This window comes from Archangium violaceum Cb vi76 (genome assembly GCF_000733295.1).
GTDB classification, from domain to species: Bacteria; Myxococcota; Myxococcia; order Myxococcales; family Myxococcaceae; genus Archangium; species Archangium violaceum.
The window spans coordinates 1-56,274 of the sequence record NZ_JPMI01000109.1 but is presented as its reverse complement, the minus strand read 5'-3'; the positions used below and the strand labels follow the sequence as shown (position 1 = coordinate 56,274).

The window sequence follows — 56,274 nt, the reverse complement described above, 5'->3', positions numbered from 1 at the left end:
GCAGGTGAACCCGGCGGTGGTGGCGAGCTGGAAGGTGGCGGAGACGGTGACGGCGGTGGGGCTGGTGGAGGTGCCGTACGAGCTGGGACTGAGCCCGGGGGGGACGTGGCGGGTGAAGCCGATGGCGGGTGGAGGAGCGGAGATCTACCTGGGCGAGGACCTGTCGCTGTCGGCGGTGGGCGAGCTGGGGGTGGAAGTGTTCAAGGAGCTGCGAGGAGTGACGCAGACGAGGCTGGGCTACGGGGTGCGCCTGGGCCTGGGAGTGCGCCTCTTCTGAGGCCATGGCGAAACAATGTTCCCTCTCCCCTCGGGAGAGGGACGGGGTGAGGGTATCGAGCCCAACCAGGTTGGCTCCGTGTATGCCCCCTCTCCCTCTGGGAGAGGGCTGGGGTGAGGGTCTACCGGGGATGAACAGCGTGCATCACCGAGCCCCCGCGCTCACCACTCCGGAATAGGAGTGACGCGAGGAGTCCCCAGAATCTCCAGCGTGCGCAGAGCGACCCGGATCAAGGTCTGAGCACAAGGCTCACAACCTCCGGCACAGCACCGGGGCCAATGGCCCTCGGGGTTGCGCAGGAGGGGCCGGACACAGGCCTCATAGTACGAGGGGAAGGACAGCTCCTGGCTGGCGAGGTGGAGCGCGGAATCCATCTGCTCTTCGGTGAAGTCGGCCACGGCCCTATTTTAAAGCACGCCCGGGCCCCGGGGCTCACCCGGGACCCACCCAAGAAGGAGCGGACCTTCTCGCTCCGTTCGCGGAAGCTCAGCGCCCGGAGACGGAGAGACGAAGAGCCAGGGGCCGGCAGCTGTCGCCAGGCGTGGAGGGAGGAGCCCAGGCCCCGAGCGACTGATAGATCCGCCCCTCGCGCCGCTCCAGGTAGAGGATCATGTTGAGCGGCCAGCCGGAGCCGCAGAAGAGGTGCCGATCCATGGGAGTGGGATCCTGGCTGACGCGGAGGCCGCGCTCATGAGGCGGGCCGATGCGGTGCCAATCCGGGTGCAGGTGGATGGAGCCGAGCACCTCCAGCCCCTCGGCCTCGGCCTCCTGGGAAATGCGCAGGAGTTCCTTGGGTTCGCACCAGAAGCCGCGACGGCCATTGGAGTAACAGGCGCCGAAGCGCGGGATGATGGTGGACTGGAACTCCTCGAGCACCGCGCCGTCGGACTCACGAATGTTGCGCGCGAAGCGGACGCGCTCCACGGACATGGCGTCTTCGGAGAAACGCCCGAGCAGGATGGCCCAGCAGCGAGGCGGGAGCTCGGGGGTACACGACTCGTACTCGCGCACCGAGTCGCCGAAGAAATCGGCGAGCACGGACAGGTCCAGCAGCACGGTGTCGGGAGTCACGACTCCGTCTCCGGAGAAGGAGTGCGCAACCTGCCCGAGGCACGCTCCTCACGGAGCTGGGCGCTGAGGTGGCGAGCCACACGCTCCTCGAAGGCGGCGGTGGCATCGGGCGTCCACGAATAGAAGCCCTGCCCCGACTTGAGCCCGAACTCCCCCCGCTCGACCTTCTGGGCGATGACCGGGGGCACGGGGCGGTTGGAGCCGCGCATGATGGCCGCCATCTGATCCAACCCCACGAGATCCAACCGGTCGAAGACACCAGTGACGCCGAGGCGCCGCCCCATCCCATGGGTGATGGCCCGGTCCACCATCTCCGGGGTTGCCACGCCCTCCTGGACGAGGCGGAGGGCCTCGGCGATCAACGCCTGCTGAAGACGGGGACCGATGGAGCCTGGCACATCGCGTTGGAACACCACGGGGGCCTTGCCCACCTCTTCGAGCAGGAGCCGGGTGGCCTCGACGACCTCCAGAGACGTCTTCTCACCGGGGATGACATCCACGAGGGGGATGAGGTTCGCGGGCAGGTAGTAGTGCGCGGAGAGGACGCGCTCGGGCCGGGAACAGTCCCTGGCGATCGCAGTCACGCTGAGAGAGGTGGTGTTGGAGGCAAGGATGGTGGCCGGAGAGGCGATCCCATCCAGTTCCTTGAAGACCCGCTGCTTGAGAGCGAGATCCTCGGGGACGGACTCGATGACGAAGTCCTTGTCCGCGACGGCCTCGGCGAGGACGGTGGTGCGCCGGATGCGCGCGAGCGCGGCGGAGGCCTGGGCCGGGGAGAGAAGCCCTGTCTCCACCATCTGGGCCGCATCGTGCTCCATGCGCACCTGGGCCTGGGCACTGCTGTCCGAGCGGGTGTTGTAGAGCGTCACCTGCCGGCCCGCGGTAGCGAACTCGAGCGCGATGCCGCAGCCCATGACACCACCCCCCACCATACCGATTCTCTTGATTCGCCTGGATTCCATGGACGGGAGAATCTCCTCTCCAGGGTATGAAAGGCAACGCCCTCTTCAGTGACCAGGTGTGCCGTCGCGTCACTCCCTCTAGGCTCCCCATTCTCCAGACATCAAAGGGATGGCTGGAACACCACTCCGGGAATCCTGCATGTCCACCACAACGCTCGTGCGGAAGTTCATGGCGTCGAGCCTCGGTCTCCTCATGGCCTGTAGCGTCACCCAGCCCATTGTCGCGGCCCAGGGACCTACCGGTCCGCACGATCTGGCCAGGTATGCGCTCATCATCCAGGAGACGCCGGATGGACGAATCACTCACGATTGGAAGCCGCTCAAGGACTTCGATCTGACGAAATTCCAATCCGCCCTGAGCGCGATGAACCCGAACCAAGGAATCGTGCGCGTCTCCTCTACGGGGTTGAAGGAGTACTGCGAAGGCCGACGAGTCCAGTGCCAGCAGGACTGCCTTGCGAGCAGCAGACCGATCCAGGTTGGCCAGTCGAAGTACGATGATGTCAAAAGACAGCCATGGCGCATTGCCAGGACATGGTGGTGTCCGAGGCATTGCATGGAACAAGCAGTTTTATGCACGAAGGGAAGGGGCAGTTGGGCCGAAGAATACGCTGCGGAATTCCATGCGATAGAGCCCGCGCTTGATTGGATCAAGACCCACCGTGAGCAACTTCTCGCAGGAACCGTCATCGTCATCGCGGGAGTCGCCTTCGTTGCCGTAGGCACTGCTGCGGGAGCAGGTGCGCTCATCCTGATGCCGCTCGTGTTGTTCACGGAGAACACCTCGGGGTTCCCCTCTCCCATCGTCGCGGAGACCGCCCGGTGAAGATCCATGATTCCCTCAACAGCGCAGCTCGATTCGCCGCATCCCGTTGGCGCGCAGCGGGGCTCGAAGGCAGAAAAGAAGAACAGCAACTCTGGGCGCGGGTGAACGTGTACAGAGACTTCATCAGCGCAACAGGCCAGGTCTATCTGTTCGAGGATTACCTCAAGAGGCTCGCGCCCCCGCCAAGCGCCCATGCGAGCACCGCTCTTGAAACACGTAAGGATGCGGCGAACTCTCAAAAGGCCATGGAGTTCCTCCTGAAGGATTTCAACGAGACGCTCGAGCCTGAACAAAAGCGATCGGTGCTCCTCCTCATCCATCAGGTCAACTTCGTAGCCGACACAGGACAGCTCGACACTTGCGAGGACTACATCAATAATCGCCTTGACTATGCTCCGCTCGCTATCGCGCATTTCGCGACGCGCGATGAAGCAGAGGCATGGCTGAAGGGAACAGCGGAGCCCCCCAGTCCGTCATTCATACTCATTGGCGATGAGTACTATCAGGCTGTGTATACTCGTGAGGACAACGCTCGCTTCATATACCGCGACTACATCATCGAGCCGTACATCGGGGAGCTGACCGCAGGAGGCATACCTACCACGCCGCCGTCTTTTGGAACCCGTGCAGAAGCAGAGGCGTGGCTGAAGGATCACCCGGCCTCGCCTTTCGACTTCGTTTCAATCGCCGGGGAATACTACTTCGCGGTGCATCACAAGAGGCTACAGCGACACACGCTCCACCATGTGGCATCCGCCCTGACGAAGTGGGAAGAGATGAAGAAGGCCGCCGAGCAAGAGAAAGCTGAGGATGCAGCAGCGGAGAGCGAAGGCGAGGACGAGTAACCGCCCAACGCCCGAGTTCAGCACCTACTCCCTTCCGGCTTGTGCACTGCGCGCAGATACGCCTACGGTTGCCTCGTATCGCTACCGGATCGGAGGAACACGCATGGCAGCCGCGCCCGAAGAACTCGCCAAGCCCGTCATCATCGGCCGCTCGAGCTCACACTTCACGCGCGTTACGCGGATCTTCGCCGCGGAAATGCGCGTCGACTACTCCCTGCGGGTGGTGCGAGATCTCATGTCCCCCACTGCGGAGGATTACGGCGGCAACCCCGCGCTCAAAATCCCGAGCTTGCAGACGCCCCAAGGTGTCTGGTTCGGTTCCCTCAATGTCTGTCGCGAACTCTGGCGGCGCTCGAACCCCAGGCCTCGTGTGGTCTGGCCCGAGGACCACGACCAACCGCTGCTTGCCAATGCGCAGGAGATCGTTCTTCAGGCCATGTCAACGGAAGTGTCGCTGATCATGGGCAAGGCAGCCGGCACCAGCGACAGCAGTGTCCATCAAGCGAAAATGCGACAGTCATTGGTCAACATGATGTCGTGGCTGGAGGAAAACGCGAACTCCATCCTCTCCGGGATCCCTCAGCATCGAGACCTGAGCTATCTGGAGGTCACTCTCTTCTGCCTCATGACTCATCTGGAGTTCCGAGGCGTTCTGCCAACAGCATCCTACGCCACATTGAACGAGTTCTGCCAGCAGTTCTCAACTCGAACCTCCGTCGGCGATACCACCTATCGTTTCGACGCTTGAACAGCCAGCGGGCGTGAACCACAAATTTTGATACGCCCCTCTCACTTCGCCAAGAAACACGGTGAACCCCCGAGGGGGCTTCGACCTTTGGTAGCAATCCACGCGATAGAGAATACCAGGACCATAAGAATAAGGCCGACGACAACCCTACTGCTTGGAGGTTCTCCCATTTACAATGATGTCCGCAAGGTCTTCAGCGGTCCCTTGGATATCCGCCACGAACATTCGCTCCTCGAAGAGGAGCGATTCACCATCTTCATCCACAAAGTCGTCTATTGGCCTTTCCAGAACAATATGGAGGGCACCCAGAAGCCGTTCGAAGGCGTCTAGTTGTGCTTTTAGAGTGCTCAGCGGCTGGAAGCTTTGTTTATTAAAATTCTGCTCATAACGATGCGCACGGAATCTATTGCGATCACGTTCCAATGGTTCCGTCTCCTTTATGAATCGCTTAATGAGGGCCTCTACGCCCTCCTTTGTGCCCGATTCACCAGACGGCACCAAAAGCTCTAGCGCGCTATTGATCTTTTGAGCGATCTGCTTGCGTTGACGGTCCTCGGCCTCAGCCACAAAGCGCTCAAGATCCTCCACATCCACAAGGCTGCCAATGTGGACGCCGACCGTTTCAATCTCAGAGGCCTCACATCGCCGCAAGCGATCGGGATTCTTCTTCAAGAGGCAAAGGAGTCCGCCATCCTTAATCAATGCCTGTCGAACCGAGAGGAGGTCGATAACGAGCATATCAAAGGAATCACAGACAAGCTGATAAACCGCGTCGTTTTTAATGCCGACATTCTGGGACGACTTGCCTTCCTGATGCTGTGCCAACAATCCGCTCACTGACTTGCTCGTAACCAAGAGCAATGAGTAGCGTCTTTTGGTTGCAGAGTAGAAACCAATGACCTCGCCCAGTTTTTCCAGAATTTCATCTCGCTGCTCTGACACAGCCAAACGACTTGAACTAGCATTCATAGTGGAGCTTTCTCATTCTCGTTGATTCATTACCCGCGTTTCCCGACCTCCACCTCTCTCACCTGCGGAGACACTTCCTCGACCGAGACCTTCACGTCGAGGAAGTGAGCAAACGTCTCGATCTGCGTCTGCGCATGCCCATCGAGCGGCAGCGTCCGGAACGAGCCCCCTCGGGCCAGCGCCAGCAACAGCATGAGCTGGTCCGCCAGGTGTTCCCCCACCGGCACTCCGGCCTCCAGGTAGACCTGGGCCTCCTCCGCCACCGCCTCGGCGATGTCCTCCGCTCGCACGCCCCGCTCACCGAACCCGGTGAACACCTCCGTGACGTGCTCGCTCTCCACCTCCAGCCACACCACGTTCCCCGGCCCCGCCGAGCGCTTCAGCTCCTCCACCCGCCGCTCCTCCGCCAGCCACCCGAGCTTCTTCCCCACCGTCTCCAGCTCCCGCTTCGCCACGTCGTACGGCACCTGCGCGATCATCGCCGTCGCCTGCCGCCGCACCACGTTCCCCCGCTCCAGCAGGTGCAACGGCTTCAGCGGCGCGGGCTGCATCAGCACCTCGAACTTCCCTCCCCCCGCCGGGAAGAACCCATGCTTCTCCAGCGTGGCCTCCACCCCCGGCCCCATCCGCCGCACCAGCGGCAGGTACGCCTTCGTCAGGAAGTCGAACGGCGGCGCCGCCGGGTTGTGCGTCCCTCCCTCGAGCACCAGCGTCGACGGCCCGCTCGCCGTCATCAGCGCCGGCAGCACCGTCTGCAACACCAGCGTCGCGCTCCCCGCCGTCCCCACCGCGAAATGGTAGTCCCCTGACTGCAGGGCCTTCGGCCGGAACGTCAGCTCCTTCGAGTGCAGCTCCGCTCCCTCCAGCTCCGCCTCCCCCACCGCCGCCGCCGCCTTCACCGCCGTCAGGTGCTGCCTCAGCAGGCCCGGCTTCGAGCGCCCCGCTCGGATATTCACCATCTGGAAGGGTTTTCCCGTCACCAGCGACAGCGCCAGCGACGTGCGCAGCACCTGTCCCCCTCCCTCTCCCTTCGAACCATCGATGCGAATCATCACAGAACCCCTGATTTCACCAGGCCAACCCATGGCCCCGATACCCTCACCCCGACCCTCTCCCGACGGGAGAGGGAGTGGAGTGGAGTGGAGGGACAGATACACGGAGGAGAATAGCGCGCCTGACACTGCCCGCACGTAGCGATGCCCGCTCCCTCATCCTGGCGACCGAAGTCTCGGAGAGAGCGGGCATCTCGATGTCTTCATCCCCTCATGTGGCCCTCCTTCGTCGGGAACCTCCTTCGTCCACTCCCCTCAACCCTTCACGCACACCACCTGACGCAGCGTGTGGACCACGTCCACCAGGTCCGCCTGCGCCGTCATCACCGCGTCGATCGGCTTGTACGCACCGGGCGTCTCGTCGATGACCTCCGCGTCCTTGCGGCACTCGATACCCGCCGTCGCCTTCGCATGGTCCTCCAGCGAGAAGCGCCGCTTCGCCGCCTCACGCGACATCACCCGCCCCGCCCCGTGGCTGCACGAGTGGAAGGACTCCGCGTTCCCCTTCCCTCGCACGATGTACGACCGCGCCCCCATGCTGCCGGGGATGATCCCGAGGTCCCCCTCACGCGCCCGCACCGCACCCTTCCGCGTCACGAACACGTTCTTCCCGTAGTGGTGCTCACGCGCCACGTAGTTGTGGTGGCAGTTCACCGCCGCCTCGGTGAGCTCGAACTCCGGCAGCTCACCGCTCGCCTTCAGCGCCTCCACCACCGAGCGCAACATCAGCTCGCGGTTCATCGCCGCGTACTCCTGCGCCCAGCTCACCGCGTGCAGGTAGTCCTCGAAGTACTCCGTCCCCTCGGGCAGGTACGCCAGGTCCTTCTCCGGCAGGTGGATGAAGAAGCGCTGCATGTCCTCCTTCGCCAGCTCGATGAAGTGGCTACCAATCCGGTTCCCCACCCCGCGCGAGCCGCTGTGCAGCATCAGCCACACCTGGCCGGCCTCATCCAGGCACACCTCGATGAAGTGGTTCCCCGTCCCCAGCGTCCCGAGGTGACCCAGGTCCGGGCCACGGCCCAGGCGCGGGTGCTTCTCCAGGATGGCGTCATAGCCAGGCTTCAGGCGGCCCCACGCCTCGCGGTGCATCCCAGGCGCGTCCTGCCACGCACCCCGGTCATTGCGGCCACCGTTGTCCGTACGGCCGTGCGGCACCGCCTTCTCGATGGCCGAGCGCACCTTCCCCAGCGAGTCCGGGAGCTGCTCCGCGCGCAGCGTCGTGCGCACGGCGATCATCCCGCAGCCGATGTCCACGCCCACCGCCGCCGGAATCACCGCGCCCGCCGTCGCCACCACGCTCCCCACCGTCGCGCCGAACCCGCGGTGCACGTCCGGCATCACGGCGACCCACTTGTGGATGAACGGCAGGGACGCCATCGCGCGCAGCTGCTTCTTCGCCTCGTCCTCGAACGGCACGCCCACCGTCCACGCCTTGATGGGAACCCCACCCGCCTCGTTCGACAGAACCTCGTAGTTGCGCTGCGCCTGCATGACCGTCTCCTTCAGTCCGTTAGCCCGGGCCGTCCCGGGCACGTGAGGAGGTAGAGCAGGGCGCGTGCCAACCCCGCTCCGAGGGAGGCGCCCTCTTCCCCGCCCCTTTTCCTATCCATTGGGATAAAGTCCTATCCATATGGCGAAGACGCGGACGCGCGAGACGGTGGTCCTCGGGATGCTGGGCACGACGCTGGACGCGGGGCGGGGGCCCAGGCGGTGGGAGAAGTGGCGCCCCACCGTGGGGCTGTGCCAGCAGGAGGACCTGCTGGTGCACCGCATGGAACTGCTCGCGCTGCCGGGCCATGCCGAGCTCGTCCAGGCGGTGGTGGAGGACATCGCCCAGGTGTCACCGGAGACGCGGGTGCGCACCACCGAGCTGAACATCCGTAACCCGTGGGACCTGGAGGAGACGTACGGCGCGCTGCTCGACTACGCGAAGGCCTACCCCTTCCACCCCGAGCACGAGGACTACCTCGTCCACATCACCACCGGGACGCACATCGTGCAGATCTCCATGTTCCTCCTGGTGGAGAGCCGGCACATCCCCGGGCGGCTGGTGCAGACATCCCCGCCCCAGGGCGTCCGGGACCAGGGGCGACCGGGCATCCATGCCATCATCGACCTGGACCTCTCGAAGTACGACACGCTGGCCCGGCGCTTCGAGCAGGAGCAGCGCGAGGGCCTGTCCTTCCTCAAGGCGGGCATCGACACGCTCAACCCGGCCTTCAACCGGCTCATCGAGCGGATTGAACAGGTGGCCACGAGCTCACGCGCCCCGCTGCTGCTCACCGGTCCCACGGGGGCGGGCAAGTCGCAGCTCGCCAAACGCATCTACCAACTGAAGAAGACGCGGCGGCACGTGAGCGGCCCCTTCGTGGACATCAACTGCGCCACGCTGCGCGGGGATGGAGCCATGTCCGCGCTCTTCGGCCACGTGAAGGGCGCCTTCACCGGAGCGGTGGGAGACCGGCCGGGGCTGCTGCGCCAGGCCAACGGCGGCGTGCTGTTCCTGGATGAGATTGGCGAGCTGGGCGCGGACGAGCAGGCCATGCTGCTGCGGGCGCTCGAGGACAAGCGCTTCCTGCCGGTGGGCTCGGACAAGGAGGCGGAGAGTGACTTCCAGCTGATCGCCGGCACCAACAGGGATCTCCAGGCCGAGGTGGAGCGCGGGCGCTTCCGGGAGGACCTGCTGGCCCGCATCAACCTGTGGACCTTCCGGCTGCCCCCTCTGTGCGAGCGGACCGAGGACATCCCGCCCAACCTCCTCTACGAGCTGGACCAGGCCTCGCGAGCGTTGGAGACGCGGGTGACGATGAACAAGGAGGCGCAAGAGCACTTCCTGCGCTTCGCCACCTCTCCCGAGGCCCGCTGGAGCGGCAACTTCCGGGATCTCAACGCGGCGGTGCTGCGGATGGCGACACTCGCGCCCGGGGGCCGCATCACCCGCGAGGGTGTGGACGAGGAAATCGAACGGCTGCGCGCGGCCTGGGCGAAGAGCGGGCCGTCACGACAGACGCCAGCAGTGGACCTCGTGGTGGAAGTGCTCGGAGACGAGCGCGCCGAGGCGCTGGACCGGTTCGATCGGGCGCAGCTCGCGGAAGTGCTCGCCGTGTGCCGGCAGGCGCGTACCCTGTCCGACGCGGGGCGGGCCCTCTTCGCGCAATCACGAGCCCAGAAGAAGAGCATCAACGACGCGGACCGGCTGCGGAAGTACCTCACCCGCTTTGGGCTGAGCTGGGCCGACGTCGCGGTACGCGGGGCCACCGCGGTGGAGTGAGTAACCGGGCAGACAAGCGGCTACTGCGCGCTCGACGCCGGGGCACGGTCATGAGAAACGCCCGCGCGTGACGAACGAGACGGCCGTACACCCTGGCTCGACATCGGGACAACCTTCTCTGGGGCTGTTGCAGCTGACGTGGCCCATCTTCTTTGAGTTCCTACTATTCATGCTGATGGGCACGGCGGACACGCTGATGCTCAGCGGCGTCTCCGACGATGCCGTGGCCGCGGTCGGCGTCGTCAATCAGTACATCTTCATCTGCATCCTCATCATGGAGGTCATCAGCAACGGGGCCTCCATCGTCGTGGCCCAGTACATCGGCGCCCGGCGAGCCCAGGAGGCCGCCCGGATCTCCGCCCTCGCCATCACGCTGAACCTCCTGCTGGGCCTCGTGGTCAGCGCGGGTCTGCTGATGTTCGGCGACGCCATCCTGACCCACATGAACCTGCAGGGGCCGGTGCTCGCCTACGCGCGGACGTACATGGGCATCGCGGGCGGCTCCCTCTTCATCCAGGCGCTCATCAACGTCTTCTCCAGCCTGATCCGCACCTACGGCTTCACCCGGCAGTCCATGTACGTCGCGCTGGGCATGAACGTGGTCCACGTGCTCGGCAACTACCTGCTCATTTTCGGCCATGCCGGCTTCCCGGAGCTGGGCGTGGCCGGTGCGGCCATCTCCACCGTCATGAGCCGCTCCGTGGCGCTCGTCGTCTTCATCTGGATGCTGTACCGCGTGATGGACGTGCGGATGGTGGCTCGGGACTACGTGACGTTCTCCAGGGACTACGTCCGGAAGATCTTCAAGGTGGGCATCCCTTCCGCCGTCGAGCAGGTCACCTACCACGCGTGCCAGACGGTGTTCCTGAACTACGTCACCTGGCTCGGCTCCGCGGCCCTGTCCTCCCGGATGTACGCCCACGCCATCTCCCAGTACGTCTTCCTGTTCAGCCTCGCCATCGGCATCGGGACGTCCATCATCATCGGGCGGCTGGTGGGGGCCAACCGCCCGGATGACGCGTACCGTCAGGCCCTGCGCAGCCTGAAGTGGAGCGTGGCCATCACCGTCCTCGTGGACCTGGCCGCCATCCTCCTGCGCAAGCCCCTGGTCGAGCTGTTCACGGACAATGGCGAGATCATCCGGCTGACGTCCCAGGTCATCGTCCTCAGCCTCATCCTGGAGACGGGGCGCTCCTTCAACCTCGTCCTGGTCAACGCGCTGCGGGCCGCCGGGGATGCCACCTTCACCGTCTACATGGGCTTCCTGTCCATGGCCTGCCTGAGCCTGTCCCTGGGTTACCTCTTCGTCTTCAAGTGGAACCTGGGACTGGCCGGCGTCTGGCTCGCCGTGGCGGCGGACGAGTGGACGCGCGGCCTCGTCTTCTGGTTCCGCTGGAGGAGCCGGGCCTGGGAGAAGCAGTCGCTCGTCGGACCGGCGGTGGAGCAGCCCGCCGCGGTGGCCGCCGCCGGTTGAGGTCCCCTTCCGTTTTGTGGGGGAACTCCGTCCGGCCTGACTAGAATGGGACTCCGATGCGAACGCGCAGGCCCCTGGTCGTCATCGATGCTCTCGCCTCGCTGGCCACCGCCTTCAAGGACATCTTCCCCGGCAGCACCACGTCCTCGCTCTCGGCGGACGAGCTCGCCGCGCACGTGGCGGAGCTCGGCCCGCGCGCCGCGCTCAAGCCCAAGGTGCTCCCGCTCGACGAGCGCCGCCTCGCCGCCCTCCTCTACTTCGATCAACCCACGCCCCAGGCGGGGCTCCTCATCGATCTGCGCCGCCCCGTGCGCGTCGGCGACAGCCACTTCGCCCGCTCCTTCTGCCGCGTCTTCAATGATGACCTGACCCACGTCACCTCGGCGCGCTCCCTGGACGAGCACTGGGCCGCGCTCGAGCAGACGCGTCTGCGCCGCGCCGTGGCCCGCTACCTCAACTCCCGGCCCCACAAGATGTCCAACTGGGTCCGCGCCATGGAGGACTCCATGGCCCTCACCTACGAGGGCCGCAACGTCCGCCACTGCCTCATCATCGCGCGCAAGGCCAGCCAGCTCGTCCAGAAGCTCCAGAACAAGTTCATCCCCCTGCCCGGCGGCCTCTCCATCGAGAACGCCCTCCTGAAGGAGAAGTGGATCCGCACCGTCGTGGACGGCCGCCGCGTCGCGCTGCTCGCCAGCATGCAGTCCGGCTCCATCATCGGCTTCATCTCGCTCGCCGAGGTGGACCGCAACGAAGCCGCCCTGCGCTACGCCCCCCACGAGACGCTCGTCCCCGTCCAGGCCGTGCTCGCGCATGCCGCCCACGACGTGGCGCTGGTGACCTCGCCCCAGAGCGACCTCTTCATCCTCAGTGGCAAGGGCTCCGTCTTCCAGAAGTCCCACGGCCACTGGCGCGTGCTCGACTACGAGGCCCTCCACGAGCGCATCTCCTCCCGCTTCCGGGAGGACGTCGTCATCGGCGTGCTCCGCGCCGCCATCGACCTGGCCTACGAGCGCACCGGTGCCCTCTTCTGTCTGCTCGACTCGAACCAGGAGCTCACCGACCTCGTTCCAGATCACGGCCACCCCCTGGCCGCCAACAGCCACCTGCGCCGCAGCCTCCGCGGGCAGAACATCTCCGTCTGGGCCCAGCGCCAGGTCATCACCGCCGCCGCCGCCACCGATGGCGCCGTCGTGCTCGACCAGGACGGCAGTGTGCTCGACATCGCCTGCATGGTCTCCAGTCCCAAGGAGATCGCCCGGCTCGGGGTGCGCGAGCCCAGCATGCCCGGCGCCCGCGCCCTCGCGGCCTGGCGCGCCAGCTTCCGCGGCGTGGCCATCAACGTCTCCGAGGACGGCCCCATCACCGTCTACGAGCGCGGCGCGGAGATCGGCCGCATCGGCTGAGCCGCTCCGGCCGCTTCCCCTGCCTCCGGGCGGGGGCCGTGTTCCCTCCCTCCGCGCGTCCACCGGGCGGCTCGGCTACGCTCCGCGCCCGCCTCGGGGCCCGCGCGCCCCCACCCGTCTGGAGCCGTCGTGAGGTACTTCGTCATGGTCGCCCTGGGGACCCTCCTCTGGGGATGCTGGCCGCTCGTCTTGCGGCCCGCGGGGCTCTCCGGTCCCCAGAGCGCCCTGCTCGTCATGGCCGTCATGGCCCTGCCCGCCCCCTTCGTCTTCCGCCGCGAGGCCTTCCGAGACCGGCGCGCCACCCTCGCGCTCGGTGTCCTCGCGGTGTGCGACGCCGCCAACGCCGCCCTCTACTTCGCCGCCGTCCAGCGCGGGCCCGTCACCGTCGCCGTCCTCACCCACTACCTCGCCCCCCTCCTCATCGCCCTCGCCGCCCCCTGGGTCCTCCGCGAGCGCCGCTCCCCCCGCGCCCTCATCGGTGCGCCGCTGACGCTCGGGGGGCTCGCCCTCATCCTCGGCACGCCCCAGGGCGGCCTGTCCGACCCCTGGACCGCCCTGCTTGGCGCCGGCAGCGCCGTCTTCTTCATGGCCAACGTCCTCGCCTCCAAGGAGGCCGCCCGCTCCTTCTCGCCCCTGGCCATCAACTCCCTCCACGCCCTCCCCTCCGGCCTCCTCCTGTTGCTCTTCTTCGGACGCGGCGCCCTGCCTCCCGCCCTCGACTCCAGCCTCCTCCAGGTGGCCGCCGGCACCGTGCTGTGCGGCATCACCGCCAACAGCCTGTTCTATTCCGGACTCCGCTTCGTCCCCACCGCCACCGTCGGCGCCCTCACCTACCTGGAGCCCCTCACCGCCGCCCTCGTGGGCGTGCTCGTCTTCGGCGAGACCCTCGGACCCCTCGGGCTCCTCGGCGTGGGGGTTGTGCTCGTTTCGGGTGCTTGGGTCGCCAGTGAGTCCCGGACTCCGGCACGGCCGGTTCCAGCTCCCACGGGTACGGGGTGACCCATGGGGCCGCTCCTACTTCTTCAGTTGTTTCTCCAGGGCGGCCCGGACCTCCGCGGTGAAGCCTCCCAGCAGCTGGCTCCCCGTGTCGATCAGCGGCCGGCGCACATGGTTGGGGTTCGCCGCCAGGTGCTTCACCAGCTCCTCCTCGCCCAGCGCCCCCAGCTCCCCCTTCCTCTTGGGGGCGATCAGCTCCCGGACCCCTCCCATCCTCGCCGCCAGCGCCCGGACCTCGGCCTCGCTCAGCGGCTTCTTCACCAGCTCCCGGACTTCCGCCCGCACTTCCTTTTGCGCGAGAAACTCCCGCGCTGACTTACAACCCGTTCAACCGTTCTTGATATAGAGCGTGATGGACATGCCCGCCGTGTAGCAGTCCCCTCGCATTCCCTCAATTACCTGCTTGCGCTCCAGGCCAGGGGAGTGGTCCTCTCTGGTTGGCCCCGTCCGTGCCCGCGGGAGCAGTACCCTCATGGAACCCTCCGTCGATAGCCGCGAGTACCGCGTCGTCTTCTTCTGCCCGACCTCGAGCGCCCAGCTCGAGCACATCGAGGCGCCCGTGCGCCGCGTCCTCACGCGCATCTCCGCCCCGCCCGCCGAGCTGGCTCCCCTCGAGGCCGCCGGTACGCTCGGAGAGGCCGGATGGCGCGTCTACCTGGTGCGTTCCATGACCGAGCGCTCCGCCGCGCACGCCCTGGCCGCCCATGTCACCGAGGCCGCCTCCGCCATCGCCACCGAGCTGGACACCGAGGTGCTCGGTCTCTACGTGGACGTGGGCAGCGACTCGGCCCGCATCTGCCGCTGCCTCCCCGAGGAGAGCCCAGAAACTTTCGCCGGCCGCCGCCGCAACGTGCTCGACCGCACCGCCGAGTGGCTCGACGTCAACCCGGCCAGCCTCTCGGCCCTCTTCCAGCTCGGCCTGGACTCGGACGACGAGATGGACGCCGAGGACCGCTTCGTCGAGTCCAAGCTGCGCGAGGCGCGGGAGTTGATGCAGCGTTATCGTCAGGGCAAATGAGGTCCCGTACCCCGGCGGATCTCGCCGGCCGCTGTCCCGGTTGCTACCTGCCCACCGCCCTCTGCCTCTGCGCCGAGGTGCCCCGGTTGGAGACGCGCACCCGCTTCCTCGTCATCCGGCACAACAAGGAAGCCAACAAGTCCACCAACACGGCGCGGCTGGCGGGGCTCGCCCTCACCCGGTGCCGCATCCTCACCTATGGGGCCCCGGGGCAGCCCTTCGACATCTCCGTGCTCACCGAGCCGGGCACCTGGTTGCTCTTCCCGGATGCCCAGCCGCCCCCTCCCGGCACGCCTCCGCCCGAGCGGCTGGTGGTGCTGGATGGCAACTGGACGCAGGCCCGGCGCATGTACCAGCGCCTCCCCGAACTGCGCCGCCTGCCGGGGCTCGCCCTGCCCCCGCCCCCACCGGAGGCCCGGCGCCTGCGCCGCTCGCCCCACCCCTACGGCATGTCCACCGTGGAGGCCATCGCCGGGGCCATCTCCGTCCTCGAGGGCGAGGAGGTGGCCCGCCCCCTCTACGCCCTCCACGAGCTGATGATCGACCGGGTGCTCACCGCCCGGGGCCGGCTCGACGACGACGACGAATGAGCTTCGCCGCGGTGCGCCAGGGGCGGCGCGGCCAGTTGACGGAGTGTCGAGTAGGCGTCACGGGCACACTCCCAGTGGTAGGGTGGGCCGCGCGATGCAGAAGCTCATCTTCGATTACACGGTGCAGAGCAATCTCCGGGTGCTGGGGCAACCGGTCCCGCCCGAGCTGCTCTCCGGGCTGACGGCGCTGGGAGTCGATCCGAGCAAGCCGCTGCTGCCCGCGTACCCGGTGGAGACGTACACCGCGCTCATCGACTTCATCACCGGCCGGCTCTGGCCGGAGCTGTCCCAGGAGGAGGCGGGCTTCGAGCTGGGCCGGGCCTTCATGTGCTCCTACCAGGAGACGCTGATGGGCAAGGCGGTGTTCTCGGTGACGAAGCTGCTCGGGCCGCACCGCACGCTCGATCGCATGAGCCGCAACTTCCGCAGCGCCAACAACTACACCGAGACGCGCCTGCGCAAGCTGGGGCCGGGCACCTACGAGCTGTGGTTCAACTACGCCCTGCGCACCGCCTACTTCCGGGGCCTGCTCTCCGAGGGCCTGGAGCGGGCGGGTGCGAAGGATCTCTCGGTGACGCTCGCCGCCAGCGGTCCCAACGGCGAGGCCACGTTCCGGATCTCCTGGACGGAGTAGGTCCGGCAACCCCCGAGGGGGGGACCCTCCGGGCCCGAGCGTGAGCAACTGGTCCAACAGTCGGACCAGTTGGTGACGCGCGCGGCCGGAGGGCGGACCGGCTCAGAAGCGGAAGTTGCCGCCGTTGAGCGTGGTGGAGTTCCCACAGGCCGCCGTGGTGGCCTCGCGGTTGCCGCTGGTGGTGGGCGCGTTGCTCTCCCACACCACCGCGCCCGTGCCGCTGTTGTACTTGATGAACTTGTACTGGATGGCGGTGGAGGGGGTGAGATTCACCGTGCCGCTCCAGGTGGCGTTGGCGCCCGTGCCCTGGATGGTCAGCTTGAAGCTGCTGGCCGGCGTCCAGTTGCCGAGCTGCGTCTGGTTGCCCACCACATAGAGGTCCTGCCCGAAGGTGGTGTTCGCGTTGGAGATGCTGAAGGTCACCGGCACCGAGGTGCACGTGCCGCCGCCGCCCGTGGAGCCCTTGGTCCACACCGAGTAGCCCGACCCCGAGGCGGCCAGCGTCCAACCCGTGCCCGGGTCCCAGGCCGTGGCGCCGATCTTCATCGCCGTGTTGCCGTTGATGATGGCCGCGTACAGGCCGTTCTCGGCGCGCTGGATGGCCACCGTGGACGTCGAGGTGATGCCCTGCGCCTTGCGCACGTCCATCAGCGCCTTGATGGCCGCCTTGAGGTTCCAGTCGTAGATGTGCGCGTAGTACACCGAGGGGATGCCCGGGTGCGTCAGCACGTAGGCATAGCCCTGCATCACCTTGTCACAGGGCACGGGCCAGTGGTTCTGCCCGTTGCCACAGGACTCGCTCGGGCCGGTGTCGTGGTTGTCCACGAACGTCACCATCTTCTGCGCCCACCAGCCGATGCCGCCCGCCGGCTTGCCCGTGGAGTCCTTGAGCCGGCCGTACTCGTTGTAGGTCAGCGCCTGGTTGAGCAGGCCCTTGGTGGTGAAGTCGAACACGCCGCACGTGCCCTGCGTCCCGTCCACCCAGTTCACCAGCAGCTGCCGGTGCGCATCCACGTTGCCGTAGTTGAGGTCCGTCCAGATCTCCCCCACGCAGAAGTCCGGCTGCATGGCGTCGTGGTAGACCTTGGCGTAGCTGGCGCCGTAGCCCTTGGAATAGTCATAGCGGATGCCGCTGAAGCCCACGCCCTTCAGCCGGACGCTCAGCCAGTTCTTGATGTCCGCCTGGACGACGGCGTTGGTGTGGTCGATGTCGCGGGCGGCGCCGTAGCTGTCTCCCGTGTCCGCGGCGCCCGTGGAGCAGTTGCACTCGTCACCGGCGGCGACGGCGGAGGTGCCCCAGGCGGGGTTGGTGAAGTCGTACCAGCCGGCCGTGCCCACGCGGTGGTTGATGACCACGTCCGCGACCGACTTCACGCCCGCGTTGGTGAAGGCGGTAATCGCGTTCTTCAGGTCGGTCTCACTGCCATAACGCGAGTTGAGGACGTTGAGCTGGCGCGGCAGGTAGCCCTGGGTGGAGCTCGCGTCGGTGGGCGGCGGGAGCCACACGTGGGTGAAGCCCATGGCGCCCAGGTCGCTCGCCTTGCCCTGCAGGACGTTGTACCAGTTGGGGCTGGTGGCGTTGGCCGAGTTCCAGTGGAAGCCCTGGACCATGATGGCCGAGCTGGCCTGGGCCTGCTGGGTGGCAGCGGTGGCCTGACCTGCCGGAGCCAGCCAGGCCAGCGCCAGCGCTGCGCACGACGACAACGTGGAGCGGTTCATCTCGTGTCTCGTCTGTCGGGGGGGTTCGAGGGCGAGCGGTCCCCTTTCACCACTTTCGCCAGACGCCACTTGATTGGCGCACAGAGCGTGAAGTCAAGGCACTCCAGGGATTCCCGGTCCGTTTTCGGGAATCGAGACTACGGCTCGGAGCCCTTCACTGTCGCCAGCCACGCGCGCAGGGCCTGGGACTCCCAGGGCAGCTCATCCGGCCAGAGCCGCACGGCACCGTCCTGGCCAATGGAGACGAGTCTACGCCGTGCGTCTCACGGCTCCAGACCCCAGAAAAGACCGCGGCCCGCTCCCCGATGCCCCCCGGCATCAAGAAGCGGGCCACGTAGAATCCCGCGTGCCCCCCCGGACCTCGCGGGAATCCAGGAGGCGCCTCCCCCCTTTGTACTGAAAGGCGCCTCGTGGGGTATGTCCGGCTCCGCAGTGCAAGCCCCCTCGCTCGGCGAAACCGCCCCCCGTTTCTGAAAGCACCTTCTCACGGCCCCACTTCCGGCGCTGTGAGGTGGCTCACTCCAACGGTGTGAAATGCTTCACACCCCCCTCCCCGGCCCACACCCCTGGTGCGGGCAGGCAGGGGCTCCCGGCGGGGCACAACCCCCTGGAATCACACTCCCCTCTTCGGTCCGAGGAGGGAGGTGCGATACCGTTGGAGTCCCGGAAGGTCTTTTCCCCCAGGAAGGTACATGCTGCGCACCCTTCTCACGAGTCTCGCGCTGGCCCTCGGCCTCGTCGCATTCACCGCGTCGGCGGCGGAGCCCAAACCCCAAGCCCTGCCCTCCCGGGAAGAGCGTCTGGAGAGCCTGGCCCGTCTGTGGGGGCAGGTGCGCTACCGCCACCCCGCCCTGGCCTACAAGAACATCGACTGGGATGCCGCGCTCGTGGACGCCATCCCCCGGGTGGAGGCCGCCAAGGACCGTGCCGCCTACGCCGCGGCCGTGCAGGCCATGCTGGACGAGCTGAAGGATCCCGCCACCCGCATCCTTCGCCCCGACGAGCAGCAGGAGGGCGCACAGAAGGCCCCCTCGGCCCCGGTGCGTGAGCTGCGCAGTTGGGAGGCCAAGGACGTGCTCGTGTTGGATCTGCGCGCCGTCAAGGACGCGGCCGTCGTGGCCACCCTGCGCCCGGACATCGCCAAGGCCAAGGCGGTGATCGTCGATCTGCGCGCCCGCGGCCTGGAGCCCAACGCCGTCTGGTCCATGTCCACGGCGCTCGGCAGGCTCCTGCCGTTCCTGCTCAGCGAGGAGCTCCAGGTGCCCGGGCAGCGCACGGTGTTCCACTCGGGCTTCCGCCCCCATTCGCTCGGCGGGACGAGCGGCGGCTACGCCACCTCGTTCCTCACCACGGCGGGCGAGGAGCTCTCCCCCAAGGGCGATGGCAAGGCGCGCCCGGTCATCTTCCTGTTGGATGACAAGTCGTACCTGGATACCCGTGCCCTCACGATGAAGGCCCAGGGGCTGGCGCAGCTCGTCACCGAGGGCCGGCTGGACGACGGCGCGGTGGTGGAGCAGACGCAGGTGGAGCTGGGCGCGGGGCTGACGGCCTCGGTGCGCCTGAGCGAGCTGGGCATCCCCATGCGCGCGGACGCGGTGCTGCCCAAGCGCGCGCGCTCGGACAAGGACGAGACGCTCCAGAAGGCGCTCGACCTGGCGAAGAAGCCGGCGAAGAAGGGCAAGGCGGCACGCGAGGCGGAGCTGCCTCCCGCCCGGTGGCAGCCGGACCGCAAGTACGAGGACATGCTCTACCCGGGCCGCGAGCACCGCCTGCTCGCGCTCTTCCGGGCCTGGAACGTCATCCACTTCTTCTACCCGTACAAGCACCTGCTCTCCCGGGACTGGGATGGCGCGCTGACCACGTTCATCCCCAAGTTCGAGAAGGCGAAGGACGCGGCGGAGTACGCGCTGGCGGTGGCGGAGCTGAGCACGCTCGTGCAGGACGGGCACACCAACCTGCGTGGCCACCCCGAGCTGGAGAAGCGAGGCATCTCCGGCATGAACGCCCCCTTCGAGGCGATGGAGATCGACGGCGTGGCGGTGGTGATGAACGTGTGGGACGCCGAGGCCGCACCGGGGCTCGTGCGGGGCCACGTCATCGACACGATCGACGGCAAGCCGGTGGCGGAGCGGATGAAGGCGCTGGAGCCGTATGTGACGGCCTCGCACCCGGTGCACCTGAGGCACCGCCTGCTGGCCAAGGCGCTGGCGGGGCCCGAGGGCTCCCAGGCGACGCTGGGCGTGCATGACGCCAGCGGGCAGACGAAGCAGGTGCGCTTCACCCGGAGCATCCAGTCGCTGCAGAAGCCCCAGCAGGGCGAGCCGTACCGGATGCTGGCGGACAACACCGGCTACGTGGACCTGACGCGCCTGCAGCGGTCCGAGGTGGCGGCCATGTTCGAGAAGTTCAAGGGCACCCGGGCCATCATCTTCGACATGCGCGGCTACCCGAACGGGACGGCCTGGGCCATCGCGCCGTACCTCAACACGCGCAAGGCGCGTTACGCCGCGGTGTTCGAACGCAACGTCGTCTCGGCGGCCGAGACCAATGGCCGGTACAAGTTCATCCAGGAGCTGCCCAAGGCGGACGTGCCCCTGTACCGCGGCCGGACGGTGATGCTCATCGACGAGCGCGCCATCAGCCAGTCCGAGCACTCCGGCCTGTTCTTCGAGGCGGCCAACGGCACCACGTTCATCGGCAGCCCGAGCGCGGGCGCCAACGGCGACATCACGGACCTGGTGCTGCCCGGCGGCATCACGATGATCTTCACCGGCCACGACGTGCGGCACGTGGATGGCCGTCAGTTGCAGCGCGTGGGCCTGCGGCCCCAGGTCTACGTGCGGCCGACGCTCGTGGGCATCCAGTCCGGCAAGGACGAGGTGCTGGACAAGGCGCTCGAGTACCTGAGGGGCAACAGCGCCGCGGTGGCCGGCGACTCGTTCCGGTAGGAGGTACCTGGACTTCTCGCCCGGGGAGGACCAGGCGCTGGTAGCCTGCCGGCGCACCCTTCCCCTCCCCGGAGAGAGACATGCCGACCCTCATCCCCGCTCCCACACGCATCACCGCCGCGGGCAACAAGCCCAAGCTGATCGACGAGTACGTGGGGCGGGTGAACACGAAGCAGGCCGAGCTCAGCGTCGCCCACATGCGCAGCCCCGGCGGGTGGCTGGAGCCCGGTCAGACGCCCGAGTTCCGGGAGATCACCGTCGTCATCAAGGGCGCGCTGCGCGTGGAGCACAAGGGCGGCTACCTGGACGTACGCGCGGGGCAGGCCGTCATCACCGAGCCCGGCGAGTGGGTCCGCTACAGCACCCCCGAGGCCGACGGCGCCGAGTACATCGCCATCTGCCTGCCCGCCTTCTCGCCCGACACCGTCCACCGCGACAGCTGAGCTTCTTCAGGAGCGACACCTGCTCCTCTTCAGGAGCGACAACTGCTCCTCTTCAGGAAAATGCTCGAGGGGGCCCACAGCTCCCTCTCCCCTCGGGAGAGGGTTGGGGTGAGGGTTCCCGAACCCGTTCTCCAACCCGTGGCCCACAATGGGGACACAAGGTTCAACCAGAGTGCACCCGATACCCTCACCCCGTCCCTCTCCCCGAGGGGAGAGGGGAAATGGGCACCCTGGCCGTCAGATGACCTTCTTCGTGGTCAGTTGACCTTCTTCATGGTCAGTTGACTTTCTTCATCTCGACGACGAAGGAGCGCGGCTCGAGGAAGCCCGTCACCCTCGGGGCGCGCAGCATCTCGCCGTTGGACGAGATGAAGGCCACCGTGGGCAGGCCCTCCACCCCGAAACGCTCCATCAGCGCGTCCAGCGCGTCATCGCTGTTCGTCGCGTCCACCTTCACGTTGATGAAGCGCCCCGACTCGCTGATGACCTCGAGCGCCGGATAGGTCTCGCGATCCAGCTCCTTGCAGGCCGCGCACCACTCCGCGAAGAAGTCGATCATCACCGGCCGGCCCTCGCTCTTCGCCCGGGTCAGCACCTGCTCGAGGGATTCGGGCGCGAAGCCCGTGCCCTTGACCGGCAGCACCGCGTGCCACTCGAACGTGGGCGCCTTGGGCGGCTCCATCATCCCGAGCGACACCCACAGCGCCCCCGCCGACTTCGCGTCCATGGCGCCGCCACGCAGCACCAGCGCCACCACCACCAGCGCCACGCCGAAGCCCTTGAGCGTGAACTCCCGCGCGCCCTCCTTGAAGGACAGGTGGATGGCGCCCAGCAGCACGCCCAGCACCGCCAGCACCGCGGCGATGAGCGCGCCCGGCGTGTGGCCGAGCTGCTCGGCCACGCCCTTCACCGCCCCACCCACCGTGGGGAAGGCGTCCCGGATGTACGAGATGGCGAGCGCCACCAGCACGATGCCCAGCACGCTCTTCACCCACTCCATCCACACCCCGCCCCGGGGCAGGCGCACGGTGAAGACGCCGATGAGGAAGAAGGGCACGCCAATGCCGAGCGCGTAGATGAAGAGCAGCGCCGCGCCGAGCCCCGTGCTCTGCGACCTGGCCACGAAGGCCAGCAGGCCCGTCAGCACCGGCCCGGTGCACGGCGCCGCGAGGAAGCCGGACACGCTGCCCATGAGGAAGGCGCCCGTGACACCCGAGCCGCCCACCGAGTTGAGCCGCTGCTGCAGTCCACCAGGCAGCGCCAGCTCGAAGGCACCGAACATGGACGTGGCCAGCAGCAGGAGGAACAGCGCCAGGCCCGTCACCACCACCGGACTGCCCAGCATCGAGCCGAAGGCCTGTCCCGTCTTCGCCGCCAGCACGCCCAGCCCGCTGAACACCACCCCCATGCCGATGATGTAGGAGCTGGTCAACACGAGCGCCTTGCCCCGGCCCTCGGCCTTGCGCGCCCCGAAGACGGACACGGTGATGGGGATGAGCGGGTAGACGCAGGGAGTCATCGCGGTGAGCAGACCGCCGGCGAACACCGCGGCCGCGCCGAGCGCGAAGCTGCCGGCCTCGAGGAAGCGCGCCGCGTCCAACCCCGAGCTCGGGCCCGTGGGGAGGAGCAAGGGCACCACGGCCACGGCCAGCCCGAAGACCGCCGCAATGAGTCCCACCTTCTTCTTCGCGTCCATGTCGCTCCTGTCGCCTCGCGCGGCCCCCTATATACGCGCGAGCGGCCCGTGGTTACACCCGAGGTTGCTCCCCAAGCGCGCGCCACCCCTCCTCCGCCTCGTTCCCCAGCAGCCGGGCGGGCGTCCCGAGGGGCCACGGCTCCTACACCGTGGGCGAGGGGGTGGAGGTCGATGACGCCATGCGCCGCAACGGCAGGAGGAGCCCCACGAAGGCCACCGAGAGCACCGTGCCGAGCAGGAACACGTTCGCGTAGCTCCAACCCCACTGGGAGTACAGGAGGCCCGCGAGGGGACCACTGGGCCCCTTGCCGATCACCTCCACGCTCGCCAGCAGCGTGTAGTGCGTGGCGCCGATGCGCCGGTCCACCCGCGACATCATGAACGCGAACAGGGTGGTGGTGAGCACGCCGCCGAAGAAGTGCTCCGCCACGGTGGCGGCGATGACGCCCGTCTCCGTGGGCCCCTGGACCGCCAGCAACCACTCCCACCCGAGCGGGAACACGCGCAGGCACGAGGCGAGCGCGAGCGCCCCCAGCACCGGCATCCGCGTGGCGAGCACCCCTCCCGCCGCCGAGCCGAGCAACGACGCCACCGTTCCCCACGTCCCCACCCACTGGCCGATCTGCGAGGCCGTGAAACCCGCGTCGACGAGGAAGAGCTTGAAGAGCACATCCACCATCGTCTCGCCCAGCTTGTAGGTGCCGATGAAGAGCAACATCCACACCGTGCCGGGCAGCACCAACACGGCGCGAATCTTGTCCCGCAGCTCGGCCCAGGACAGCCGCTCCTCCATCGCCCCTTCCCGCTCCACGCGCCGGGGCTCCCGCGTCTGGAGCACCACCCCGAGCACCAGCAGCGACAGCGCCGCCATCCCCAGGAAGAGGCCCCGCCAGTGGATGAGATCGATCATCCAGACGAGCAGCCCGCCCGCGGTGAGCATCCCCAGCTTGTAGCCCATCACCTGCGCCGAGTTGCCTCCCCCCAGCTCGTGAGGCTCCAGCAGATCCACCGCGAAGCCGTCCACCGCGATGTCCTGAGTGGCCGCGAAGAGGTTCATCAGGAAGACGAGGCCGAGCAGCAACGGCAACTGGCCCTCGATGGGCACGAAGGCCGCCGCCACGCAGGTGAGCACCAGGCCCAGCTGCATGGGGAGGATCCACGACTTGCGCCGGCCGAAACGCTCCGAGCCGTAGCGGTCCACCAGCGGCGCCCACAGGGCCTTGAGCATCCACGGAAGCGCCAGCACCTCGAGGACGGTGATGGCCAGCACCGACACCCCATGGGTCCGCAGGTAGACGGGCAGCGCCTTGGACTGAAAGCCGTAGGGCAGGCCCTGCGCGAAGTACAGCGCGCCGAGCAGCCCCACCTTCCGGTAGGAGATCCGCTTCACCCCCTGAACCTAGCGGAGAACCGCCCCGCGCGCCTTCCCTCCCCCCGTCCTACCCCTCCTTGCGCAACACCAGCAGCTTCGACATGAACCAGCGCTCCGTCTTCACCACCCGCAGCCCGTGGCGCTCGAAGAGCTCCGGGAGATCCATCCGCGTGTAGTCCTGGAAGTAGGGCTCGTTGAAGTACGTCTCGAAGTGCTCGAACGAGCCCTGCTCCTCACGGGTGGCGTCCCCCTGCTGGATGGCATCCATGAAGACCAGCGTCCCTCCCGGCTCCAGCACCCGCGCCATCTCCGCGGTGACGCGCTCGATGGCCGGTGGCGGCAGCTCGTGGAACAGCCAGATGCAGGTGACCAGATCGAAGCGCTCCGTCCACTCCGGCAGCATCCGCTCGGCGTTCATCTGCAGGAACGTGGCCTTGCGGCGCAACAGCCGGGCCGCCTCCAGGTAGGACGGGGAGAGATCGATGCCCGTGTAGCGGTGCCGCCGGTCCTGCAGCCACGCCTGGCGCATCCACGTCGCCGGGCCACACGCCACGTCGAGGATGTCCAGGTGGCTCCCCTCGGGTATCTGGTCGATGACGCCCTGGCGCATGAGCCGGTTGGCGCCCATGAAGAGCAGGCGGATCTGCCACTCGTACGTCAGCGCCGCGCGCAGCGACAGGCCCCCGTTGGCCTGGTTGTGGAAGTCCGTGAGGTAGTAGTCCGGATAGGGGAACGCATCCTCCGGCTCCACCCGCAGCTCCCGCAGCCCGTGGCGCTGCTTGTGCCGCACACGCCCGATGTCCGAGAGGATCGCCCCGAGGAACAACGGCAGCGTGAGGAGATCCTCCCGCTCGGCCCGGGCCAGCGCCTCGCGCTTGTCGGGATCCGCCAGCACCCGCTCGTGCAGCTCCATGGCCCCGTTGAAGCTGCTCTTGAAGAAGGAGAGATCCACCTCGTCGATGGGCAGCGCGGTGGCCCAACCGGACATCAGCCCACTCGCGTGGAGTCCCACCCGTCCGGCCGTACGCAAGCGGGGCAGCATCTCCGCGAGCGGAGCTCCGAATTGCCCGATTTGCTCCAACGAGCGAGAAAACGTGGAAATCGCGGTAGTCATGTGCTCCCAGTAGCACTCCAGGCTGACACGTCCAACACAAACGACACGGTCGCACGGAGTGAGAAGAAGAGAGGAGCACGTGCGGCGGGAGGGACGCTCATGGGGTCGCTCGCCCCTCCGCGGATTGCCGGGGGGCCTAGGCGGGGCGGCGGCGGAAGAGCACGGCGGCGCTCTCCGTCATCACCACTTCGCCCTGCTGATTGCGGACCTCCATGCGGGTCCGCACGGAGCCTCTGTCCGGCTTGCTGCGCGAGGGAGACACCTCGAGCACCTCGATGCGGGCCGAGAGCGTGTCCCCGGGCCGCACCGGGCGCAGCCAGCGCAGCTCGTCCACGCCCGGCGAGCCCATGCTGGCGGAGTCCTCCAGCACGGAGCGCACCAGCAGCCGGTGACAGATGGCGGCGGTCTGCCAGCCGCTCGCGATGATGCTGCCGTAGATGGAACGGCGGCCCGCCTCCTCGTCCAGGTGGAAGGGCTGGGGATCATACTGTTGGGCGAACGCGAGGATCTCCTCGCGCGTCACCTCGTGAGTACCGAGCTCGTGCACCTGGCCCACCTGGAAGTCCTCGAAGTAGCGCATGCGTGTCTCCGGATGTGTCCGCGCCGGCAGCATGCACCAGTTGGTACGGAACCGGGGCTCAGCGCGCGCCGAACGTCTTCACCATCTTGTTGTAGACGCCCATGATGAGCAGGGGGCCCACCCACATGCCCACGAAGCGGCTCGCCCGGTCGCGCCGCGTCAGCTCCGCGCCCAGCGAGAACGCCATCGCGCACAGGCTGGCGAAGAGGAAGAAGTCCGAGGGAATCTTCGCCGTCTGCTGCTCCAGCAGCCGGGTGAACGAGCCCTCGGCGTGCTCGGCGCGCATGACCGTCGCGGCCTGGTAGTCCTGAATCGATCGCCTGCTCGCCGGGTTGATGTCCTGCCGCATGCCGCCCTCCTCTCGGGTGGGGCTCCATCCCCAGACCCCGTGCGCCCATCATTGCGCCCGGCACCATATTGAGGACGTTCGGTGGAGGAGGCGAGATGGGGGAAGCAGGCACGGAGGCAGGCGGTGGCTTGTTCGATGGGCTGCTCTGCGCGGCGGAGGGCCACGGCCCGCTGTTGCAACGAGATTACTGGGCCATCATCGAGCGCTGTGTGTGCCCGCCCACGGAGGTGATGGAGCTGGTGGCCTGCCGCTTCCCGGAGTTCGCGCCAAGGGAGCTGGTCGTCTTCGAGCCCGAGCACGAACGGGACGGGCCCCTGGAGCCGGGCGACGAGCTGCGGGTGCAGATAAGGGGGGCGGGGACCTTCCGCGTACGCATCATCCACCGGGATCGCCAGAGCCTCACCCTGGCCACCCTGCCCGGGCACCCGGAAGCGGGACGCATCACCTTTGGCGCCTACCGCAACGAGCGGGGCGACGTCATCTTCCACATCCGCAGCCGGGCCCGCTCCGGCTCGCGGGTGAAGTACCTGGGATTCCGCACCGGCGGCGAGGCCATGCAGACCAACACCTGGACCGACTTCGTGAACGCCGTGGCCCTCACCGTGGGCGAGGGCGTCATCGGCTTCCTCCACGCGGAGACCACCCTCATGGAAGAGGCACACGAGAGCGCGGATGACATCCAGGGCCCCACCTTCCTCGCTCGCGGAGACGAGACATGACGCACGTCGAGTGGCGCTTCCTGCGCGGCTGGTCGGCGGACGAGGTGGTGGTCCGGCTCGAGCGGGCCTCCACCCTCCCCCTCAACTTCGAGGCGGCCGAGGAGGAGATGACGCTCGACAACGGCTGGAACCAGGTGGAGTCCCAGGCCATCATCGCGAGGGATCGTCCGGGCGCGCCCACCGCGGAGGACGCGTTCGACAAGCTGAAGCACGCCCTCGTCTATTACGGCTTCTCCGACCCGCGCGTCGTGTACGGGCACTTCGACGCCGCCTTGCCCATGCAGGACCGGCCGGTGCTGCTCGAGCTCAAATCCATGGGCCTGCACTACCTCTGCCCGGTGCGCATCGGCGCCATCCGCTCCGAGCAGCAGGACGAGCGGACCGTGTACGGCTTCCGCATCGACACACTGCGGGGGCACATCGAGGCTGGACGGGAGTGGTTCCTCCTCAGCAAGGACCACGGCAGCGGGGAGTTGCGCTTCCACATCAAGGCCTCCTGGCGCGAGGGCCAGTTCCCCAACTGGTGGAGCCGGCTGGGCTTCGCGCTGATGGGCCGGCGCTACCAGCGCGCCTGGCACCACCTGGCCCACGCCCGGCTACGGGAGCTGCTGCGCACCGGCCGCCTGGATCGGCACCCCGATGCCGAGGCATTGGTCCACGCACACCTGAAGGTGGATGAGAAACCGGTGCAGTTCTACTCGCAGAAGAGCCTCGGCCGCCGGCTTGGCGGCGTCGAGCAGGAGAGTGAGCACATGAGACGGGATGCGTTATTGAACACCGTGGGCTTCGGAGTGCTGGCCGGGATGCGGAGCTTCAGCGCCCCCGCCTTCCTCAGTCACCAGTTGGCACAGCAGCCCGTGGATGCGCCCAAGGGGCGCGTGCATGCGCTCGCCTCCGAGCGGAACTCGCGCGTGCTGACCGTGCTGGCCGCTGGTGAGCTCGTCGCCGACAAGCTGCCGTGGGTCCCCGCGCGCGTCTCGCCGCCGTCCCTGGTGGCGAGGGCCCTCTCGGGCGCACTGGCGGGCGCCGCCGTGGCCGCTCCACACCGGAAGATGACCGTGGGCCGGGCCCTGCTCGGCGCCGCGGCGGCCGTGGCCTCGTCCTTCGCCTTCTACGAGCTGCGGCGGCTGATGACACGGGAGTGGGGCATCCCCAACGTGGTGGCAGGACTGATGGAGGACGCGGTGGCCGCCGCGCTCGGCAACAGGCTGCTCCACGCCATTCGCTGAGCGGCTCCGAAGTGAAACCACCATGCGAAGGAGGGACAGATGATGCGACTGGGATGGAAGAGCCTCACACTGGCGGGCATGCTCGGTGCACTCGGCCTGACGGTGGGCTGTGAGGATCGTAAGGAAGGAACAGTACGGGACGAGGCCCGCCAGGCCGGACAAGCGGTAGACGAGGCAGCCCAGGAGGCGCGCGAGGCCGCCCAGGAAATGCGCGAGACGGCCAGGGAGGCCGAGGAGGGCTTCCAGGAGGGCCTGGGGGGCTCGGGCCAGGAGCGGGAGCAGGAGGACGCAGTCATCGGCGATGAGCCCGGTGTCATCAACGACGGCGAGGGTCCGCTCGAGAACGGCCAGGGGCCACTCGAGGAGAACGAACGCCGCTGACCCTCGGCCCCTTCACCCCCCCGGGGAACTTCCCCGGGAGGCGGGGACACGCGACGTGAACGAACGTTCGAGTCTGAAGCCGGGACCGCCACCGCTGCGCCGGCTGCGTCAGCGGCTGTCCCTGAAGGACGAGCTGCTGCTCGTGCTGCTGCCGACGCTCATCATCCTCTTCGTCCTCGCCTTCGTGGACGCCCTCAGCCATCAGCGGGTGCTCTTCGCCTCCCTGGCCTCCAGCGCCTTCCTCATCTACCTGGATCCGCAGCACGGGATGAACAGCGTGCGCACGCTGGTGGTGGCCCACACCCTGGCGGCGCTCGCGGGCTTTGGCACCTACCTGCTGCTCTTCGGGCCGCAGTACCTGGCCGCCGGGGCCGCCATGCTCACCACCATCGTGTTCATGGTCGGGCTCGACGCCGTCCACCCCCCCGCGGTGTCCACCTCGCTCGCCTTCGCCTACCGCAGCGGGGACGAGCGCAACCTCGCCCTCTTCCTGCTGTCCCTCCTCGTGGTAGCCCTGCTCGTGCTGCTGGAGCGCGGCACCCTCTACCTGCTCGGGCGGCTCCAGGGGGGCCGCCGGAGACACCTGGCCAGGGAGTAGGCGGTTGCCCCCATCACCCCCGGGCACCGCGAGCCATGCGCAAATCGCATGAGCCCCGGCGTTTCCGGAGGTGTAGATAGGGTGCGCCAGCGGCACCTGACGGAGGAAGCACGGACATGACCACGACCAGTACGACACTCGCTGCCCCCACGAAGCTGCCCGGCCCCAACGAGCCCTGCTGGTGCGGCAGCGGGAACAAGTACAAGAAGTGTCACCGCGGCGAGGACTCGCAGGCCCGCGCGCCCGCCCCCGCCTCCCGGCGTGTGCGGCCCGGTGCGGTGAGCCCTCGCAGGTCCGTGCCCGCTCATATCCCCCGGCCTGATTACGCGGACACGGGCCGCCCCGGCCCTGGCGCCAAGGGAGACCCCGCCACCCGCGTGGAGCGCATGCGCAGGGCCTGCCGCGCCGCCGCCGAGGTCCTCCAGGTCTGCGGCGCCGCCGTGAAGCCCGGCGTCACTACCGACACGATCGATGTCATCTGCCACGAGGAGTACATCCGCCGCGGTGGCTACCCCAGCACCCTGAACTACCACGGCTTCCCCAAGTCCCTCTGCACCTCGGTCAACGAGGTCATCCTCCACGGCATCCCCGACAGCCGGCCCCTGGAAGATGGCGACATCGTCAACCTCGACGTCACCATCTACCTCGATGGGATGCATGGGGATTGTTCGGCCACCTTCCCCGTGGGGAAGATCGACGCGGCCTCCGAACAGCTGCTCCGCGTGACTCGCGAGTGCATGATGCTGGGTATCGAAGCGGTCAAGCCGGGACTGCCCATCAACGTCATCGGCCGCGCCATCGAGGCCCATGCCAGGCGCTACGGCTATGGTGTCGTGCAGTCGTACTGCGGCCACGGCATCGGGGAGATCTTCCACCTCGAGCCGCAGGTGGCCCATACCTTCGACTATCACGCGACCGACATCATCGAAGAGGGCATGTTCTTCACCATCGAGCCCATGCTCACCATGGGCTCCGTCCGCCACCTGGATTGGGATGATGGATGGACCGTGGTTACCGCCGATGGGAAGCGGTCCGCGCAGTTCGAACACACCATCTACGTCACTCGGGATGGTGCGGAGATTCTGACCCAGGTGTGACGCGGTTCTGGGGGGGGCCACCCTCACCCTGACCCTCTCCCAGAGGGAGAGGGGATTGACGCGGATTCAACCTGGGGCCCGGATACCCTCACCCCGACCCTCTCCCGAGGGGAGAGGGAGGGTTGCTCGAGTGAGGGGGCTGATGGGTTTGGGCAGGGCTTACACCGCCTGGTCCTTCTTCACAGCGGGCACTTGCAGCCCCGCCGAGCGCGCCAGGCCCATCACTCCCTCCACCGCCGCCGCGATGTAGCCGAATGGGTTCGCCCCATCCACCGCCGTCACGTGCACCTCCCCCATCTTCTGCTGGAACGCCGCCGCCACCTGCGGCAACTGCTGCGCCAGCACCAGCTGGATCGCCTCCGGCGAGAGCGTGTTCTCGATCTCCTTCATCGCCCTCACCCTCGCCAGCTCCGGGTCCTGCGTGATCCGCGCCTTGCGCGCATCCATCTCCGCCATCGCCAGCTCCGCCTCGGCAATCGCGCACCGCGCCTCCGCCACCTTCGCCTGCGCCCTCGCCCGCTCCGCCTCCTGCTGCAACACCGCCATCATCGCCCCGTGCCGCGCCGTCTGCGCCTGCTGCTCCTGGTGCATCTTCTCCAGCTCCGCCTCCGCCTTCACCGCCGCCATCTGCCGCTCGTGCACCAGCCGCGCCGCCTCCGCCTCCTGCTCCAGCTTCAGCCGCTCCAGCTCCGCCTGCGCCTTCGCCACCGCCAACGTCCGCTCGTTCGTCAGCTTCGCCGTCTGCGCCTGCTGCTCCAGCTTCAACCGCTCCAGCTCCGCCTGCGACTTCGACGCCGCCAGCGCACGCTCCTGCGCCAGCTTCGCCTCCGACATCCTCCGCTCCGCCTCCAGCGCCGCCAGCTTCTGCCCCTCCTCCGCCTTCGCCTTCTGCTCCCTCACCTCCAGCTCGGCGTTCAGCTTCGCCAGCGCCGTCTCGCGCTCCAGCGACACCTGCGCCTGCCGCGTGCTCCGCTCCTTCGCGACCCGCGCCTCCTCCACCCTCGACTCGACCGCCAGCGCCTCCAGCTTCGCCTGCTCCTCCGCCTCCTGCCTCTTGTGACGGACCTCCTCCTCCGTCGCCAGCCGCGTCAGCGCCGTCTGCCGCTCCGCCTCCGCCTCCTCCCGCTGGATGAAGCGCTCCTTCGCCAGCTCCGCCTCGCGCGCCACCCGCTCCTGCTCCTCGCGGAAGCGCGCCTGCATGTTCGCGAACACCGTCTCCGACAGCACCCGCACGTCCTGGATCTCAATCGTGTCCAGGACCACGCCCCACCCAGAATCCGTCCGGTCCTCCGGCCTCCCCTTCCCCGACACCACCGGAGCGATCTCCTTCATCAACTCCGTGGCGATGCCCTCCTTGCGCTTGGAGAGGCACTCCTCCACCGACAGGTTCGCCACCAGGCGCCGCACCGCGCCCACGAACATCTCCCGCAGCAGCTCCGCCAGCTTCTGCTGCGCCCGCTCCGGGAAGGAGAAGTTCAGCATCCGGAAGGCCACCAGCGGATCGACAATCCGGTACACCGCCAGGCCCGTCACCTGCACGCCGACCTTCTCGTTCGTCACCTGGTCCGCGGTGAACTGCAGCCGCTGCACGCTCGTCGGGACGATCGCCACCGCGTCGCCCGGCAGCTTGAAGCACGAGGCGCCCTGCCCGCTCACCTCCCGCACCCGGCCCCGCCGCATGTGGATGAGGAACTCGCTCGGCCTCGCCGTCACCAGACCCCACTTCTTCATCTTCTCCGGGTCCTCCTCCGGCTTGCCCGCCCTCCACCCGGCCTGCGCGTACCGGCGCGGCTCGTCCCTGTGCGGCGGCTCGCCCCCCCCGCTCCGCACCAGCTCGTTCTTCCCACCCACCGACAGCTCCATGGCCCCCACGGCGTTCAGCTTCACGGCCCGCTTCTCGTTCGTGCTCATCGGTGCACCCTCCGAAATCTCTCGGAGTCCCCGAATTGCAGTCTGTCGGCCAACCCCTCGCTGCCCTGAAATCGCGCACTTGGCCCCGCGGGGTGCTCCACCCTGGTGCACCTGCTCCAAGGTGGAGCGCTCCGGAGCGGTGCACCCGGTGAGGCGCGGAACCGGCGACCGTTTCGACAGCAGCTTCGTTCCCCTCTACGCCTTGCCTGAGTCTGCTCACTTCTTCCTGGCGTCGTACCAGAACAACTTGACCGGCCTGTTCGACACGAGTCCGTCCGGTGTACCCCATGAGTTCTGGTCGGCATCGCCCCACACACTGGAGCCGAGGATCATCACCTGAACCCAGTCATCCCCGGTGCCGGTCACCTTGAAGGAGACGACGGCGGCAAGACGCTTGCCTCCCAGCACCGTGAGCAACGTCCTGGTCAGCGTCGAGCCGGTCTCGAGCTCGTCCCTTTTCGACTCGAAGTAGAGCGTGCCCTCGTCCACCCGCGAGTAGTCGCCGAGGCGCACGAGGGAGGCCAATGCCGCCATCAGCAGTTCCCTGGACGCTCCCTCCGAGTCGGGCGGCGCGGCGACCGAGCCACTCGTGTCATCGGCCATGGCCCGCGGCAACTCCGCCCCCGTCCGTGGCATTCGCATGGCCGCCACCACCGTCGTCAGTCCTGCCAGGACGTCGGCAACGGAGCCGCCCACCCAGGGCTGAATCTGAGCGACCAGCGCCGCTACCTCCTCGTCGCACAGGTCGGGCGGGACAATGGAGAGGAACAGGTTCACCTCGTCATCGGTGGGCACGGGACGGCCCTTGCCGGTGCGGCTGAACAGGGCATCGAAGACCTTGCGCTTCGCCGCCGGAGCACCATCCACCTTCGCCGCCGCGCTCGAGCCGCCGCTCCTGCCGCTGCCAACGTTGGTCCCGCTACCGGACCTACCGGCCTTCTTCGCCTCGAGCACATTTCGGAGTGTCTGGACTGTCACGTCCGACGCGGGCAGGGCCGGCCCCGCCAACTGTGTCATGCCCAGCAGCAGGGTGAGGTCTTCCGCGCTGAAACGCTCATGGTTGTCCTTGATGATGTGAAGGACCTGGTCGTTCAGTTCCCGCTGCGTCCGCGTCAGGCCCTTCTTGCTGGTCATGGCGTCTTCGAGTGCCTTCTTCAACTTCGGCTCGTTCTCGAGCATCTGGCGGACTTCTGGCGGTACCGGTGTGCCCTTGTGCTCCAGCGACTTGAACAGCGCGACCAGTGGCTCGTCGCCGCCAAAGCCCACCTTCGCCTCCGCCCGCCCCGACTCGAGCAGGATGACCACCGCCAGCGCGGACGCCACCGCGTAGCCCGGTACCGCCTTGCCGCCGAGGCGCTGCCCGAGCGCCCCGCCAATCCGCTGCACGAGACCGCTCTTCAAGAGCGCCGCGAGCGTCGTGAGGGTGGTGGCGAGCGCCGTCTGCTTCGTCGCGTCCAGGATCGCGTGGTAGACAAGGATGCCGCTGACGTTTTGGACGCGCATGTACAGTTCGCCGCCCAATGCATAACAGGGCCCCTTGGGAGACCAGGTCCCAGGACGGAAGGTGACGCCGCCGCACTCCACCTTCGAGCAGATGTCGTTGGCGAGCTTGAGCTGCGCCGCGAGTTTGCCGCCGCGGAAGGCCATCCCCGAGGGCGTCGTGATTTCGTACATGGTCCTCTCGGTGAAATCCCACAGGTCCGGCTCACCGTTGGCCATACCCGATTTACCCGTGAACCCCTCCTTCAGGCAGCGGAGCGGGTTTATCTCTTCAAATGACCAGGGCCAACTCTTGCATTTGTAGGCGGGGGTTCATATCCATGCCCAGGCGGTGGGGCTCGGATGCCCATACCTCGCCAGCGCCCATCAAAGAGGCGAGTACCAGGGCCACGCTGGCGGCACCCCGCAGTGTGCTCGACGCCATGAATTGGAAATGCAGGCGAACCGCCAGTGCCAGCGCGTGAGGGGACGGCAACCGGGCTTGAGACATAAAACCTCCGACGACCTGGTAGGCTTCCGCAGCCTACAACCGGCTCCCGTTGTTGCCGATGAAGCAGTCGGATGTGTGGCCGCCGTGCCGCTATGCTGGAAGCATGTTCCCGGACCCTGACGACCTCTTCGAAAGCACATTCGTTCCCGTGGCCGGCGAGACCGTGCTCCTACTCACTCGTCGCAGTGGCACTGGTAGCGAGACCCGCCTCTACCGCAGCGACGACGCTGGCGCCACGTTCACGCCGCTCACCGCGCCGGAGCGCATTCACGTCGTCCTGGCGCGCCCGGACCGTTTGCTGGCGGTGGCCGGTGACATGCTGCACGAATCGCGTGACGGCGGTGCCCGGTGGACCTCGACCCCGCTGCCCGGCGGGGACATTGGGGATGCCGCCATCTTCGCGGGAGAGGAGATTTGGATTGCGGCTGAAGATGAGGTGATGGCCATCACTGCGGACACCCCGGTGCTCAAATGGCGTCTCCCCCACACCGGCTCCGAACTCATCGCCGACCTGTATCCCATCGGCACCCACGAGGTACTCGTCACCACCAACCGCATGCGCATCTACCGCGGCCATGCGGGCGAACCGCTGCTGGTGGATTGGAGCCAGGGATTTCCGCCACTGGCGGCTGGCGCCGGCGCGCCCATCATCAGCCGCGTTGGCGACGCATGGCTGGCCTTTCATGGCGGCCTGTACGCGCGTCGCGAGACCGATGCGGCCTGGAGCCCCCTGCCGCCCGAGGCGGCGCCAGACGGCTCCTGGCGTGACACCCTGCTCTGGCTGACACCGACCCAAAGCTCGGACTGGGAGCCGCTGCCCTGGGCGCCCGGCGCCTGGCTCGGCACCGATGGCACGACCCTGTTCATCGCCGGCCCTGGACGGCCCATCACTCCCGTCTGGCGCCGTCCCGTCGGCAACGTCTCCATCAAACACCTGCGTGCTGGCGCGACCGCCGTCTACATGTCGCAATACAACGCGACCCTCACGGCCACCGGCGTCGCCGTGCGCCCGGACGGCGCGCACCTGCTGCACCTCGCCTGACAGAGGAGCATGTAGCCAGGCCTGCGACATGAGGCCTCCCAGGTCCCGGATAGCCAAGGACCCCTTCAGGCAGGTGCCAGGGGGTGGCGGAGGTGTATAGTGGACTGAATCGGTCCGATTCGTGGTTGATGGAGGCTGGGAGGCCCGCCCCGCATGTCGTCTTGACCGGGGGAGCCCTCTTTTATATTTGACCGTTCCAGTCCACATTAGGTGTGTCCATGTAGGCGCACCTAGGAAGCACGCGGGGTTATCCGGCCCTCGCGGCGAGCGGACAGACAGCCGCCCGGAAGGTTTACCGAGATGCTGAAGCTGCCCATCTACATGGACAACCACGCCACCACCCCGATGGATCCTCGGGTGCTGGAGGCGATGATGCCGTACCTGCGCGAGGACTTCGGCAATGCCGCGTCGCGCAACCACCCCTTCGGCTGGAAGGCCGAGGCGGCGGTGGAGCAGGCGCGCAAGCAGGTGGCGGCGCTCATCGGCGCGTCCGACAAGGAGCTCGTCTTCACCTCGGGCGCCACCGAGTCCGACAACCTCGCCATCAAGGGCGTGGTCGAGTTCTACAAGGACAAGGGTGACCACATCATCACCCTGAAGACCGAGCACAAGGCGGTGCTCGACACCTGCAAGCGCCTGGAGCGCGTGCGCCAGGAGCGGCTGGACGAGCTGAAGCTGATGCGGCTGGCCCAGCTCACCGGCGCGCCCGTGTCGCGCGACAACCTCGCCGAGCTGTCCATCAAGCACGACCTCGACAGCGACCCGGTGTACCGGCAGTGGGCGGAGATGCCCACCGGCGGCGCGCGCGTCACCTACCTCGAGGTGGAGAAGGACGGCCGGATCGATCTGAAGAAGCTCGAGGCGGCCATGACGGACAAGACCATCCTGGTCTCCATCATGCTCGCCAACAACGAGATCGGCACCGTGCAGCCGGTGGCGGAGATCGGCAAGCTGTGCCGCCAGCGCGGCATCCTCTTCCACTGCGACGCGGTGCAGGGCATCGGCAAGGTGCCCTTCAACGTGGAGGAGATGAACGTGGACCTCGCGTCCATCACCTCGCACAAGATGTACGGCCCCAAGGGCGTGGGCGCGCTCTACGTGCGCCGCAAGCCGCGCGTGCGCATCGCCCCCATCATCGACGGCGGCGGGCATGAGCGTGGCATGCGCTCGGGCACGCTGAACGTGGCGGCCATCGTGGGCTTCGGTAAGGCGGCGGAGCTCGCCCGCCTGGAGATGGCCGACGAGTCCGTGCGCCTGCTCCGCCTGCGCGAGAAGCTGCGCAAGGGCATCATGGATCAGCTGGACATGGTGACGGTGAACGGCTCGATGGAGCACCGGCTGCCGGGCAACCTCAACATCTCGTTCGCCTACGTCGAGGGCGAGGCGCTGATGATGGCCATCAAGGACGTGGCGGTGTCCTCGGGTTCGGCGTGCACCTCGGCGTCACTGGAGCCCTCGTACGTGCTGCGCGCGTGCGGTGTGGAGGAGGAGCTGGCGCACAGCTCCATCCGCTTCGGCCTCGGCCGCTTCAACACCGAGGAGGAGGTCGACTTCGTCATCAAGCTCATGGTGGACAAGGTGAACCGCCTGCGCGAGATGAGCCCTCTGTACGAGATGGCCAAGGAAGGCATCGACCTGAAGAGCATCGAGTGGACGGCGCACTAGCCCTCTTTCGAGCCCTCCCCTGAGTGGAGGGCGAACGGGCTCCCAGCCCCGGCCTGGACGCCGGGTAACGGACCCGCTGACACGGCTTCATATAGGTAAGGAAAGACGCATGGCCTACAGCGACAAAGTCATCGACCACTACGAGAACCCCCGCAATGTCGGCACGCTCGACAAGGCCGACCCGAACGTGGGCACGGGCCTGGTGGGCGCTCCGGCGTGCGGCGACGTGATGCGCCTGCAGCTGAAGATCAGCGACGAGGGCATCATCGAGGACGCCAAGTTCAAGACGTTCGGGTGTGGCTCGGCCATCGCGTCCAGCTCGCTGGTGACCGAGTGGGTGAAGGGCAAGACGGTGGACCAGGCGATGACCATCTCCAACAAGGACGTGGCCCGTGAGCTGGCGCTGCCGCCGGTGAAGATCCACTGCTCGGTGCTGGCCGAGGACGCCATCAAGGCGGCGATCGAGGACTTCAAGAAGAAGCGCGAGTCCCGGCAGCAGAAGGCCTGAGCAGGACGGTTGAAGGAGGAGGCACGTGATGAACGAGCAGGCGACTACACAGACGAGCCCGACGCAGACGGCGCCTGCCGCCCCGGCCGCGAAGCCGGCGCGAGGCATCACGCTGCATGACAGTGCGGTGGAGCAGCTCAAGAGGCTGCTGGCGGAGCGGCAGACGCCCGAGGCGGGGCTGCGCATCGCGGTGCGGGGTGGCGGGTGCTCGGGCCTGGCGTACGTGATGGAGTGGGCGGAGAAGCCGCGCGAGAAGGACAAGATCTTCGAGCGGGACGGGGTGCGGGTGTTCGTGGATCCGAAGAGCTACCTGTATCTGCTCGGCACGGAGATCGTGTACGAGTCGACGCTGATGGCCTCGGGGTTCAAGCTGAACAACCCGAACGTGAAGGGCTCGTGCGGCTGCGGCGAGAGCTTCTCCGTCTGACCTGCTGTCCAAGCCGACCCACTGTTCAAGACCCCCACCGTGGAAACATCCCCTCGCCCTCCGGGAGAGGGACGGGGTGAGGGTATCGAGCATCCCGGGTTGAATCCTGGACCAAGAGAGTCACTGGGGGCTCGGCCGCGGAAAGCCGGGCCCTTTGATTTTGCCCCGGAAGGGGGACACCGAAGTGAAGTGCTGGAACTGTGAGAAGGACACGCAGGGACGCCCGTTCTGTCCGGACTGCGGGAAGATCGCGGCCCGGCCACCGGGAGCGAGCCACTTCGACGTCTTCGGACTGCCGCGGACGTACGACGTGGACGTGGCGGCGCTGGAGCGCCAGTACCGGGAGCTGTCGCTGAAGCTGCACCCGGACCGCTTCGCGCAGGCGGACGCGCGTGAGCGCCGGCTGTCCCTGGAGCAGACGACGGCGCTCAACGAGGCGTCGAAGACGCTCAAGGACCCGACGAAGCGGGCCTTCTACCTGTTGAAGCTGCACGGGGTGGACCTGGAGCGGGAGGACGCCGGAGCGCAGAAGGACATGCCTCTCGAGTTCCTCGAGGAGGTCATGGAGCTGCGCGAGGCGCTCGACGAGGCGATGGAAGCGAAGGACGTGGAGCGGGCGCGGAAGATGGCCACGGACGTGGAGACGCGGCGCAAGGCCGCCCTCCAGGAGGCCGTGGACACGCTGCGCACCCTGGAAAAGGGCCCTCCGGTCGAGTCATCGGTGAAAAAGGCGTCGCACGCGCTGGGACGGGTGAGGTACTTCACGCGCTTCCTCGAGCAGGTGGAGACGTTCGAGGAGGAGATGCTGTCGTGAGCAAGAACGGCTACCTGCAGATTCATGATCCCCTCAAGCCCAAGGGGTACGCGGTGGGGATCGACCTGGGAACGACGAACTCGCTGGTGGCGAGCGTCATCCAGGGCAAGCCCCGGTGCCTGGCGGCGGACGAGGGCGAGTCCAACCTCCTGCCCTCGGTGGTGCACTACGGGAAGGACGGTGGCGTGGTGGTGGGCGCGCGGGCGAAGACGCTCGCGGCCGAGCACCCCACGGACACCATCGTCTCCGTGAAGCGCTTCATGGGCCGCAGCCCGGAGGACGCGGAGACGCGCAAGCTGGGGGCCTACAAGTTCGCCAGCGGCGGCAAGGTGGTGCGCTTCGAGGTGTCCGGTGGCCAGCCGGTGACGCCCATCGAGGTGTCCGGCGAAATCCTGCGCGCCCTCAAGCGCCGCGCGGAGAGCCACTTCTCGGGCCGGGTGGAGCAGGCCGTCATCACCGTGCCCGCCTACTTCGACGACGCCCAGCGCCAGGCCACCAAGGACGCGGGCCGGCTCGCGGGCCTCGAGGTGCTGCGCCTGCTCAACGAGCCCACCGCGGCGGCACTCGCCTACGGGCTCGACAAGGGCAGCCAGGGCACCTACGCGGTGTACGACCTCGGCGGCGGCACCTTCGACGTCTCCATCCTCAAGCTGGTGGACGGCATCTTCGAGGTGAAGTCCACCGGGGGTGACTCCGCGCTCGGCGGCGACGACTTCGACCGGGCCATCGCCCAGCGTGTGCTGGAGGCCATGGGCCAGTCCTCCCCCACCCCCTCCCTGGTGGCCGAGGTGCTGGCCGCCTCGCGCAAGGCCAAGGAGGCCCTCACCGACGCGCCCGAGGTGGAGCTCACCGTGGGCTCGCACCGGCAGGCGCTGAAGCGCTCGGACTTCGAGGAGTGGATCCGCCCGTTCGTCCAGAAGACGGGCGTGGTGTGCCGCCGGGCCCTCAAGGATGCGGGCGTGACGGCCTCGGAGCTGGACGGAGTCATCCTCGTGGGCGGCGCCACCCGGGTGCCCGCCGTGCGCCGCTTCGTCGCCGAGCAGTTCGGCCGCGAGCCGCTCAGTGACATCGACCCGGACCAGGTGGTGGCCCTCGGGGCGGCGGTGCAGGCGGACCTGCTCACCAACGTGGACCGGCAGGACGAGGTGCTCCTGCTGGACGTCATTCCCCTGTCGCTCGGCCTGGAGACGATGGGTGGCCTGGTGGAGAAGCTGATTCAGCGCAACTCCACCATCCCCACCGCCGCGGCCCAGATCTTCACCACCTTCAAGGACGGGCAGACGGGCCTGGACGTCCACGTGCTCCAGGGCGAGCGCGAGCTGGTGGAGGACTGCCGCAGCCTCGCCCGTTTCACGCTGAGTGGCATTCCTCCCATGCCCGCCGGTATGGCCCGCGTGGAGGTGCGCTTCCAGGTGGACGCGGATGGCATCCTCGCCGTCACGGCGAAGGAGCAGAGCACCGGCACCACCCAGTCCATCACGGTGAAGCCCAGCCACGGGCTCACGGACGAGGAGATCGAGACCATGCTGCTCGACTCCATCGACCACGCCGAGGATGACGTGCAGGTGCGCCAGCTGCGCGAGCAGCGGGTGGAGGCCGAGCGCGTCCTCACCGAGGCCTCGCGGCAGCTCGGCGAGCACGGGGAGCTGCTGGCGGAGGGTGAGCGGGCTCCCATCGAGGCCGCCATGGCGAAGGTGCGCGAGGTGGCCCAGGGGAACGATCACCACGCCCTCAAGGAAGCCATCCATGCCCTGGACGAGCAGTGCAAGCCGTTCGTCGAGCGGGTGATGAACCAGGCCCTGACGAAGGTCGTCGCGGGCCATTCGGTCGAGGAGTTCTGACGTGCCCAAGGTCCACTTCAAGAGCCCCCTGCAAGACGTCACCGTGGAGGTGTCGACGGGGACCACCCTGCTGGACGCCGCCGAGAAGGCCGGCGCCCAGGTGGGTCACTCCTGCGGCGGGGTCTGCGCCTGCTCCACCTGCCACATCTGGGTGCGCAAGGGCCTCGAGTCACTCTCCGAGCAGACGGACCAGGAGATGGACCGGCTGGACATGGGCTTCGACGTGCGCCCGTACTCCCGCCTGTCCTGCCAGACCGAGCTGGGGAATGAGGACATCGCCGTGGAGATTACAGAGGAGTCCCTCACGGCCTACATGGATGAGAACCCCGCCGTCCGGCGCCGGCTCGAGTCCGAAGGGAAATGGCCGCTGAAGAAGTGACGTTGAAACATGTGCTTGACGGGGACGGTTCAGGCATCTATACACCGCTCCCGTCAACGCGACGCAACGCACCGCCGAGCGAGACGCACCGCCTGCCCAGGTGGTGGAATTGGTAGACACACTAGATTCAGGGTCTAGCGCCTGCAAGGGCATGGAGGTTCGAGTCCTCTCCTGGGCACTGAAGAAGGCCCCGACTGAAAAGTCGGGGCCTTCTTCTTTTTCCGCACTCCCCCGCCTCAGCCCGGGGTGTGGACGGGTTGCACGGCCTCGTGGGCCACGTGGCTGGTGGCCTCTCGCGCCAGGCTGCCGCCCTTGCGGAGATCCTTCAGCCGGATGCCCCGGAAGCGGACGGAGAGCGCGCCCACCACCACCTGGCTCATCACGGTGCCCAGCCAGGTGAGGAGGGCGAAGGCCGCCGCGTCCTCGGCCGTGGCCCCCAGCAGGTTTCTCGCCACCCCGCTCGTCACCCCGAAGTAGATGCCCGTGCCCGCCGGCACCCCGGGCGCCTGGCCGAGCGCGATGGCACCCAGGATGACGGCACCGGCGAAGAGGCCTCCGCGCACACCGATGGCTCGGAGGGCCAACCCATAGGCCAGGGCGGGTGCCAGCACCGGCCCCACGGAGAAGAGCAGCGCCTTGGCCATGCCCCGGAAGCTGCGCGCGGTGCCCAGCCCCTCGGACACATGCCCCAGCAGGTGCCGCGCCCGCGGCAGCCGGTGCTTGCGCTCCAACCAGCGGGCCAGCGGCAGCGCGTAGTGGGCCAGCAGCACCAGCAGCACCACCAGTCCCACGCACACCCCCACGGCGATCCGCAGCGCGCCGGCGAACCCGGACATCGTCTCGCCAAAGGGCCCGAGGAAGGACACGGCCAACAGCCCCATCAGCGCGGCGAACTCCAGCAGCTTGCACACCAGCACCGAGCCCAGGGACTGGAGGAACGGAATCCGCTGGGTGCGCGACATCAAGAACGAGCGCATGACGTCCCCGAGCTTCCCGGGCACCGCGTTGTGGGTGAAGGCGCCAATGGCCACCAGGTGGTAGCGCTCGAGCAGGGGCACGGGTTTGCTCAGCGTCCTCTGCCACTGCACCGCCCGCAGCGGGATGATGGCCGCGGAGAGCAGCATGAAGGGGATGAGCCACCGCAGGTGGCCCGGCAGGTCGCGGATGAGCTTCTCCAGAGGGAAACGAGGGACGAGCAGAGGCCCGGCCCCACGCGGGTTCAACTGGAAGAAGACGCTGGTGATGAGGACAACGGACAGCACCACCCCCACCACCACCGCCACCGCCTTGAGGAACGTCCGGCCCGCCGGCGGCTTCATGTCGCCTCCGCCCACCTCTCCTCCGTGCGCTCCGGACTCACCACGAGCCGGGCGCCGTCGCGGTACACCTCGGACAACCGCTCGTGCAGCTGCGTGACGTGGCTGAGTCCGGACAGGTCCACCGGGAGGTTCGTCGGCCAGCAGATGACGCTGTTCGTCTCCGTGCGCGTGAGACCGCCGTGCGAGCCGAACTCCCAGGCGAAGCCCACCGTGCCCCCCTTGGACACCGCCTGGCCGTAGAGGACCAGGTCTCCCGCGGTGGGCATGTGGGGCAGCTCGCGCAGGAAGTCCGCCACCGCGCGGCGCGAGAACTCCCCGTCCAGCGGCGCGCTGTCGATCTCATGCGGCCCGTACACCCCGCCGCCGATGATGGCCACCGCCGAGTCACCCCGGCGCATGGCCACGATGGCGATGTCCGGATGGCCCATGGCCCTCGCGAGCACCTCCGGGTGGCGTGCCACCAACCGCGCGGCCTCGAGCGGCTCGCGCTCGCGCGTCAGGTAGACGTGGGAGAAGTTGCCGGACTCGATGACCACCGGCTCCTGCGGCGCATGGGGCGCATCCACCGGGTGTGGGCGGCCGTCGAGCAGCGCCCGCGCGATGTCCTCGGACAGGGGCAGCGGCGCGCCACGCAGGAGGATGTCCTCCAGACGCTGGCGGCCCCCGCGCCGCTCGATGGGGTGGCTGTCCACGTGGCCGTGGTCCGTGAGGAAGATGAGGTCGTAGCCCGGCTCCACCGCCTGGGCCACGGCGTAGAGCTCGGCGAGGTAGGCGTCCACGCGCCGCAGCTCCTCCATGGCCTGCTCCGAGCGTGGACCGCGGCGGTGGGCCACCTCGTCGTAGTTGCCGTAGACGAGATAGACGGCGGGCACGCCGCGCACCATGTCCACCAGGGCCTTGGTGTGCGCGAAGCTCCACCCGAGCCGCTGCAGCAGGACGCGGCTCATGAGGAAGCCGCTCTCATGGCGCCAGTCGCGGAGCGCGCGGGCCCAGCGGTAGATCTCCGTGAAGGAGTTCCATGCATCGCGCCCGAGCGAGCGAATGTACGAGAACGGCGTCTGCGTACGGGCCGCGAGGATGCCCTCCATCTCGTACTTGAAGCCGCGGACCATGACCTTGTAGCTGGCCAGCGCGCTCATACAGAGACGATTGTTGGCGTCGGCCTGGAAGAGCGAGAAGTACGTGTGCCCGCCCCCGGCCAGCAGACTGGAGCCGGGGCGGCAACCCAACCGCGACTCCACGGCGACCGTGTCCGTGGGGGTGTTCATCTGCACCTTGCGGCCGAGTTCCCGGTCGAACCAGGTGTAGGCCGGCAGGTTGGGATGGCGCAGTCCGTAGAGGAAGCCCGCCTGGAAGAAGGGCGTGGAGGCAGGCGAGCCCCAGAACGCCCCGTCCAACGCGTAGGTGCCCGAGGTCACAAGCCTGGACAAGAAGGGCATCCGCCCGGTGCGGACGGCCTCGTCCAGGTGGGCCTTGGGCACGCCGTCCAGATGGACGACGAGCAACTTGCGACGACGTGCAGACGACAATGGGCCGACCTTCGACCCCACACGCCACACGTAGTCTCGAGCCCACGCCTGCAACTGCGGGTTGATGACTTCTTTCACGGTCTCTTCTCCCCTCCCCCCAGCACCAGGATGCGCCCCAGATATGCGCACGCGGGAGAACACGAGCCGGGTATTCCGGGGCGGTCCGCTGGAGGGCAGCCAGACGGGCATGGCTCCAGAACGTCGAGATGGTCCCTCCCCTTCTTCGCATGGCACCTTGAGCGGTGATGCTCACGACCGCGCTGCTGCTGACGACGCTGGCCACCGCCCCAGCTGCCCCGCCCAATGCCCTTCCCGCCACCCCCTCGGCCTCCGCCGCCGAGGTGCTCCCACCGAAGAAGGAGAAGGGCATCGACGCCATCGCGATCCCCTTGGTGAGCTACAACTCGGACCAGGGCTTCACGTATGGCGGCGTGGCCGGCGCCTACCTGTATTCACCCGGCTACATCCCCTACCGGCACGCCATCTCCCTCCAGGCGATGTTCACCAGCCGGGGCCAGCAGAGCCACTACCTGCGCTACGACGGGCCGCGGCTCATCGGCCCCATGCGCCTGGAGTTCCGCCTGGAGTACCGGCGCGAGCTGCGCAGCCCCTTCTACGGGGCGGGCAACGTGTCCGCGCAGGACTTCAACGGCGACGAGACGCAGGAGCGATACAACTACACGAAGAACTCACCGGGTGCGTGGTTCCGCCTGCGCGGCCGGCCCTGGGGAGAGAACCACCCCTTCCAGTCCTACGTGGGCTACTCGTGGCGGTACACGGCGGTGGATCCGTTCGAGGCCTCGGTGCTGGAGGAGAGCAAGCCCGAGGGCATCCAGGGCGGTGCCACGGGGCAGATCACCGCGGGCGTGATCTGGGACACACGCGACAACGAGTCGGACCCGGTGCGCGGTGGTGCGGAGGAAGTGAGCCTGCGCGTGTCGGGCAGTGCCACCGGCAGCCGCTACCAGTACGCGGGCGTGACGCTGAGCGAGCGGCGTTACTGGCAACTGGGCCCGCGCTTCATCCTGGCGCAGCGGGTGACGCTGGACATGCTGTTCGGCCAGGTGCCCTTCTTCGAGTGGGTGAACACGGGTGGCGTGAGCACCTCCGAGGGCATTGGAGGCATGAGCAGCGTGCGCGGAATCGAGCGCAACCGGTTCGCGGGCAACATCAAGGCGTTCACGAACACGGAGCTGCGGTACCGGGCCTTCGACTTCAACCTGTTCGGCGCGCCGGTGATCGCGGGGGCCGTGGGCTTCCTGGACCTGGGGCGGGTGTGGCACCCGGGGGTGGACAACGGACCGTGGTGGAAGTGGCACCCGGGCGTGGGCGCGGGTCTGCGGCTGGCGCGGCGAGCCGCGGTGGTGCGCTTCGACTGGGCCATGTCCCCGGAGACGGGCCGCCACCGCATCTACCTGAACTTCGGCCACATGTTCTGAAGCTCGAAGCCCCAGAGGACCCGAGTCCCAATTTCCCCTCGCCCGCCGGGAGAGGATCCCCCCGTCGTTCAAAGGGGGGCAAGCCCCCCGGGGTGAGGGTGCCACGCGCCCCGGGTTCACACCCGAGCTGTCACCTGGGCTCCTGGAATCGGCGCAATGCGGACCAGGGGAAGGGCTTCCAGAAGGGCGTCGCCACTTCTTCTCCTTCCAGCGAGAACCAGGGGCCATCCTCTCCCGGCGACAGCACATGAAAATCCTGCGCCGGGATGAAACCCTGGCCGAGCAGCGCCACCCGCTCGCCCTTCGCGTTGCGCGCCACGTCCAGCACCAGCACCGCATGCCCCGGGCTGCCCCCCAGCACGAAGAAGTCGCCCGGGCGCAGGTCCCCGCGCTTGGGGCGCTGTCTCTCGCTGGCCAGGGACAACGTGCCCGCGTAGGTGAAGACCAGGTCCAGGTACGCGCGGAACGAGGCCCGCGAGCCATCCACCGGCCCGCTCTTCACCCACGACACCTTGGAACCGGAGACCCGGGCGCGATCTCCCGCCGCGTAACGCGTCCAGGAGGCCAGGTCCCCGCTGGTGAAGCGGTAGGCGATGCGCTCCTTTTGGCCTCGGGACCACTGCCACTCGGCATGGAGGCGGATGATGGAGTCCGCGCACTGCTGGAGGTTGGCCGAGCCCACATCCAATTCGGCCACCGCCGTGAGGGCGGCATGGTCCCCGGCCAGGATGTCCTGCCCCCCGAAGTCCTGCACGGGCGAGCCCTCGGGACGCAGCGGAAGTCCCCGCAGCCACGCCCCGAAGGAGCCGTCCTCGACGGCCACCCGCGTGTAGCCGGACGGAGGCGGAATGGCCTCGGCGAGCGGACGGATGGAGCGATCCGCGGAGAGCCACGGGTAGCGGGCCCGCTCCTCCTTCGTGGGTGGACGAGGCTCGGGGGAACCCGCCACCGCTCCTCCCGGGAACCCCAGGAAGGCGGCGAACGACACGAGCAGCAACAGGTGATGGGACGTGTTCCTCATGGGATGCCTCCCATCATGCTCCGCAGGGGCACGGCCGGCGAGCCCTGGTCCCGCTCCCTTGTCCGTCCCAGGACCGGCCCGTGCCCTGTCTTGCTGGCGTCAGGGAGCACGCCCCACCTTGTCGGGCAGACCTCACACCGCAAGGAGGCCCCCATGAGGGCTCGCTGGCCGAACATCCTGTTGTCCCTCTGGCTCATGGTCGCGCCGCTCATCCTCGGCTTCGACTCACCGCAAGCGAGGGCCAACACCGTCACCGTGGGCCTCTGCCTCTTCCTCTTCGTGCTGGTGGCCGACTCCATCCCGGCCTTCCGCTTCGTCGACACCGCGCTCGGCCTGTGGCTCGCCGCCTCGGCGTTCGTGCTCGGCTACGGGGACCAACTGCTCCCCACCGCGCACAACGTCATCGTGGGGCTCGCCGTGGCCGGCCTGTCGCTCCTGCCAGCGCACCGGGCCGGGCAGCTCTCGTTGCGCCCGAGCCGCGAAGTGCACGCGTGAGGGACGGTCCACTCCGGTTGCGAAGACCCTCACCCCAACCCTCTCCCAGAGGGAGAGGGAGCAGCCTCACCGTGCGGCGTCGAGCCACGCGCGCAGCCGCGTGTCCGGCTGGGCCTCGCCGCGCACACCGGGCTCCACGTCGAGCTCCAGCGTGTGGAAGCCCCGCGCGCGGATGCCCTCCAGCAGCGCGGCCCGCTTCTCCGCGTCCGGGGCGAACAGGATGCACCCGTCTCCGCCTCCGGCCCCCGACTGCTTGCCCACGCACCCGTACGCCGAGGCCATCGCCAGCACCCGGTGCATCGGCTCGGTCTCCAGCGGGCCCAACTCCTGGAGCAGCACGTGCTGCTCGCGCACGGCCTCGGAGAAGGCGCGGAACTCCCCGCCCCCGAGGCCCACTTCAATCTCGTGCCCCAGCGCGTCCGAGCGCTCCACGAAGGCCCGGCGCCCCGCCTCGCCCATCTTCGCCTCCACCTGCGAGATGAGCACCCGCGTCGAGGCGCTCTCCCCCGTGAAGGCATACCCCAGGGACACCTTGGGCACCGGCAGCCGCCACACATCCACCGTGGGGGCCACGTCCAGCGCCGCGCGATAGCCTCCCGCGCTCGACGCCTCGATGAGCCCCGATACCTCGTAGCGCCGGTAGCGCACCACGCCGCCCGCATAGCTCGCGGCCACGTCACCGCCGCTGCCCTTCCCGCCCTGCGCCGCCGCGTGCGAGACGAGCGCCACCTTCAGCGCGTCGAACTTCTCCTCCAGCACGAAGCGCACCGCGTCCGCCGCCAGCACCGTGGCGCACGCGCTGCCGCCCATGCCCAGCTTGCGCCCGTTGGCATCCACCGCCGAGGGCGACACCGCCAGCTCGAACCCCACCGACTCGCGCCCGTGCAGCCGCAGCGCCTCGTCCAGCGTGCGCGCCACGAAGGAGAAGCCCGGCGGCACCTCCCGGTCCCACTTCACGCCCCGAGGCGTCGTCCGCCCCGACAGCGTCCCCTCCTCCACGCACACGTGCACCAGGCTGTCCGAGCGCCGGCGCACCAGGGCCGCCGTCCGCGGGCCCACCGCCGCCACGCGCGACACGCCGCCCCACAGCACGGCGTACTCGCCGGACACGAACAGCTTCCCCGGGGCCGAGAGCGCGCGCTCCATCAGAAGAGGTGCTCCGCCAGCAACGTCGCGTCACCGCCCGGCACGCACCGCACCACCTCGGTGGCTCCGCAAGCCATCGCCGCCGCCTCGGCCGCCAGCTCGTGCGCCGCGTCCGTCAGGATGCAGGGGTTGGGCCCCGCGTCCAGCGTGAACCACACCGGCACGCCCTTCTTCCGCTGCTCGCGCAACGAGTGGATCAGCTCCAGCGTCTTCGGCATCAGGTAGCAGAGCGGGGGATCCGCCGCGAGCGACGTGGCGTGCATCCTCCACGCGTTGCGCTCGCACATCTCGCCCAGGGCCTGCAGGTCCTTCTTCGCGAGGTACTCGCGGGCGCGCACCACCTCGACCTCGGCGTCCTTCACCCACGCCGGGTAGTACGGGCTCGTCTCCACCGCGTTCTTCATGCCGTCGCGCGACTTCACTTCCTTCTCGTCGCGGCTGACGATGGCCACCACCATGCGCAGCTCCGGCCAGTGCTTCTCGTCGAAGCGCTGCACCGCGTAGCTGTCCGTGCCGTCCGGGCGCTCGCCGCGCATCCACTCGCAGAAGCCGCCCTGCACGCTGCGGCACGCCGAGCCACTGCCCAACCGGGCCAGCATGCTCGCGGCCTGAGGGTCCGCCGGGAGCCCCGCCGCCGCGCGCGCCGCCACCGCCAGCGCCGCGAAGCCCGCCGCGCTGCTCGCCAGGCCCGCCGACGCCGGGAAGTCCCCGCGCGACACCATCTTCGCCGGGCCCAGCTTCGCGCCCTTCGCCTCGGCGCGCACCGCGTCCAGCACGCGCAGCACCCGGTCGCGCTCGCTGCCCTTGGCCACGTAGCCGTTGAGTTCCACCTCGTCCGCCGAGCCCGTTCCGAAGGCCACCGTCGTCCGCACCGACAGCGGCGACAGCGTCATCGAGAGGCTCGACTGGTGGGGAAGGATGAGCGCGTCATCCCGCTTCCCCCAGTACTTCACCAGCGCGAGGTTGGGGTGTGCCCGGACGGTGGCCTTCATGCCGCCCCCCGGGTGCCCTCGGCGCGCGGACCCGCGAGCTGGCTGTCGAAGCACCGGATGCCGAGCCGCGTCAGCTCGTGCACCACCGGCCCCGTGTCCTGGAAGAGGCCGATGACGGCGCCACCGTCGCCTCCAGCGCCCGTGAGCTTGGCGCCCAGCGCGCCCATGTTGCGCAGCCGGTGCACCATGTCGTCCAGGCCCGGCGAGGACAGGCCCAGCGCCGCGAGCAGGCCGTGGTTCACGTTCATCACGTCCCCCAGCGCCTCCAGGTCACCCTCCTCCACCGCCTCGGCGCCCTCGGACGCCAGCAGGCCGATCTCCCGGAAGATGCGCTGGTAGCGCTCGGTCCAGCGCTTCTGGCGCTCGCGCAGCGCGCCCACCGTCTGCTTCGTCGGGCTGCGCGCACCCGCCATCACCACCACCAGCTTCACCGGCTTGGGGCTCTCCACCACCTTGGCCCGGCCCTGCTCCGCGCCCGGCTTGCGGCGGTAGAGGATGAGCTGCTCCATGGCGCTCGTCGTGTGATCCACCCCCGACGGCGTCCCGTGGAACTCCTGCTCCATCTCCCACGCCACGGCCGCCACCTCGGAGGCAGACGCCTTGCGCCCCGCCGCCTGCAGCAGCACCCGCGAGCACGCCACCGACAGCGCCCCGGAGCTGCCCAGCCCCATGGACAGCGGCAGATCCGTGTCGAACGACACCTTCACCCCGGGCTCGCCGCACGCCGCCATGGCCCGGGCGAAGGCCGCCTTCAGCACCTTGCGCTGCTCGGGCATGAGGGCATCCGGAATGACGAGCTGGCACTTGTTCGAGGGCTCGCCCCTGGCCGTCACGCCGCGAGACAGCGGGCCCGCGAGCGCCGGGTAGCCGTACACCACGCTGTGCTCGCCCAGGAGGATGACCTTGCCCGCGCCAAAGCCGGTCAGGGAGGAAGTGTTGTTCGTATCCATGATGTCCTGTCATGGCCAGGGCGAGAGGAAGACCCCCACCCCGGCCCTCTCCCCGTGGGAGAGGATGGTTTACCCGTCGGTGCCAGTGGCCGCGCGGAAGTCCGACTCCGACAGCGATTCGATGATCTCCCGGGCCTTCTCCACCTTCACGTGACCCGCCGTCACCAGCAGCTCGGCGATCTTCTCCACCCAGTCACCGCGCGCGCCCGCCGTCACCGCCACGCACCGCGCGTGCATCGCCATGTGGCCCTTCTGGATGCCCACCGAGCCCAGCGCGCGCACCGCCGCGAAGTTCTGCGCCAGTCCCACCGCCGCGAAGACCATGGACAGCTCGCGCGCCGACTCCACGCGCAGGATCTTCATCGCCACCTGCACGCCCGGGTGGATCTTGATGGGACCGCCCACCATGCCCAGCGCCATGGGCAGCTCGATGCGGCCAATCAGGTGGCCGTCCTCCACGTGCCACGTCGACAGCGGCCGGTACTGCCCATCCCGGCAGGCGAAGGCATGCGCACCCGCCTCGATGGCGCGCCAGTCCTGGCCCGCGGCGATGGCCGCCGAGTCGATTCCATTCATGATGCCCTTGTTGTGCGTGGCCGCCCGGTAGGGATCCGCCAGCGCGAAACGGCTCGCCTGGTAGATGCCCTCGGCGATGCTCTCGCCCGGCATGTCGAAGTCCGCCAGCAGCTCCACCGGAATGCGGCACGTGGCGCGCGCCAGCCGGCGATCCGCCAGGTTGGAGAGGATGCGCAGGAACACCTTGCCGCCGGTGAGCTGCTCGAGCAGCGGGGCCACGCCCTCGGCCATGGTGTTGATGAGGTTGGCCCCCATGGCCTCCTGCGTGTCGATGATCAGGTGGACCACGAGCAGCGGCTCACCGCGCGGCCCTTCCGGGGCCGGGAGCACACGCACCTCGATGTCCTTGCAGCCACCGCCGCGCTTCACCATGGACGGGTGGAAGCTGTTGGCCAGCGCGAGGATCGCCTCCTTGGCGGCGACGATGCGCTTGGTCGCCTCGGTGGGGTCCCCATAACGGGTGAGCTGCACCTGGCCGATCATGATCGGCTCATCGGCCTCGGCGGTGAAGCCGCCCGCCTCGCGGACGATCTTCGACGCGAAGGACACCGCCGCCACCACGGACGGCTCCTCCACCGCCATGGGCACCAGGTAGTCGCGGCCGTTGATCTGCAGGTTCAACCCCAGACCCATCGGCAGCGAGAACGTGCCCACGGCGTTCTCGATCATCTTGTTCGCCAGGCCCGGCTGCAGCGCGCTGATGCCCTGGAGCTGCGCCAGATCCATCTCGTCCAGGCCCAGCATCTGGGAGAGCTTCTCGTGGCGCTCGACCATCGACAGCTTGTGGAAACCGGACAACCGGGACGTCAGCGATTCGGACATTCGTTTCTCCACTACGGAAGGCAATTCGGAGCCGCGGGAATAATCCCTACAGTGCCGCGAGCCAGTCCTTCAACTCCCCCACGATGATCCGGGGCTTCTGGCGGAGCTCCGCGCACGTCCTGCTACCGGTGAGCACGAGCGCCTGCCTCAAGCTGGTGAGGATGGTGGCGAGTGCCTGCTCGGCCCCCGCCAGTCCGCCCTGCTGCTGCGCGCGGAAGAGGGGCAGTGCCATGCCGGCGATGTCCGCGCCCAGGGTGAGCACCTTGGCCGCGTCCAGGCCCGTGCGCAGTCCACCCGAGGCCACCAGCCGGGCGTCCGGGCCCACGGCCCGCCGCACGGTGGCGATGGCCGCCGCCGTGGGAATGCCCCAGCTGGAGAACTCGGCGCCCACCTGGGCCTGCACACCCGTGGCGCGCAGTTGCTCCACCCGCACCCACGAGGTGCCACCCAGCCCGGAGACATCCAGGTTGTGCACGCCCAGCTCCACCAGCCGGCGCGCCACCTCGGGGCCGATGCCACACCCCGTCTCCTTCACCAGCAGGCGCGAGCCGAAGGCGCGCACCAGGCCCTCCACCACCTTGTAGCCACCGCGGAAGTCGCGATCGCCCTCGGGCTGGGTGAGCTCCTGGCCGGCGTTGAGGTGCAGCGCCATGCCGTCCGCGCCAATGGCCTCGGCCAGCCGCCGCACCCCGTCCACGCCCAGCTCCACCGCCTGGTACAGGCCGATGTTGCCCAGCAGCGGCAGCGTGGGCGCCACCTGCCGCACCGCATAGGTCGCGACCGCCTGCGGGTTCTCCGCCATGGCGCGCTGACTGCCCACGCCAAAGGCCAGCCCGTGCCGCTCGGCCAGCAGCGCCAGATCCCGGTTCACCACCCCGGCCCGCTCCGTGCCCCCGGTCATGCCGGTGATCAACAGCGGGTAGCGCAGCTTCTTGCCGAGGAACTCCGTGGAGAGATCCACCTCCTCCACGGCCATCTCCGGCATCGCGCAATGAACCAGCCGTACGCACTCCAGCAAGGTGCTGTTCTGCGCTGGCTCGACGTCTCCGGTCGCGCACAGGTCGAGGTGATCGTCCTTGCGCTTCGCCGTCGCCTCCTCACCCATGACGTCCCGCCTGCCCTGTTTAGGAACCATGTGCCTGAAAATTTACAAGAACGCCGAGAGTGTCCGATATCCTCGGTTCCCTAGCAAGATAGGGCAGGCAGGCGCAAGCCACGGCTGTTCAACGCACCCGCACAATGCGTGCGGGTGGACGGGTGGGAGGGTGGACGGTATGAGGGCGGCGTGAGTACTCCGGCGCCCAAGGTGGTCGTCTTCCTGCATAGCGGCGACTACGACCGCGTCCACCAGGGGCTGTCCATCGCGGCGGCGGCGGTGGCGTCGGGCCGGAAGGTGGAGGTGTACCTCTTCTGGTGGGCGCTGGAGCGCTTCCTCGAGGGCCGGCTGGACGAGCCGGACTTCGAGCCACCGCGCGAGGACGTGGCGGACCGCTTCGAGACGCGCCGCATCCCTACCTTGAGGCAATTGCTGGAGCACGTGCGCGAGTCCGGGCTGGGTACGGTGCAGGGGTGTACGGGCTCGCTGGGCGCGCTGGGGGCCGAGCACCTGGCCGACAAGGGGCCCATCGATGGATGGGTGGGCTGGAGCGCCATCCTCCAGAGGACCGGGGGCGTGGTGGACCGCTTCTACCTCTAGCCTGGCCCTCGACTTCCCGGTGCGTTTGACGCGCCCCGCCGCCTGCTTAGGTTGATCCCGTACCCGAGAGGGGAAAGGAAAGGCAAGGCAACGTCATGAGTGCTGGCGGGATGTATGGCTCGTCGATGCCCCGAGGGGGCGTGCGTGGAAGCGGCTGGGGACACCGGCTGGGCAACGCGCTGAAGACGACGGTGCTGCTGGCGGGACTCACGGCGCTCCTGTTGTTCGTCGGCGAGCGCCTGGGCGGCCCACAAGGGCTCGTCGTCGCGGGCTTCTTCGTCGTGGTGATGAACTTCGGCTCGTACTGGTTCAGCGATCGGATCGCCCTGGCGATGCATGGAGCGCGGCCGCTGGAGTACGCGGAGGCGCCGTGGCTGCACCAGATGGTGGAGCGGCTGGCCGCGCGCGCGGGCATGCCCAAGCCGAAGCTGTACCTGTTGCCCACCCGGACGCCCAACGCGTTCGCCACGGGCCGCAACCCGGAGCACGCCGCGGTGGCGGTGACGGCCGGCATCGTGGACATCCTGGATCAGCGGGAGCTGGAGGGCGTGCTGGCGCACGAGCTGGCGCACGTGAAGAACCGCGACACGCTCATCGGCACGGTGGCGGCCACGCTGGCGGGCGTCATCAGCTACGCGGCGCAGATGCTCTTCTGGTTCGGCGGCTCGCTGCTCAGCCGGGATGACGACGAGGACGGGCTGGGGCACGCGCTGGGCAACCTGGGCGTGCTGCTGGTGGCGCCCATCGCCGCCACGCTGCTGCAACTGGCGGTGAGCCGCTCGCGCGAGTACGGCGCGGACGCGACGGGGGCCGAGCTGTGTGGGGATCCGGATGCGCTGGCGAGTGCGCTGATGAAGCTGGAGCGTGGCGCGGAGCTGATGCCCTATGACCGGGCGCCGGCCACCTCGCACCTCTTCATCGTGAACCCGCTGTCCGGCGGCGCCATCATGGGCCTGTTCTCCACCCACCCGCCCATCCCCGAGCGGGTGCGGCGCCTGCGCGAGATGAGCGCGAGCATGGGCTCCCGGACCTGGCGCAGGGCCTGGGCTTGACGGGAGCCCGGGCAACTACCCCGCGGCCGAGACCGGCGGCTTCACGTCCGCCGGCACCGCGGGGGCCACCTCGTCGAGCTTGTCGAAGTGCTCGAAGGGGTTCTCCAGCATCTCGCGGAACGTCTTGGCGAGGATGCTGGCGTGGAAGCCGTCGATGAAGCGGTGATCGAACGAGGCGTTCACGTTCATCAGCTTGCCGGGCACCACCTTGCCGTCCTCCACCACGGGGGCGTCCTTGATGGCGCCCGGGGCGATGAAGATGGGCACGCGCGTGTAGGGCACCAGCGGCACGTACGCCGTGTCCAGTCCCAGCGAGCCCACGTTGGTGATGATGGCCGAGCCGAATGCGTCCCGGGGCATGCCCGCCCACGTCATGTCCCAGTTCAGCGTGTACAGGAAGAAGGAGATCAGCCAGGTGAAGAAGTTGAGGAAGACGTAGGGCAGCGCGTGGATGGTGCCCTTGCTCTTCTCCAGCGCCTCGTCCTTGCGCTGGCGGACCTTCTGCACGGCGGCCTCGAGCTCGGCGGCGATCTCCCGGAGGGACTTCTGCTCCGCGTCGTCGATCTTCGCCGCGGTCAGATCCACCTTGCCGCCGTCCGTCTGCACCACGAGGGTGGAGATGGTGATGCGCTTGCGCAGGTAGATGCGGTTGAAGCGCAGGATGGCGTTGGCGTCCGGGCAGCGGCGCAGCGCCTCGGCCATGGCCTTGGCGAGCAGGTGGGTGACGGTGAGCCGGATGCCCGTCTTCACACGGAAGGCCTCGATGTAGGCCAGGGCCTTGTCCATGCGCAGCGTCATCGTCCCGTACACGGTCGGGTCGTACGCCGTCTTCCAGCTGCCGATGGCCAGCTTGCGGAAACTGGAAACGTTCTCCTTCGGAATGAGCTCCAGGTGAGCCATGACGCGGTGGTTCCTCCAGGACGGTGCGCGAGCCCCCCAGCTTTACATTTTTTCCCGGTCCCGGAGAAAGCCCCCCTGCCCCGCGGTCCACCCCCCGAGCACTCCCGGCACCCCGGCACCCTGGCCCCTAACTTGAGCAGCGGATCCCCACCCCGCCCCAGGGAACGGGCGAGGCGGGGCCTGGCCCGACGGCCGGAGGGCGGGCACGAGACCTATTGACGTGCCGCCGCCGGACGCTAGGCTGCGCCGCTTTTTGCATAGTCCCCGGAGGTCACCCCCGTGTTGGAAGTTCTGCTCGTCGTCGTGTCGGTGCTCTTCCTCGCCACGCTCGCTTACGTGTTCTTCGGCCAGAAGCAGGCCGCGGCACTCCCCACCTCGTCCTCGCCCACGGCGCGGGCCGAGCTGGAGTCGGACACCAAGGCGCGCGCGAAGCTGGAGGCAGAGCTGGATCGCAAGCGCAAGGAGGCCGATGAACAGCGCACGCAGCTGCAGGAGGTGAAGGAGCAGCTCAAGCAGGCCAAGCGCAAGCTCTACGAGCAGAAGGAGGGGGAGAAGGGCGAGAAGGAGCTGGCCAAGGCCCGCGCCGAGGTGGAGCGCAACGCGTCCCTGCAGTTGGAGGTGGTCCGGGGTGAGCTGGCCCAGGCCGAGGCGGAGATCGCCCGCATGAAGTCCGAGATGGAGATGGGCGGCAAGGGTGGCCGCCGTGGCGCAGCGCCCGCTCCGGCTCCCGCGGTGGTGGCGGCCCCGCCGTCGCAGCAGCTGTCGGCCCCGGCGCAGCCGGAGGAGCGGGTGGTGTCCGCGAGCACGACGGTGGTGCCCGCCGCCGCCGAGCCCGCCGCGGAGAAGGCCCCGCGCCGCTACCGGGAGTTGAACGACGCCGACCGCGAGAAGATGGAGCGGCTGGAGCAGACGGCGAACAAGGAGCGCGGACGGTCGGCCGAGCTGGAGCGCGAGGTGAAGCGCATCAAGGGCCGGGCCGACTCGCAGCAGCGCATCTTCGCGGCCAGCAAGAACGAGCTGGAGCTGGTGAAGGACAAGTACAAGGCGCTGGAGAAGCGGCTGAACCGCACGCTGCTGGAGAGGGATCTGCTGCGCCGGGCGATCAAGGACCTGGAGAAGAAGACGGGCATGCTGGCCGAGCGCACGGAGCTGACGCCGGACGAGATGGCGGCGAGCGACCGGAAGGTGGAGGAGGCCGCGCAGGCCCGGGCCACGGCGGAGGCGGCGCAGCAGCAGGCGGTGGCGGCGGCGAGCGAGCCCACGACGCCGGGTGAGCAGCCGACGAAGACCGAGCCCCAGCAGGACGAGAAGGCCCAGACGCCGAGCGCCTGAGCCGCACTCACCTCCAGCAATTCCCCTGGCAGTTCCCTCTCCAC

General features: G+C 68.3%; 54 protein-coding genes and 1 tRNA gene (1 of these 55 only partly in view). 31 read left to right on the top strand and 24 right to left on the bottom strand.

Annotation, left to right across the window (positions count from 1 at the left end; all coding sequences use genetic code 11):
- Positions 1 to 277, top strand: partial view of a hypothetical protein gene (locus Q664_RS59090; RefSeq protein WP_043395916.1) — the 3' portion only. 410 nt of this gene lie to the left of the window's left edge; only the last 277 of its 687 coding nucleotides appear in the window; its start codon lies off the left edge, out of view; its stop codon occupies positions 275 to 277.
- 161 nt (positions 278 to 438) lie between these two features.
- Here the strand turns inward: Q664_RS59090 and Q664_RS60915 are convergent, their stop codons facing one another.
- The 3 genes from Q664_RS60915 to Q664_RS16875 all read right to left on the bottom strand — a co-directional run bounded on the left by Q664_RS60915 (position 439) and on the right by Q664_RS16875 (position 2,310).
- The gene (locus tag Q664_RS60915; protein ID WP_143196155.1) at positions 439 to 651 is read right to left on the bottom strand and encodes a hypothetical protein; all 213 of its coding nucleotides are present in this window, start codon (positions 649 to 651) and stop codon (positions 439 to 441) included.
- Positions 652 to 763: 112 nt separating this feature from the next.
- The gene (locus tag Q664_RS16880; protein WP_043395913.1) at positions 764 to 1,348 is read right to left on the bottom strand and encodes an MPN domain-containing protein; all 585 of its coding nucleotides are present in this window, start codon (positions 1,346 to 1,348) and stop codon (positions 764 to 766) included.
- Entirely contained in the window at positions 1,345 to 2,310 is a 966-nt protein-coding gene (locus Q664_RS16875) for a 3-hydroxyacyl-CoA dehydrogenase family protein (RefSeq protein WP_043395910.1), read from the bottom strand. The genes Q664_RS16880 and Q664_RS16875 overlap by 4 nt, the downstream gene beginning before the upstream one ends.
- Positions 2,311 to 2,449: 139 nt before the next feature.
- Between Q664_RS16875 and Q664_RS60910 the strand changes: the two genes are divergently transcribed.
- The 3 genes from Q664_RS60910 (at position 2,450) to Q664_RS16860 (ending at position 4,729) form a co-directional block, all read left to right on the top strand.
- Entirely contained in the window at positions 2,450 to 3,136 is a 687-nt protein-coding gene (locus Q664_RS60910; RefSeq protein ID WP_043395908.1) for a hypothetical protein, read from the top strand.
- Positions 3,133 to 3,981 (top strand): hypothetical protein, encoded by an 849-nt coding sequence (locus Q664_RS60905; RefSeq protein WP_235216727.1) that lies wholly within the window; start codon positions 3,133 to 3,135, stop codon positions 3,979 to 3,981. The genes Q664_RS60910 and Q664_RS60905 overlap by 4 nt, the downstream gene beginning before the upstream one ends.
- A gap of 103 nt (positions 3,982 to 4,084) precedes the next feature.
- Complete coding sequence (locus Q664_RS16860; RefSeq protein WP_043395905.1) at positions 4,085 to 4,729, top strand: glutathione S-transferase N-terminal domain-containing protein; 645 nt, start codon at positions 4,085 to 4,087, stop codon at positions 4,727 to 4,729.
- Between the two features lie 147 nt (positions 4,730 to 4,876).
- On the opposite strand, the gene Q664_RS16855 is transcribed toward Q664_RS16860, so the two are convergent.
- The 3 genes from Q664_RS16855 to Q664_RS16845 all read right to left on the bottom strand — a co-directional run bounded on the left by Q664_RS16855 (position 4,877) and on the right by Q664_RS16845 (position 8,241).
- The gene (locus Q664_RS16855) at positions 4,877 to 5,671 is read right to left on the bottom strand and encodes a hypothetical protein (protein WP_160174423.1); all 795 of its coding nucleotides are present in this window, start codon (positions 5,669 to 5,671) and stop codon (positions 4,877 to 4,879) included.
- A 56-nt stretch (positions 5,672 to 5,727) separates the two neighbouring features.
- On the bottom strand, positions 5,728 to 6,750 hold the full coding sequence (gene rtcA / locus Q664_RS16850; protein ID WP_043395899.1) for an RNA 3'-terminal phosphate cyclase: 1,023 nt from the start codon (positions 6,748 to 6,750) through the stop codon (positions 5,728 to 5,730).
- Between the two features lie 255 nt (positions 6,751 to 7,005).
- Positions 7,006 to 8,241 (bottom strand): RtcB family protein, encoded by a 1,236-nt coding sequence (locus tag Q664_RS16845; RefSeq protein ID WP_043395896.1) that lies wholly within the window; start codon positions 8,239 to 8,241, stop codon positions 7,006 to 7,008.
- Positions 8,242 to 8,380: 139 nt separating this feature from the next.
- On the opposite strand from Q664_RS16845, the gene rtcR reads away from it, so the two are divergent.
- The 4 genes from rtcR (at position 8,381) to Q664_RS16825 (ending at position 13,900) form a co-directional block, all read left to right on the top strand.
- Positions 8,381 to 10,021 carry an RNA repair transcriptional activator RtcR gene (rtcR, locus tag Q664_RS16840; protein WP_043395894.1) on the top strand — a complete coding sequence of 547 codons (1,641 nt, stop codon included), beginning with the start codon at positions 8,381 to 8,383 and terminating at the stop codon, positions 10,019 to 10,021.
- A 67-nt stretch (positions 10,022 to 10,088) separates the two neighbouring features.
- Entirely contained in the window at positions 10,089 to 11,495 is a 1,407-nt protein-coding gene (locus Q664_RS16835) for an MATE family efflux transporter (protein ID WP_052518247.1), read from the top strand.
- Between the two features lie 56 nt (positions 11,496 to 11,551).
- Positions 11,552 to 12,901 (top strand): hypothetical protein, encoded by a 1,350-nt coding sequence (locus Q664_RS16830; RefSeq protein WP_043395891.1) that lies wholly within the window; start codon positions 11,552 to 11,554, stop codon positions 12,899 to 12,901.
- A 129-nt stretch (positions 12,902 to 13,030) separates the two neighbouring features.
- Positions 13,031 to 13,900: a DMT family transporter gene (locus tag Q664_RS16825; protein WP_043395888.1), complete on the top strand. Its 870-nt coding sequence runs from the start codon at positions 13,031 to 13,033 to the stop codon at positions 13,898 to 13,900.
- Positions 13,901 to 13,915: 15 nt separating this feature from the next.
- On the opposite strand, the gene Q664_RS16820 is transcribed toward Q664_RS16825, so the two are convergent.
- Positions 13,916 to 14,182, bottom strand: a complete 267-nt coding sequence (locus Q664_RS16820) for an arsenate reductase family protein (RefSeq protein ID WP_043395884.1) — start codon at positions 14,180 to 14,182, stop codon at positions 13,916 to 13,918.
- Between the two features lie 187 nt (positions 14,183 to 14,369).
- Here Q664_RS16820 and Q664_RS16815 point away from each other — a divergent pair, with 187 nt between their 5' ends.
- The 3 genes from Q664_RS16815 (at position 14,370) to Q664_RS16805 (ending at position 16,139) form a co-directional block, all read left to right on the top strand.
- Entirely contained in the window at positions 14,370 to 14,915 is a 546-nt protein-coding gene (locus Q664_RS16815; RefSeq protein WP_043395881.1) for a hypothetical protein, read from the top strand.
- Positions 14,912 to 15,505 carry a tRNA-uridine aminocarboxypropyltransferase gene (locus Q664_RS16810; RefSeq protein WP_043395879.1) on the top strand — a complete coding sequence of 198 codons (594 nt, stop codon included), beginning with the start codon at positions 14,912 to 14,914 and terminating at the stop codon, positions 15,503 to 15,505. Before Q664_RS16815 ends, Q664_RS16810 begins: the two co-directional genes overlap by 4 nt.
- Before the next feature lie 94 nt (positions 15,506 to 15,599).
- Entirely contained in the window at positions 15,600 to 16,139 is a 540-nt protein-coding gene (locus Q664_RS16805) for a DUF2378 family protein (RefSeq protein ID WP_052518246.1), read from the top strand.
- A 102-nt stretch (positions 16,140 to 16,241) separates the two neighbouring features.
- Here Q664_RS16805 and Q664_RS16800 read toward each other — a convergent pair whose 3' ends face one another.
- Complete coding sequence (locus Q664_RS16800; RefSeq protein ID WP_063934710.1) at positions 16,242 to 17,858, bottom strand: carbohydrate-binding module family 20 domain-containing protein; 1,617 nt, start codon at positions 17,856 to 17,858, stop codon at positions 16,242 to 16,244.
- Positions 17,859 to 18,550: 692 nt separating this feature from the next.
- On the opposite strand from Q664_RS16800, the gene Q664_RS60900 reads away from it, so the two are divergent.
- Together Q664_RS60900 and Q664_RS16790 are read left to right on the top strand one after the other, a co-directional pair.
- On the top strand, positions 18,551 to 20,806 hold the full coding sequence (locus Q664_RS60900) for a S41 family peptidase (RefSeq protein WP_052518245.1): 2,256 nt from the start codon (positions 18,551 to 18,553) through the stop codon (positions 20,804 to 20,806).
- Positions 20,807 to 20,886: 80 nt separating this feature from the next.
- Positions 20,887 to 21,249 carry a cupin domain-containing protein gene (locus Q664_RS16790; protein WP_043395875.1) on the top strand — a complete coding sequence of 121 codons (363 nt, stop codon included), beginning with the start codon at positions 20,887 to 20,889 and terminating at the stop codon, positions 21,247 to 21,249.
- A 277-nt stretch (positions 21,250 to 21,526) separates the two neighbouring features.
- On the opposite strand, the gene Q664_RS16785 is transcribed toward Q664_RS16790, so the two are convergent.
- The 5 genes from Q664_RS16785 to Q664_RS16765 all read right to left on the bottom strand — a co-directional run bounded on the left by Q664_RS16785 (position 21,527) and on the right by Q664_RS16765 (position 26,360).
- Complete coding sequence (locus Q664_RS16785) at positions 21,527 to 22,945, bottom strand: protein-disulfide reductase DsbD family protein (protein WP_043395873.1); 1,419 nt, start codon at positions 22,943 to 22,945, stop codon at positions 21,527 to 21,529.
- 142 nt (positions 22,946 to 23,087) lie between these two features.
- The gene (locus tag Q664_RS16780) at positions 23,088 to 24,335 is read right to left on the bottom strand and encodes an MFS transporter (protein ID WP_043395870.1); all 1,248 of its coding nucleotides are present in this window, start codon (positions 24,333 to 24,335) and stop codon (positions 23,088 to 23,090) included.
- A 49-nt stretch (positions 24,336 to 24,384) separates the two neighbouring features.
- The gene (locus Q664_RS16775; RefSeq protein ID WP_160174422.1) at positions 24,385 to 25,347 is read right to left on the bottom strand and encodes a class I SAM-dependent methyltransferase; all 963 of its coding nucleotides are present in this window, start codon (positions 25,345 to 25,347) and stop codon (positions 24,385 to 24,387) included.
- 220 nt (positions 25,348 to 25,567) lie between these two features.
- Positions 25,568 to 26,011, bottom strand: coding sequence for a MaoC family dehydratase (locus Q664_RS16770; protein ID WP_043395868.1), 444 nt, complete (start codon positions 26,009 to 26,011; stop codon positions 25,568 to 25,570).
- A 58-nt stretch (positions 26,012 to 26,069) separates the two neighbouring features.
- Positions 26,070 to 26,360 (bottom strand): hypothetical protein, encoded by a 291-nt coding sequence (locus Q664_RS16765; RefSeq protein ID WP_200883713.1) that lies wholly within the window; start codon positions 26,358 to 26,360, stop codon positions 26,070 to 26,072.
- 95 nt (positions 26,361 to 26,455) lie between these two features.
- On the opposite strand from Q664_RS16765, the gene Q664_RS16760 reads away from it, so the two are divergent.
- The 5 genes from Q664_RS16760 to map all read left to right on the top strand — a co-directional run bounded on the left by Q664_RS16760 (position 26,456) and on the right by map (position 30,384).
- Complete coding sequence (locus Q664_RS16760; RefSeq protein WP_052518243.1) at positions 26,456 to 27,079, top strand: DUF1990 family protein; 624 nt, start codon at positions 26,456 to 26,458, stop codon at positions 27,077 to 27,079.
- On the top strand, positions 27,076 to 28,308 hold the full coding sequence (locus Q664_RS16755; protein ID WP_043395865.1) for a DUF1990 family protein: 1,233 nt from the start codon (positions 27,076 to 27,078) through the stop codon (positions 28,306 to 28,308). Before Q664_RS16760 ends, Q664_RS16755 begins: the two co-directional genes overlap by 4 nt.
- Positions 28,309 to 28,347: 39 nt before the next feature.
- Positions 28,348 to 28,689 carry a hypothetical protein gene (locus Q664_RS62150; RefSeq protein WP_052518242.1) on the top strand — a complete coding sequence of 114 codons (342 nt, stop codon included), beginning with the start codon at positions 28,348 to 28,350 and terminating at the stop codon, positions 28,687 to 28,689.
- Positions 28,690 to 28,744: 55 nt separating this feature from the next.
- Positions 28,745 to 29,287 carry an HPP family protein gene (locus Q664_RS16745; RefSeq protein WP_043395862.1) on the top strand — a complete coding sequence of 181 codons (543 nt, stop codon included), beginning with the start codon at positions 28,745 to 28,747 and terminating at the stop codon, positions 29,285 to 29,287.
- Positions 29,288 to 29,403: 116 nt separating this feature from the next.
- Positions 29,404 to 30,384: a type I methionyl aminopeptidase gene (gene map / locus Q664_RS16740; RefSeq protein ID WP_043395860.1), complete on the top strand. Its 981-nt coding sequence runs from the start codon at positions 29,404 to 29,406 to the stop codon at positions 30,382 to 30,384.
- Between the two features lie 159 nt (positions 30,385 to 30,543).
- On the opposite strand, the gene Q664_RS16735 is transcribed toward map, so the two are convergent.
- Entirely contained in the window at positions 30,544 to 32,295 is a 1,752-nt protein-coding gene (locus tag Q664_RS16735) for an SPFH domain-containing protein (protein ID WP_043395857.1), read from the bottom strand.
- Positions 32,296 to 32,511: 216 nt separating this feature from the next.
- A complete protein-coding gene (locus tag Q664_RS16730; RefSeq protein ID WP_152622138.1) occupies positions 32,512 to 33,969 on the bottom strand; it encodes a hypothetical protein in 1,458 nt (485 codons plus the stop codon).
- A gap of 374 nt (positions 33,970 to 34,343) precedes the next feature.
- Here Q664_RS16730 and Q664_RS16720 point away from each other — a divergent pair, with 374 nt between their 5' ends.
- From Q664_RS16720 to Q664_RS16685, 8 genes are all read left to right on the top strand, one after another.
- Positions 34,344 to 35,327, top strand: coding sequence for a WD40/YVTN/BNR-like repeat-containing protein (locus Q664_RS16720; protein WP_160174421.1), 984 nt, complete (start codon positions 34,344 to 34,346; stop codon positions 35,325 to 35,327).
- A 303-nt stretch (positions 35,328 to 35,630) separates the two neighbouring features.
- On the top strand, positions 35,631 to 36,992 hold the full coding sequence (locus Q664_RS16715; RefSeq protein ID WP_235216736.1) for an IscS subfamily cysteine desulfurase: 1,362 nt from the start codon (positions 35,631 to 35,633) through the stop codon (positions 36,990 to 36,992).
- Between the two features lie 109 nt (positions 36,993 to 37,101).
- Entirely contained in the window at positions 37,102 to 37,500 is a 399-nt protein-coding gene (iscU, locus tag Q664_RS16710; RefSeq protein ID WP_043395842.1) for a Fe-S cluster assembly scaffold IscU, read from the top strand.
- A gap of 28 nt (positions 37,501 to 37,528) precedes the next feature.
- Positions 37,529 to 37,927 (top strand): HesB/IscA family protein, encoded by a 399-nt coding sequence (locus Q664_RS16705; RefSeq protein ID WP_043395838.1) that lies wholly within the window; start codon positions 37,529 to 37,531, stop codon positions 37,925 to 37,927.
- A gap of 247 nt (positions 37,928 to 38,174) precedes the next feature.
- Positions 38,175 to 38,741 carry a Fe-S protein assembly co-chaperone HscB gene (gene hscB / locus Q664_RS16700; RefSeq protein WP_043396271.1) on the top strand — a complete coding sequence of 189 codons (567 nt, stop codon included), beginning with the start codon at positions 38,175 to 38,177 and terminating at the stop codon, positions 38,739 to 38,741.
- Positions 38,738 to 40,582, top strand: a complete 1,845-nt coding sequence (gene hscA, locus Q664_RS16695) for a Fe-S protein assembly chaperone HscA (RefSeq protein WP_052518241.1) — start codon at positions 38,738 to 38,740, stop codon at positions 40,580 to 40,582. Before hscB ends, hscA begins: the two co-directional genes overlap by 4 nt.
- A gap of 1 nt (position 40,583) precedes the next feature.
- Entirely contained in the window at positions 40,584 to 40,961 is a 378-nt protein-coding gene (locus tag Q664_RS16690) for a 2Fe-2S iron-sulfur cluster-binding protein (protein ID WP_043395835.1), read from the top strand.
- A gap of 94 nt (positions 40,962 to 41,055) precedes the next feature.
- A tRNA-Leu gene (locus tag Q664_RS16685) sits at positions 41,056 to 41,139 on the top strand.
- Positions 41,140 to 41,197: 58 nt separating this feature from the next.
- Here Q664_RS16685 and Q664_RS16680 read toward each other — a convergent pair.
- On the bottom strand, positions 41,198 to 42,280 hold the full coding sequence (locus Q664_RS16680) for a lysylphosphatidylglycerol synthase transmembrane domain-containing protein (RefSeq protein WP_043396266.1): 1,083 nt from the start codon (positions 42,278 to 42,280) through the stop codon (positions 41,198 to 41,200).
- A complete protein-coding gene (locus tag Q664_RS16675; protein WP_052518240.1) occupies positions 42,277 to 43,887 on the bottom strand; it encodes an alkaline phosphatase family protein in 1,611 nt (536 codons plus the stop codon). Before Q664_RS16675 ends, Q664_RS16680 begins: the two co-directional genes overlap by 4 nt.
- Before the next feature lie 167 nt (positions 43,888 to 44,054).
- On the opposite strand from Q664_RS16675, the gene omp85 reads away from it, so the two are divergent.
- A complete protein-coding gene (gene omp85, locus Q664_RS16670; protein ID WP_043395832.1) occupies positions 44,055 to 45,248 on the top strand; it encodes an Omp85 family outer membrane protein in 1,194 nt (397 codons plus the stop codon).
- Between the two features lie 130 nt (positions 45,249 to 45,378).
- On the opposite strand, the gene Q664_RS16665 is transcribed toward omp85, so the two are convergent.
- Positions 45,379 to 46,269, bottom strand: coding sequence for a DUF4846 domain-containing protein (locus Q664_RS16665; protein WP_152622137.1), 891 nt, complete (start codon positions 46,267 to 46,269; stop codon positions 45,379 to 45,381).
- Positions 46,270 to 46,422: 153 nt separating this feature from the next.
- On the opposite strand from Q664_RS16665, the gene Q664_RS52195 reads away from it, so the two are divergent.
- A complete protein-coding gene (locus Q664_RS52195; RefSeq protein ID WP_052518239.1) occupies positions 46,423 to 46,764 on the top strand; it encodes an SPW repeat protein in 342 nt (113 codons plus the stop codon).
- Positions 46,765 to 46,830: 66 nt separating this feature from the next.
- On the opposite strand, the gene Q664_RS16655 is transcribed toward Q664_RS52195, so the two are convergent.
- The 5 genes from Q664_RS16655 to fni form a co-directional block, all read right to left on the bottom strand.
- Positions 46,831 to 47,910, bottom strand: coding sequence for a mevalonate kinase family protein (locus Q664_RS16655; RefSeq protein WP_043395830.1), 1,080 nt, complete (start codon positions 47,908 to 47,910; stop codon positions 46,831 to 46,833).
- A complete protein-coding gene (gene mvaD / locus Q664_RS16650; RefSeq protein ID WP_043395827.1) occupies positions 47,910 to 48,902 on the bottom strand; it encodes a diphosphomevalonate decarboxylase in 993 nt (330 codons plus the stop codon). The genes Q664_RS16655 and mvaD overlap by 1 nt, the downstream gene beginning before the upstream one ends.
- Complete coding sequence (gene mvk, locus Q664_RS16645) at positions 48,899 to 49,852, bottom strand: mevalonate kinase (protein ID WP_043395824.1); 954 nt, start codon at positions 49,850 to 49,852, stop codon at positions 48,899 to 48,901. Before mvk ends, mvaD begins: the two co-directional genes overlap by 4 nt.
- 69 nt (positions 49,853 to 49,921) lie before the next feature.
- Complete coding sequence (locus tag Q664_RS16640) at positions 49,922 to 51,250, bottom strand: hydroxymethylglutaryl-CoA reductase, degradative (protein WP_043395821.1); 1,329 nt, start codon at positions 51,248 to 51,250, stop codon at positions 49,922 to 49,924.
- A 46-nt stretch (positions 51,251 to 51,296) separates the two neighbouring features.
- Entirely contained in the window at positions 51,297 to 52,355 is a 1,059-nt protein-coding gene (fni, locus tag Q664_RS16635; protein WP_043395818.1) for a type 2 isopentenyl-diphosphate Delta-isomerase, read from the bottom strand.
- Between the two features lie 180 nt (positions 52,356 to 52,535).
- Here fni and Q664_RS16630 point away from each other — a divergent pair, with 180 nt between their 5' ends.
- Positions 52,536 to 52,946, top strand: coding sequence for a hypothetical protein (locus tag Q664_RS16630; RefSeq protein ID WP_235216726.1), 411 nt, complete (start codon positions 52,536 to 52,538; stop codon positions 52,944 to 52,946).
- Positions 52,947 to 53,041: 95 nt separating this feature from the next.
- Positions 53,042 to 53,998 (top strand): zinc metalloprotease HtpX, encoded by a 957-nt coding sequence (locus Q664_RS16625; RefSeq protein ID WP_043395813.1) that lies wholly within the window; start codon positions 53,042 to 53,044, stop codon positions 53,996 to 53,998.
- A gap of 15 nt (positions 53,999 to 54,013) precedes the next feature.
- Here Q664_RS16625 and Q664_RS16620 read toward each other — a convergent pair whose 3' ends face one another.
- Entirely contained in the window at positions 54,014 to 54,898 is an 885-nt protein-coding gene (locus Q664_RS16620) for a 2-oxo acid dehydrogenase subunit E2 (protein ID WP_052518238.1), read from the bottom strand.
- A 282-nt stretch (positions 54,899 to 55,180) separates the two neighbouring features.
- Here Q664_RS16620 and Q664_RS16615 point away from each other — a divergent pair, with 282 nt between their 5' ends.
- Positions 55,181 to 56,230 (top strand): coiled-coil domain-containing protein, encoded by a 1,050-nt coding sequence (locus Q664_RS16615; RefSeq protein ID WP_043396243.1) that lies wholly within the window; start codon positions 55,181 to 55,183, stop codon positions 56,228 to 56,230.
- The last annotated feature ends 44 nt before the right edge of the window (positions 56,231 to 56,274 follow it).

Coding starts and splice junctions, on each gene's coding strand:
- Q664_RS60915 (WP_143196155.1), bottom strand. CDS start 651: ATGGATTCCGCGCTCCACCTCGCCAGCCAGGAGCTGTCCTTCCCCTCG.
- Q664_RS16875 (WP_043395910.1), bottom strand. CDS start 2,310: ATGGAATCCAGGCGAATCAAGAGAATCGGTATGGTGGGGGGTGGTGTC.
- Q664_RS60910 (WP_043395908.1), top strand. CDS start 2,450: ATGTCCACCACAACGCTCGTGCGGAAGTTCATGGCGTCGAGCCTCGGT.
- Q664_RS16860 (WP_043395905.1), top strand. CDS start 4,085: ATGGCAGCCGCGCCCGAAGAACTCGCCAAGCCCGTCATCATCGGCCGC.
- rtcA (WP_043395899.1), bottom strand. CDS start 6,750: ATGATTCGCATCGATGGTTCGAAGGGAGAGGGAGGGGGACAGGTGCTG.
- Q664_RS16845 (WP_043395896.1), bottom strand. CDS start 8,241: ATGCAGGCGCAGCGCAACTACGAGGTTCTGTCGAACGAGGCGGGTGGG.
- rtcR (WP_043395894.1), top strand. CDS start 8,381: ATGGCGAAGACGCGGACGCGCGAGACGGTGGTCCTCGGGATGCTGGGC.
- Q664_RS16830 (WP_043395891.1), top strand. CDS start 11,552: ATGCGAACGCGCAGGCCCCTGGTCGTCATCGATGCTCTCGCCTCGCTG.
- Q664_RS16815 (WP_043395881.1), top strand. CDS start 14,370: ATGGAACCCTCCGTCGATAGCCGCGAGTACCGCGTCGTCTTCTTCTGC.
- Q664_RS16810 (WP_043395879.1), top strand. CDS start 14,912: ATGAGGTCCCGTACCCCGGCGGATCTCGCCGGCCGCTGTCCCGGTTGC.
- Q664_RS16805 (WP_052518246.1), top strand. CDS start 15,600: ATGCAGAAGCTCATCTTCGATTACACGGTGCAGAGCAATCTCCGGGTG.
- Q664_RS16800 (WP_063934710.1), bottom strand. CDS start 17,858: ATGAACCGCTCCACGTTGTCGTCGTGCGCAGCGCTGGCGCTGGCCTGG.
- Q664_RS60900 (WP_052518245.1), top strand. CDS start 18,551: ATGCTGCGCACCCTTCTCACGAGTCTCGCGCTGGCCCTCGGCCTCGTC.
- Q664_RS16790 (WP_043395875.1), top strand. CDS start 20,887: ATGCCGACCCTCATCCCCGCTCCCACACGCATCACCGCCGCGGGCAAC.
- Q664_RS16785 (WP_043395873.1), bottom strand. CDS start 22,945: ATGGACGCGAAGAAGAAGGTGGGACTCATTGCGGCGGTCTTCGGGCTG.
- Q664_RS16770 (WP_043395868.1), bottom strand. CDS start 26,011: ATGCGCTACTTCGAGGACTTCCAGGTGGGCCAGGTGCACGAGCTCGGT.
- Q664_RS16765 (WP_200883713.1), bottom strand. CDS start 26,360: ATGCGGCAGGACATCAACCCGGCGAGCAGGCGATCGATTCAGGACTAC.
- Q664_RS16760 (WP_052518243.1), top strand. CDS start 26,456: ATGGGGGAAGCAGGCACGGAGGCAGGCGGTGGCTTGTTCGATGGGCTG.
- Q664_RS16755 (WP_043395865.1), top strand. CDS start 27,076: ATGACGCACGTCGAGTGGCGCTTCCTGCGCGGCTGGTCGGCGGACGAG.
- Q664_RS62150 (WP_052518242.1), top strand. CDS start 28,348: ATGATGCGACTGGGATGGAAGAGCCTCACACTGGCGGGCATGCTCGGT.
- map (WP_043395860.1), top strand. CDS start 29,404: ATGACCACGACCAGTACGACACTCGCTGCCCCCACGAAGCTGCCCGGC.
- Q664_RS16735 (WP_043395857.1), bottom strand. CDS start 32,295: ATGAGCACGAACGAGAAGCGGGCCGTGAAGCTGAACGCCGTGGGGGCC.
- Q664_RS16730 (WP_152622138.1), bottom strand. CDS start 33,969: ATGTACGAAATCACGACGCCCTCGGGGATGGCCTTCCGCGGCGGCAAA.
- Q664_RS16720 (WP_160174421.1), top strand. CDS start 34,344: ATGAAGCAGTCGGATGTGTGGCCGCCGTGCCGCTATGCTGGAAGCATG.
- iscU (WP_043395842.1), top strand. CDS start 37,102: ATGGCCTACAGCGACAAAGTCATCGACCACTACGAGAACCCCCGCAAT.
- Q664_RS16705 (WP_043395838.1), top strand. CDS start 37,529: ATGAACGAGCAGGCGACTACACAGACGAGCCCGACGCAGACGGCGCCT.
- Q664_RS16680 (WP_043396266.1), bottom strand. CDS start 42,280: ATGAAGCCGCCGGCGGGCCGGACGTTCCTCAAGGCGGTGGCGGTGGTG.
- omp85 (WP_043395832.1), top strand. CDS start 44,055: ATGCTCACGACCGCGCTGCTGCTGACGACGCTGGCCACCGCCCCAGCT.
- Q664_RS16665 (WP_152622137.1), bottom strand. CDS start 46,269: ATGAGGAACACGTCCCATCACCTGTTGCTGCTCGTGTCGTTCGCCGCC.
- Q664_RS52195 (WP_052518239.1), top strand. CDS start 46,423: ATGAGGGCTCGCTGGCCGAACATCCTGTTGTCCCTCTGGCTCATGGTC.
- Q664_RS16655 (WP_043395830.1), bottom strand. CDS start 47,910: ATGGAGCGCGCGCTCTCGGCCCCGGGGAAGCTGTTCGTGTCCGGCGAG.
- mvaD (WP_043395827.1), bottom strand. CDS start 48,902: ATGAAGGCCACCGTCCGGGCACACCCCAACCTCGCGCTGGTGAAGTAC.
- mvk (WP_043395824.1), bottom strand. CDS start 49,852: ATGGATACGAACAACACTTCCTCCCTGACCGGCTTTGGCGCGGGCAAG.
- Q664_RS16640 (WP_043395821.1), bottom strand. CDS start 51,250: ATGTCCGAATCGCTGACGTCCCGGTTGTCCGGTTTCCACAAGCTGTCG.
- fni (WP_043395818.1), bottom strand. CDS start 52,355: ATGGGTGAGGAGGCGACGGCGAAGCGCAAGGACGATCACCTCGACCTG.
- Q664_RS16625 (WP_043395813.1), top strand. CDS start 53,042: ATGAGTGCTGGCGGGATGTATGGCTCGTCGATGCCCCGAGGGGGCGTG.
- Q664_RS16620 (WP_052518238.1), bottom strand. CDS start 54,898: ATGGCTCACCTGGAGCTCATTCCGAAGGAGAACGTTTCCAGTTTCCGC.